The organism is Flavobacterium sp. LC2016-13 (genome assembly GCF_009707955.1).
Lineage (GTDB): Bacteria > Bacteroidota > Bacteroidia > Flavobacteriales > Flavobacteriaceae > Flavobacterium.
In genome coordinates this window covers 173015-230685 of the sequence record NZ_WMDQ01000008.1, presented here as the reverse complement: position 1 = coordinate 230685, position 57671 = coordinate 173015, and the positions used below count along the sequence as shown (strand labels likewise).

Below are 57671 nucleotides of genomic sequence, written 5' to 3'. Positions count from 1 at the left end.
AAATAAGATATAAAAATTGAATAAGGAGGATTTGTACATTCCCAAATTCAAATATATCGTTTAGTAAATCACTTCCGTTTGACCATTTAAAAATGGGAACTTCAGGAAGATATAGAAATAGAGAAATACCGATTATTATAAATCCGAGAATTACGACTGTCCAGTCTTCGTGAATGGTAAATTGTTTTGAGGTAGTTGACATTGTATGTTTATTTCCTGCAAGGTTTTCAAAACCTTGTAGGTATTAGTTATTAAGATAGAGGTTAAATAGAAAGACCTACAAGGTTTTGAAAACCTTGCAGGACTTTTGTAACTATTACAAATCGACGAAGTATTTTTGTTTACCAAAATCAAATTCATAATGCGTTAAATTTGGCCATAAAGGTTTAACCAAACCTTTTTCCCAATTTTGCAAAGCGACATGTAATTCGCTTACTTTATCCGGATTTTTTTTAGCAAGATCTGTAGTTTCAGATTTATCTAAGGCCAAATTATAAAGCCATTCTTCATGGGTTTTTCCGCTGATGATTAATTTCCAGTCACCGCTTCGAATTGCTTTTGCATCGCCGGAACGCCAGTATAAATTTTTATGAGCTTCAGTATTATTATTTACGGTACTAATCAAATCTATACCGTCGTAAACACGGTCTTTTGGTAAACCGGAATGGGTAACGGCAGCAATCGTACTAAAAATATCCAATGTACTTACCGGATATTTATAAACGGTATGCGGCTTGATTTTTCCTTTCCATGACAATGCAAACGGAACATTTATGCCGCCTTCAAAATGTGAAAATTTTCCACCTTTTAATGGAGCATTTGTGGTGGCAAAAGTATAATCAGCACCACCATTATCACTGGCGAAAATAATTATAGTATTTTCTTCTAAACCTTCTTTTTTAACTTTAGCTCTAATTCTTCCAATGGCGTCATCTAAAGCGCTGATCATGGCAAAATAAACACGTTTGTTTTCGTCTTTTACATTCGGGAAACGATCGTAATATTTCTTGCGAACCTGAAATGGCGTGTGTGGCGCATTAAACGGAACATAAAGTAAAAAGGGTTTTGTTTTATTTTTATCGATAAAAGCTTCTGCTTCATCAGCAAAAGTTTCGGTTAGATATTTCTTGTCTTTTATGATCGTTGTGTCACGTCGGATTTGCCCAATTCCAACACGGCCATTTCCCCAAATCATTTTATCCGTAAAATCTTTGTGATGGTGATTGATAATATCCGGATTATCGTCTTCGGGCGTGTAAAGCGAAAATGCCTGATAAAACCCATAATGATAATCAAAACCTCTGTCTAAAGGAAAAAATCCTTTGTTGTGCCCCAAATGCCATTTACCAATAATTGCCGTGTTGTAACCTTGTTTTTTGGCTAAATCTGCAAAAGTAATTTCAGATTGTGGCAAACCTTGTGTGGCTATTGATGCTTCATTTGGATATTCGATTTTATCGTTCAGTCTCCAATTATTCGTATTGATTAAATACTTGAAAGCATAATATTCTAAATTGTTTTTTGGATATCGGTCTCCAGGCTGAAATTCATGTCCGAAACGTTCCTGATAACGTCCCGTAAGCAAACCCGCACGCGAAGGCGAGCAAATTGAAGCTGAAACATAACCATCTGCAAAAGTAACTCCCGAAGCCGCCAAAGAATCTATTTGTGGCGTTGGGGTCGATTTTCCTCCATAAAGCGAGATGTCATATTTCCCTAAATCATCGGCAAGCAAAATAATGATGTTCGGTTTTTTTTCTGCTTTTGAAGTATCTTTTTGGGCGAGAAATGCTGCCTTTCCTTCGGCTAATTTTTGATCTGGTTTAATTAAAGTTCCATCGGTATTAATGGGCCAGAATAAGAATACTGCGAGAATTAATAATACGATTAGAATCGATAAAATGATTTTTTTTGTTTTTGATAATGCCATAGTTTTAAATTGTTTGTTCTTTTTAGTGCATTTTTGTCATTCCGAGGAACGAGGAATCTCCGCAAGAAGCTCCTCAAAGAAAATCGACAATCATTGCCGAGTTACTTGCGGAGATTCCTCGTTCCTCGGAATGACAAGATTGGGATTACTTAGAATCCAAAGCCACATCAACATCGTTTTTCAAATCGCCTAAACCATCTTTTTTGAAAACAATTTTTCCGTTTTGATACAATATCAAAGTAGGGAAGACCTTTACCGTTTTTAAATCGGCAATAACCTGCGGGCTTTCTTCTAACTCAATTTGAACGATTTTTAATTTTTCACCGTATTGCGTTCTTAGGTTTTCTAAAATAGGTTTTACGGTTTTGCAGGTTGCACAATATTTTGATCCAATGTCTACCAAAACATAATTATTATCTGCGATGATTTTTTTGTATTCAGGAAGCGTTAATTTGCTTTTTAAATTGGTATAAAAAGGTTTTCCGCCACCAATCCAGCTTGCGATTCCGCCTTCTAAAATATAAACTTCAGTAAATCCTCTTTTTGCTAAATCTGTAGATAAAAGTCCGCTTCTGTAGGCTGCAATAGAATAAATAAACACAGGTTGAGACGGATTTAAAGCAGCTACATGTTTTTCATAATCATCTGATTTAAGATTGAAATTTACAGCGCCTTCAATATGGTTTAAAGCAAATTCATCTGCACCTCTGGCATCAATTATCTGTGGATTTTTTTGACTTTTAATTTTCGAATAAAAAGCATCCAGCAATATATTGGCACTGTTTCCTTGCGCAAAACCTGCAACTGTAAAAAGTAGAAATACAGTGGTAAAAGCCTTTTTGAGTATTTTATTTTTCATACTATTTTATTTAAAAAGCCAGCCTACATTCAATTAATTTAAATGTAAGGCTGGCATAATTTTTATTTCGTTTCTAAAATTAAACCTGCTCTAAAACAGGAGTTTGTTCAACAGTTTCAACGGTTTCAACAGGTTTGGCTTTTAATGGAAACGCCAATACACCTTCGGCAAGAGAACTTCCTTCTTTTTTAGATTTGAATATTGGCCACAAAAATTGTGCATACCATTCTTCTTGTTTGTATGATTTTGTTCCGTAAGATTCCGGGAATTTACGTGTAATTAAACCCGTTCCGAAAATTACATCCCAAATGAAAAACATATTTCCGAAGTTTCCTTTAAAGTGTCCAACACCATCTCCGCTTGTATCTGCGTGATGTGCGTGATGCGTTGCCGGAGTCGAAATCAAGCGTTCTAAAACCCATGCAACCGGATGTAAAACTTTGTATTTATAAAACGGTTTGTCCCAGGCAATACTTGAGTGCGCTCCTAAAGTGATGAAACTTTTAATTACCAAAACAAATAAAGCAGGTAATCCTAAACCTAAATACGTTAAAGTTGCCGTTAAATAAATTTGAGAAAAGAAAACCGTATAAATAAAGTTTTGTCTGGATGCCATCGCCATTCCCATATATGGAGCTGAGTGGTGTGTTCTGTGAAAACGCCATAAAAACGGAACTTGGTGGTGAAGTCTGTGATACCAATATTGCGTTAAATCATCGGCAATTGCGATCAGGAAAAATCCTCCCCAAAATGGTACCCACGAAAGTGAGTTTGCTAAATTTGGAATTAAATAAGGCAAGGCTGTTAAGCTGAAAAAAGCAATTACAGGCGGTAAAAGCATTTTTGGAGCTAAGAAACAAACGATATCTATTTTACGTTCTTCTCCTGTCCATTCGTCATCGTATAAACCTGCAGCAAATTCGATCACTCCCAAAACAAGCATGAAAACGGTTAATCCCCAGGTTCTGATGTGCTGAAACGCGGGTTGTGCAAATTCTAAAAACGCCGGTAATGTAATATGTGATTCGCTCACAAGTACATTCGTGAATTTAAAATAAAGGAAAATTGCCACTACTGGCAAACTGTATATTAAAAGACTGATACTTAAATCTCTTGTTAGTTTTTCTTTTTGAACTATAGCCATGATGTTTTATTTTAAAAATTGATTTACTAATGCTAAACCTCCGGCCAAAATTGCCAATGGTACTAAAAATACAATTGCCCCAACGACAATTTTTTTTCCGATAATTTCGTAGTCTACCCGTTTCATAATCTTTGTTTTTCTATTATTACTTAAGTGTTTTTATTTTATAGTGGTATTGATAATCAATAAATTGTATAGAATTGTAAATGTAAAAATTTATATAATTAATTCTATAGATTTAGTAGAATAATATTCATAAAAATTTGACTAATTTGTTACAATTTTAGCAATTACTTTACTTTTTGAATAGTTGGAAGCGTTTCAACCGTTAAATTGTCTCTTAATTTATCTGAAGGCAAATACAAACGAATGATTAAAGACGTTTTTTTAACATTGGTAATTGGCAGCCAGTTTTCTTTTTTTTCTGAAGCTGATAGGTTGATTTTATAAGAGGTACTATCTGCCTCGTACTTTACAGTTTCAAGATTATAGCTGTATTTATCGATTGGATTTTTAATTAAAAAACCGTTTTCATCATAAGCCGTAATACTCCAATATTTAGCATCTAATTTTTTTCCGTTAATCACATAATCTGATTTAGGATCTAATGCATTTCCTTCACTATCAGTATTAGTACTCAAATAGATTACTTCTTTTTTGGTCAAGGCATAAGGTCCGTAAACAGATACTTGTGCTATGGTTAGCAAATCTGCAGTATTAAGATCTTTATCTTTATCAACGGTTTGCCAGTTGCCTATAACTCGCTGCGAATCGCTTTTTCCGGATTTAATGCTGTAAATACCAAATCCGCTTCCTAATACAATAGCCAAAAGAATCAATACAAATCCGATTGCTACTTTTTTTATGTTTTGTTTTAAAGCCATTTTTATTTCTTTTAATTAAACGTTTGTGTGGTGAACTTTGTCAAAGTTAGTATCCGCATTTTTATCATCCTGACGGAGGATGGATCTCCGCAAGAAGCTCCGTTTAGAAATTTGCCAATCTTTGTCGAGTTACTTGTGGAGATTGCTTCGCCAGTTCGCTATCGCTCGTGTCCTCGTTCCTCGGAATGACAAACTTTGAGACGACTTACTTCGCTAATTTCTCTACCGTAACGCCATGTTGCAATTCTGCAAGTTGTTTTACCGGATATGCTTTTGAAACTAAATAACGAAACAGAATCAATCCTTTAGTAGTCGGGCTATAAATAATTTTCTCTTTCGGAATATTTTTTAAGGCTTCTGAAGTGCTTCCTTCTGGAGGAACTAAATAATATTCGAATTTTGATTTTACCTGCTCTTCATTCTGAACAAAATAATTTGTTGTGTTTTCCTGATAAGCAGAGATTGACCAATAGGTTGAATCCGGAACAATTCCTGAAATCTTTAAAATGCTGTCTTTTAAATCATAATTAACGGTCGAATACAAAAAGTCAGGATTTGGTAACGGAATCACTCTGCTGTTTTCTGCATTTGGCTGATCTCCAAATCGGGGTGTATTGACAAAGCCCAGACTTTTTTCGGCAAATTTATGCTGCACATAATAAGGAGTAATCCAAATGGTCAGGTAGTAAAAACTTACCGCAATTACTACAAGAAGTAAGGCAAAAATGCCTTTTTTGATTAGTGGTTTTGTTGCTGCCATGATTTATTTTTTTTAAGACGTTCCTGCAAGGTTTTCAAAACCTTGTAGGTATTACTTGAAAACTTATAAGGTCGTATAATTAAACCTACAAGGTTTTGAAAACCTTGCAGGTTGTGTAAATGATGATATTAATTAGTTCCGGCTGGTTTATTAGCCTGACGAATTAATTCCTGAAGATTTTTACTTTTATCAGTTCCATTATTATGGATTCTTCTGCTAAAAACATCTTGCCAATCGATTAACGGATAAACGTTATTTTCTTTCGCTTGCTCATCAAACAATTTTTGAAGTTCAGCTAGTTTCTCCGGATATTTTTTAGCCAGATTAACACGCTCGTTAAAATCTTCATTTAAGTTGTATAGTTCCCAAACATCAGTATCGAAATTGCTTTTTACAGGAGCTTCAGTCGTACCAATTGCTTTTTTTAAGGTAAAAGAATCCGGAAGATGCGCTGCAGCAGCTTTCCATCCATCTTTATAAATAGCTCTGTTTCCGAAAATATAATAATATTGTATTTTGTGTAACGATTCTGCTTTTGCATCATTTAAAGAAGCATAAAAAGAAGAACCTTGTATTTTATCCTGTTTAATTTCACGGATTGTTTCAGGAGCTTTAAGTCCTGCAATATCCAATGTCGTTGGAAGTAAATCTGTTACGTGGCTGTATTGATTTCTAATTCCACCTTTTTCTTTAATTCCTTTTGGATAATAAACAATCAACGGATTACGGGTTCCTCCTTCAGAATGTGCATCTTGTTTCCAGTTTTTGAAAGGAGAATTAGTTGCTTGTGCCCAGCCTAAAGGATAATTAGTATTTAAACCTTTTGCAGTTCCAATTTCTCCAATATTGTTTAAATTATCCTGAAGATTTTTTTCATCAGAAATTCCCTGAGCAAAAAGATTTTGGCTGATTGTACCTTGTGTAGTTCCTTCTTTGCTGGCTCCGTTATCTCCAATTGCAACAAAAATAAGCGTATTTTCTAATTGACCAGAGGCTTTTAAATGCTCTACAATTCTTCCAATTTCATGATCTGTATACGTAAGATATCCAGCATAAACTTCCATAAAACGAGCGTAAACTTTCTTTTGGTCCGGAGTTAGTTTTTTCCAGTCTGTAATAATCGGGTTGCGTTCCGGTAAAATAGCATTTGCAGGAATCACACCTAATTTTTTCTGATTAGCTAATACTTTCTCACGGTAAACATCCCATCCTTCATCAAATTTTCCTTTATACGGATCGCTCCATGATTCAGCAACCTGATGCGGTGCGTGAACAGCTCCCGGCGCATAGTACAAAAAGAATGGTTTGTCCGGAGCAGCTTTGTGTTGCTTTGTTAAATAACCAATCGCTTTATCTGTAATTTGATCTGTTAAGTGTCTTCCGTCAGGAACAACATGTGTATTATCTTCAACTAAATCTGGTTTGTATTGATCTGTTTGAGATCCTAAGAAACCAAAAAAGTGTTCAAAACCTTTTCCTGTTGGCCATCTGTCGAAAGGTCCTGCATCAGAAGCTTCTTCGTCAGGAGTCAATCCGTATTTACCAACAGCAAAAGTGTTATATCCTTTATCTCTTAAAATTTCAGCGATTGTTCCTTTATCAGATGGAATCCTTCCGTCCCAACCTGGAAAACCTGCTGATAAAACAGTGTGAGAAAACCCGCTTACGTGTACTTTTCCTGAATTTCTTCCGGTTAATAAAGCGGCACGGGTTGGCGCACAAATAGCCGTTGTATGAAAATTGGTATAACGTAAACCATTGTTTGCCAAATCATCAAAAGTTGGTGTTTGTATCAAACCTCCAAAAGCGCTTGAAGCTCCAAATCCTACATCATCTAATAAAATCCAGACAATATTTGGTGCTCCAGTTGGTGCTTTTACCGGTTCTGGCCAATATTCTTTAGAATCAGCCAATGTTTTACCAACAACGCCTTTAAAGCTGGCGTCTTGTTCGTTTTGTGCAAAACCAAGTTGTGCCACTAGTAATGCGGTAATCAAAAGCCCTTTCTTAGGACTTTTGATTGTACTCTGATTATTAATTTTTTTCATTTTTAAATAGTTTTTAGTTGATTAGGTAATAAATTTTTACTTGTTTGCTTTGGTTAATAGTTCCTAAGCAGATTTACCTGCGGTAGCTGGCGTTTTATGTATTTGTAATGAATATTAGATTAGACTTATATTTATTTACTTAAAGCGTAGCCAATTTTTTAACTGTATTATTTTATTTTATTCCAATCTTCGACACCTACTTTTACGGACCATTGTTGATGTAATTCAATCAGGGTCTGGAGCAATTTTGGTTCTGATTTGGCTAAGTTTTTTGTTTCTGTCCTGTCTGTAGCAAGATTGTACAATTCCCAAGGCTGATTATTTTCGGCTACTGCTTTCCACTGGCCTTTTCTTACTGCTTTGCTGCCTTCATGTTCCCAAAATAAAGCTTCATGTAGGTTGGATTGTTGTCCTTCAAATTCCTTTTTTAAACTAATACCTTCTAAGGGCGTGAGATTTTTTCCTTGAAAAGAATCGGGATATTGAAAACCAGCATACTCCAGACAAGTAGGAAAAATATCAATCACATGACTTACTCTGTTGCTTAGTGTTCCGGCCTTAATATGCTTTGGATAATAAGCAATAAAAGGTGAAGCAATACCGCCTTCGTGGGTGTTCTTTTTGAATAATTGAAAAGGCGTGTTGCTCACATTTCCCCACGGACTTTCGTAACTATCAATTGATGCAACTGAACCTGGTGTTCCATTTTTTTGCGTGACATAATTCCAGTTTTTTACATCATCGGCACTTCCGCCATTATCCGAAAGAAATAGAACAATTGTATTATCTTCTTCTCCCAAAGACTTGACTTTCTGCAGGATTTCTCCAATTCCGACATCCATTCGGTCGATCATCGCAGCGTAAATTGCCATTCGTGTATCCCATTTATCTTTTTCTTCGGCGCTTAGTTTTTCCCAATCCGGAACTTTTTCAAAGCGATTTGATAAGTCCCAATTTTTATCAATGATTCCTTGTTCTTTTAATTTTTTAAAACGGCTTGCTCTCAATTTATCCCAGCCTTCCATATACTTGCCCTTGTATTTTGCAATATCTTCCGGCAATGCCTGAATGGGCCAATGCGGGGCATTATAAGCAACATAAAGGAAAAAGGGTTGTTGCTGATTTCGCTGTTTTTCTAAAGAATTAATCGCGAAATTGGTAATTTCCTGGGTCAGATAGGTTGAAGTATCTGTGCGGATAATTTCTTTATCTCCTTTTAAAAAAGTGACTTTTCTTCCGTCGTTATACAAAGGTTGCGAGTTAAAATAACTGCTTCCATTGTTTTGTAAAGTAAAAGAATCATCAAAACCTCTATTAACCGCCCATGCTGATGGTACTAAACCAACATGCCATTTTCCAGAAACAATAGTGTTATATCCTGCCTGTTTGAGTGCTTGCCCAATTGTGATACAATGCTCGTTTAGATATCCCTGATAAGCCGGAAATCCTTTGTCCTGAACCATGTCACCAACACCGGCCTGATGCGGATATAAACCCGTGAGTAATGAAGCCCGGGAAGGACAGCAACGCCCTGCATTATAAAATTGGTTTAGAATAAGCCCGTTTTTAGCGAGCTTATTCAGGTTTGGGGTTTTAATTTCTGAGCCAAAAGCACCAATATCTGAGAAACCTAAATCATCAGCCAAAAAGATGATGATGTTAGGTTGTTTTTTTTGTGCAAACAGCTGAAATTGTGCAACAACCAAGAAGGCAAAAATGAACACTTTTTTAATCATTTTATTTATTTGTATGTGAGCCTTTTAATTATATCCAGGATTTTGTGGCAATCCAACCGGATCAAAGTTTCTTTCGCTTTGAGGAATTGGATAAAGGTTATTTTTTTCTGAAACCGAATTTTTAGCGGTTACTTTTTTCACTTCTGTAACCAAAGTTCCCCAACGTACCAAGTCGAACCATCTTTGTCCTTCCTGAACAAATTCTTTTTTGCGTTCTTCCTGAATCGCCGCTCTAAATGAGATTTGGTCTAATCCAACTAAATCTACAGTGGCATCGGGAGTTGTAATTGGTTTTCCAAAAGCTCTTCTTCTAACCTGATTGATTAGTTCATAAGCTTCTGCAGTTGGCGCTCCTTGCTCATTTATAGCTTCTGCCAAAGACAATAAAATGTCGGCATAACGAATAAGAGGGAAATTGATTGCGACATTTCCTGGTGTTGCCAAATTCGTTAAATCCAGATATTTTTTGAAAATTGGTTTAGGAAATGTATAAAGCGTTCCCGTTGTTGGGTTTAGCAATTGTTTGGCATAACTCACATCTCTTCTTGTGTCTCCGGCAGCATAAATGTCATAAAACAAAGCCACGTCTGAGATAATATCGGCAGGTTCTGTAGCTGTAAATCCGGTAAAAGATGTAGATTGAAAAGTGCTTCCGCTAGATCCGTTTCCTGCCTGATTTGGCTCAAACTGAACAGAGAAGATATGTTCTTTTCCGTTTTTCTTCGTTTTGGTGAAAATATCCTGAAAGTTTTCGAACAAAGCATATCCATAACCACCGTTTATTACTTCTCTGGCTTTTAAAATAGCATTAGGCCAATCTTTTCTTGTCAAATAAACTTTAGCTAAAATTGCTTTTGCAGCTCCGGATGTTGCACGTCCGGCATCGGCAGCTGTGTAAGTAGCAGGTAAAGCTTCAGCATCATTTAAATCAGAAATAATCTGCGTATACACTTCATCAACAGTTGCTCTTCTTGATTTTAAACTTTCTAACTGAATAGAAGTTGGTTCGTGCAAAACAATTGGAACGCCGCCCCAAAGACGAACTGCCTGAAAATAAAGCAATCCTCTAATGAATTTAGCTTCATTAATTAATCGGGTTTTAACAACTTCGTTTCCTGAAACTTTCGGAATATTATCGATAGAAACATTGGCTCTGTTAATTCCCGCATAAATTTGTCTCCACGCCACCTGAACACGGTCATTGGTCGCGTCATGCGTTAAAGCGCTCATTGCTCTTACCTGCGGATTTGTTGCAGAAACTCCTGCTGCAGCATAATCAGAACCCATATCGGTTAAGAAATAAAGGTTTCTTCCAAATAAACTCTGTTCTCCCGGATCAAGGCTTAATGAAGCATAAACTGCAGTTACACTTGCAACGGCGTCATCCTGAGTCTGGAAGTAATTATCTTCGGTTACAAAAGAGGTTGGTGTTACCTCTAAATCTGCGCACGATACGAATAGTCCGGCGCTAAAAAGGAATACTATTATAATCTTTTTCATTTTATATTTTTTTTACTTAGAAAGTTACGTTCAGTCCCGAGATGAATGTTTTTGAGTTTGGATAAGAACCAAAATCAATTCCCGGATATAAGTTGTTTTGTTCGTATGAACTTACCTCCGGATCATATCCGGTATATTTTGTCCATGTAACCAGATTTTCGGCAGAGACATAAAATTTCACGCTAACTGCTCCCAATTTTTTAGAAATGCTTTTTGGTAATGTGTAACCAAGTGTGATTAATTTTAATCTCACGAAAGAAGCATCTTCTACATAACGCTCAGAAACAATTCCTAAAGGAGAACTTGACGCTCTCGGAACTTCGTTGCTTGGGTTTGCCGGTGTCCAACGATCTTCTAACGTAACATTAGCATTGGTTCCAAGAGTAGAAATTTCTAATTGTTGGTTTAAAGCATTGAATATTTTTGCTCCATAAGATCCCTGAAAAGAGAAATTCAAATCAAAATCACGATATGAAACCGTGTTGCTGAAACTTGCAACAAACTTTGGTTGTGATGTTCCTAAATTTCCTTTGTCAAGAGCTGTAATTGCACCGTCGCCGTTAGTATCAACATATTTTCTGTCTCCAATTTTTGTGTTGGCTAAACTGTTTATTTTTGGTTGTGTATTAATTTCTTCCTGAGTCTGGAAAATACCGTTTGTTTTGTATCCCCAGAAAGTTCCCAAAGGCAGACCAACTTTTACGGTCACAGGCTGTTGTTGCAATAATGAACCGTTTGGTACAACAGGAAAAAACTGATCAACTCCGTTCCCTATAGAAACCACTTTGTTTCTGTTAGCAGAAAACACAATGTTTGAGTTCCATGAAAAATGTTCTGATTTTAGGTTTTCAGTAGTTAAACCAATTTCAATACCTTTATTTTCAACACCTCCAATATTTTGAAGTACACTAGCATATCCAGAAGTTAACGGAACAGGAACGCTGATTAATAAATCGTTTGTTTTTTTGTAATAAACATCAAAAACAAAATTTACTTTTCTGTCTAATAATGACAAATCCAAACCAACATTATATTGCGTTGTTTTTTCCCATTTTAAATCAGGATTTGCCAATCGGGTAGGAGCCAATCCGGTATATAATGTACCTCCAAAAGAATAATTTACAGAACCCATTGAAGCCAATGAAAGATAATTTCCAATTTCCTGGTTTCCTGTAGTTCCCGCTGTAAGTCTAAGTTTAGCTTCGGTTACGCCTTTAATATTGTTTGCAAATTCTTCATCAGTAATATTCCAGGAGAAACCTGCAGAAGGGAAATAACCCCAAAGTGACTCAGAACCAAATCTTGAAGAACCATCTGCACGAGCGGAAAGTGTAAAGTTATATTTTCCTTTATAAGAATAATTTACTCTGGCAAGCCATGATTTTAAAACACTTTCGAAAGCATCACTATATGGTTTTACCGCAACACCATCCTGAATTGAGTTATAAGTATTTGCATCGTTTACAAAAGTGTTTGCACCTGCAGTAACCGTTTCTCCTTGCGTATATTGAAGAGTATAACCTCCTAAAGCTGAAAATTTATGGTTTTCACCGAAAGTTGTGTTATAATTCAAAGTGTTTTCATTTAAAACAGAACTTACCAATCGGTCTCCAATAGAAGCCAAACCTTTTGTTCCTGCACCGTTTGTTGTATTTGCAGGCGCATAATAGTTTTGTTTTGTATTAATAACGTCGCCACTTACGGCAATTTTCGCCGTCAGTTTTTTAGTGATTTTATATTCACCAAATAAACTCGTTAGAATTCTATTGATTTTAGTTTCGTTAATCGTATTTTCCAAATCATTAATAGGATTCGGAACAAAGCCATTTACAGAAGTTGCGTAAGGATTTGTAGTTACGTTATAGCTTCCATCAGCATTTTTAATAGGAACAACCGGTGCTGTTAAAACTGCACTAACCAAAGGGTTTGGAGTTCTTCCGCCACTTCCGTTAGTTCCAACGCCATTTGAGATTGAGTTACTATAATTGGCATTTACACCAAATTTAAAATTTTGAGAGTAATTTTTCTCGTAGTTAATTCGAAGAGAGATTCTTTTAAAATCAGATCCGATAACAGTTCCTTCCTGATCAAAATATCCGGCAGAAATAGCATAGCGAGATCTTTCGTCACCTCCGGAAAAAGACAACTGATGATTTTGTACCGGAGCTGCAGATCTAAATGCTGCAGATTGCCAATCGTATCCGCCAGAAGTTTTAAAGGCTTCGATTTGCGCATCAGTAAAAGAAGGCGCCTGACCAATACTTGCCTGAACATCATTTCGTAAACTTGCCCATTGGCTGGCATTCATTAAATGAAGTTTTTTAGAGACATCCTGAAATCCAAAATAACCCTGGTATGAAATATTATCCTGACCTTTTGTACCTTTTTTGGTGGTGATAATTACAACACCATTTGATCCTCTTGAACCATAAATGGCAGTTGCAGATGCATCTTTCAAAACTTCGATAGATTCAATATCAGCAGGATTTATAGTAGACAATACGTTGATGCTTGCTCCTGCAAAAGAAACTCCCGCAGAGCCATTATTATTGTCATTATAAATTAAGATTCCATCAACAACATACAAAGGTTCATTTCCCGCTGTAATAGAGTTTCCTCCACGAATACGTACACTTGAAGATGCGCCAGGACGACCTGAACTTTGTGTAACTACAACCCCGGCAACAGCGCCTCTAAGTAAGTTATCTGCCGATGAGGTTACCTGAGATAAATTTGCTTTTGGTACAGAAGCTACAGAACCCGTAATATCTTTTCTTTTTTGAGTTCCGTATCCAACAACAACTAATTCGTCAAGTTCTTGTCTTTCTTCTTTTAAGCTAATCGTAACCGGATTTTTGTCTACGATTATTTCTAGTTTCTTATATCCAATATAAGTTACGATTAAAGTGTAAGGTAATTTTTGCCCGGTTTGAAAATAAAATTTTCCTTCTGCATCGGTTACAACGCCGTGTGTTGTTCCTTTAATATTTATAGAAGCACCTATAATTGGTTGATTAGTAATGTCATCAACAACAGTTCCGTCAAGTTTCGACTGTATAAGTGGTGTCGTATTTTGTGCATTAATCCCCGCCGTCAGGAGCAGGAGAAATAGTAATGAATATGTTTTTAAATTTTTTTTCATTTCTTTGTACTGGTTTAAGTAATTAACAAGGCACCCTGAGTGTTGAATTTTCAACGCTCTGATTGTTTCCTTGATTTAGTGATAAATGTTCTTTAAGCCTCGCCATTTCTGTTGCCGCAGAAATGGCTTTTTTTATTTACAGCAACAGGTTTGCATATTTTTCATTTTAGTTTTTTTAGTTATTAGTTATTTTCTTTTGGATTTATAGGTGTGGTTTCAAGAATCATTTTAATACAAACTAATGTATCAAATAGATTTTTGGAATATTTTAAAGCTATGCTTTGGTGAATTTTAAAAAGATTCGTTTTTAGATTTGACTTAAAGGAAATCAACATAAACGATATATGGTCGAGAGATTTAACAACAACAGAAACACATATAACAAAAATTGCTATTTGTGTAATTTTTAGGAAAGATGTAATACGATATGCTTTCTGTTGTTTTCAAAATTTAGTTCTTTATGGTTTGAAATATTATTTTAAACTCTACTAATCCTATAGACAAAGTTAATTTTAATATAATAAAAACCAAAAAAAAATATGTTTTTTTTTAAACAGGACAATTTATGGCCTGGAATATAAAGTGTTTTTTGTTGTTAAATAATTGATTATTAATAATTTAGTATGTTATTTTTGAGTTTTTATAAATGTTAAAAAAACTATTTCAATATCATAAAAATGTAGTATTTTATACTTAATTTATTCATTTTTAATTACTTCCTATATTCTGCTTCATGTCTAAAAACGTCATTTAAAAGTCAATTTATCCAAAGACGATAATTTTTTATGCGTAAATGCCAGATTAACAACTTCTACAGAAACATTATCAAAAAGAGAATTTTGCATTCATAATAAATTGTAATTATAAGTAAATGAGTTCTTTAACTTTATAAAATGAAATTAAATCTTATTTGTATAGAATTTTATTACTAAATTTATGCAAAAATACTGGCACTGAATATTTTATATTTTACTACACTGGATTTATCTGCCTACTACACATTATTTTAATAAATGTTTTTCTCTTCTAAATATTAAACAAACAGGCAAGCTCTTGCTATATGACAAATGTCATTTTATGTAAGAATTTATCTATTTAATTTTGCGCTTAAAATTAGAAAAATCAAATTTTATTAAATCGCGATTTGTTTCAAATACATATAAATAGTCTTTTATGAGTAGTCTATCTCAATCTCACAGAATTTTGTTTCTAAATACATTAGCGTTTACGATATGTTTTGCATGTTGGACACTAAATGGTGTTCTGGTTACTTATCTCGTAGACAAAGGAATATTTAACTGGACAGTGGTTGAAACAGGCTGGTTATTAGGAATCCCTATTTTATCAGGTTCAGTATTTCGACTTCCCATTGGTATTTTGACAGACAAATATGGCGGTAAAATTGTATTTTCAATTTTATTATTACTTTGTTCCGTTCCATTGTTTCTGCTTCCTTTTGCCGGATCATTCTGGAGTTTTGCTGTATTAAGTTTTTTCTTCGGATTAGTAGGAACAAGTTTTGCAGTAGGGATTGGTTATACCTCGATTTGGTACCCAAAAGAATGGCAGGGAAGGGCGTTAGGTATTTTCGGAATGGGAAATGCCGGTGCAGCCATTACAACTTTTATTGTTCCAACTTTATTAAATCATTTATCAGAAAAAGATCCTGTAAACGGATGGAAAATGTTGCCTGTTATTTATGCAGTGACATTGGTCATTATTGGAATACTGTTTATTGTTTTTGCTAAAAATAAAACGAATCAGGGAGTTTCAAAAACAATGAAGCAATTGATGTCTCCGCTTAAAAATATTCGGGTTTGGCGTTTTGGAGCTTATTATTTTTTAGTTTTTGGATTTTTTGTGGCGTACTCACAATGGCTTCTTCCCAATTTTATGAATGTATACCATACAACACTCGTAATGGGAGGAATGTTTGCTACAATGTTTAGTTTGCCTTCCGGAATCATCAGAGCTTTTGGAGGTTATTTGTCAGATAAGTTTGGTGCTCGAAAAGTAATGTATTGGGTTTTAGGCTCATCAATTGTAATTAGTTTTCTGTTGATGTTTCCAAAAATGGAAATATTTACAGCCGGTCCCGGAGTTTTGGCTTCTACAAATGGTATAGTTACAGAGATTTCTGCTAATGAAATTATCATAAACGGGAAAATACATAAAATCAATGAAAAGCAAATTTCAAATAATGATGATACAGCCATTTTTCCGATAAAAAATTCATGGCAGGAAATTGTTGTAAAACAGAATCAGGAAGTTAAAAAGAAAGAATTATTAGCTCAGGGCGTAACACAAATTAAGTTTAGCGCCAATCTTTGGGTTTATCTCATTTTAGTGATTCTGATAGGAATTTCATGGGGAATAGGAAAAGCTGCCGTTTACAAACATATTCCGGAATACTTTCCTAACGAAGTTGGTGTTGTTGGAGGAATGGTAGGATTAATAGGTGGTCTAGGCGGTTTTATTGGACCAATTATCTTTGGTTATCTTCTTAATTACACCGGACTCTGGACGAGTTCATGGATTTTTATTTTCATCGTATCGGTTCTTTGTTTATTGTGGATGCATCGAACAATCATCAATGTAATGAGAACAAAATCACCAAATTTCACCAGAGAAATAGAACACAATCATTAAAAATTAAACAAGAATATATGAAAACATGGTTAGACAAATGGGAGCCTGAAGATGATACGTTTTGGAACTCTAACGGAAGCAAAACAGCCTGGAGAACTTTAACAATAACAACACTTACCCTTATATTATCATTTGCCTCTTGGTTTATGATGAGTGTTATTGCTGTTAAATTACCCGGATTGGGATTTAATTTTTCAAAAGATCAATTGTTTTGGTTAACAGCAATTCCCGGGTTGGCTGCGGGTTTTTTAAGAATCATTCATACCTTTATTTTACCAATATTTGGAACAAGACATGTAGTATCATTTGCAACAGCAATTAAATTAATTCCCGTAATAGGAATTGGTTTTGCAGTAATGAATATAAACACACCATTTTGGGTATTTGCTGTTTTGGCATTTACAACTGGTTTTGGAGGTGGAGATTTCTCTTCTTATATGCCAAGTACAAGCTTGTTTTTTCCTAAAAGACTTAAAGGTACAGCACTTGGAATTCAGGCGGGAATTGGAAATTTTGGTGTTTCGGTAGCACAGTTTGTTACGCCACTTATTATTAGTGTTGGAATTTATGGTGCTGCAACTGTATTTACAAGTATTGATCCTAAAGAAGCAATAAATGTTTTTCAGAACTCAACTATAGAAAAACAAAAAGAAGTTTTTGCCGCACTTGATGCTGAGGTTCAAACCAAAATATTAGCAAACGTAAAAAAAAGTATAATTGATTCAGTTAGCACATCAATTAAGTCTGATGATAAAGTTGCTCTTTTTACATCTTTACCAGTAAAGGCAAAAGCAAAATCCATAGCCAATGCAAATCCAAAACTGGCGGAGAAAATAATAAATGATATTAATCCAGATAATACAGCAGTAAAAAACAAAGAGATATATTTACAATCAGCTGCCTTTTGGTATGTTCCTTTCTTATTGTTGTTATCATTTATAAGTTGGTTTTACTTAAGAAGTATACCGATGAAAGCCTCTGTAAAAGAGCAGCTGGATATTTTTTCGAACAAACATACATGGTATTGTACTATTACTTACGTAATGACTTTTGGAACTTTTGCAGGCCTTTCTGCAGCTTTTCCGTTAATGATTAAATTCTTATATGGAGATTTTCCAAATGCTCCGGATCCTTTAGTTTATGCATTTTATGGCCCGTTAATAGGATCAGCGAGCCGTATAGCTTTTGGTTTTATTGCAGATAAAGTAGGAGGTGCAATACTAACAACCATTACAGGTTTAGGAATTTTAGCAGGATCTGTTATTTTAGTCACCGAAGGATTAGTTGCCCCAACAAGTATGAATCAATTTCCTCTTTTTGTCGCAGTAATTTTAGGAATGTTCTTTTTTACCGGAATAGGAAACGCAGGAACTTTTAGACAATATCCAATCATTTTTGCAGAAAATCAACGTCAGGCAGCTGGAGTTATCGGTTGGACGGCGGCGATTGCAGCATTTGGGCCATTTATCTTTTCTAAATTAATTGGAAATAATATTTCAGCTAATGGTACTGTAAATCAATTCTTTATAGGTGTTTCTTTTTTCACTATATTAGCTACAGGTATAAATTGGTGGTTCTATAATCGTAAAGGTTGTGAGAAACCGAGTTAAAAAAGTAATCATTAAATCTAATTAACGATGAAAAATAAAACCTTTAATACCAAAGCCTTACTTGTTGCAACTTTCATCTCAGCAATTACTATACTATTTGTATTTTATGGGTCGAGAGAATTACAAAATTTCGATGCAGCATTAATTACGTATCTGTTCGGAACAATATTCGCCTTTTTTGGAATTGTATATCGTTATACAGTTTGGTTGCAACGCCCACCAACATGGATGTATTTTAAACGAAGCTTACAGTTTTTATTTACTGGAAAAATAGCTGAACATTTATGGTTTTTAGGTAAAGAATCCGTTGAGAATATTGTTGTTCAAAAGTTCATTTATCCAAGAAGCAAATACCGTTGGTTTGCCCATTTTTGTATTGCTTTAGGATGTATTTCAGCTTTTGCCATTACAATTCCGCTTACCTTCGGCTGGATTCATTTTACACTTGCGCCCAATTCCATTTCTATTTACGAAGCTCATTTTTTTGGATTCAAAATGATGGATTTCCAAATAGGATCCGTTTTGGCATTTTTAATTTTTCATGCTTTAAACTGGTCTTCATGGTTAGTGATAATTGGATCCGTTTATTATCTGAGAAGAAGATTAACAAATCCCGGATTAATTGCAACACAGTCTTTTGAAGGAGATTTGTTACCGCTTATTTTATTAATTGCAATTTCAGTTACTGGTTTATGCTTAACCTATTCGTATCAATTCATGAAAGGATTTGCATATGATTTTCTAGCCGTAATACACGCCGTAACAGTAATTATGTTTTTAATATGGATTCCGTTTGGAAAATTCTTTCACATTATTCAGCGTCCTGCACAAATCGGAGCCCATATTTATAAGAAAGAAGGAATCAAAAAAGGAATGGCAGTTTGTCCACATACCGGAGAAGCATTTGCAACAAAACTACATATTGAAGATTTAAAAATTGTAACCAAACAATTAGGTTTTGATTTTACACATGAAGACGGAACCTCACACTTAGATTTAAGTCCCGAAGGAAAAAGATCCCGCCTTGCTCAGGCACATTTAAAAGCAAGATTAGAAGGCGGAAATTTATTTGGATAAAAAATAAAGTTTCAGGTTTCTTTTGTTTCAAGTTTCAGGTTTACACGTTGTGTAAATTTTAGTTTATAGACAAGCTATATTAACCTGAAACTAGAAACCTGAAACAAAATAAAACAAAAAGACATGGCAAAATTACCCGTATCAACCGAAAAAATTATTGAAGCTTTTGGCCCACATTTAAATTATGCGCCAAAAGATGGTTACGAAGGTAGAGATGAACCGGATAAATTGGTAAAAACACATTGTTGTTTTTGCGGAATGCAATGTGGTATTCAATTATCAGTAAAAGATAATAAAGTAGTAGGTTTTGAGCCCTGGATGGAATTTCCTTTTAATGAAGGGCGTTTATGTCCAAAAGGTGTTCAGAGATATCTTCAAAATAATCATCCAGATCGTCTATTGCATCCCATAAAAAGAGTAGAAGGAAAAGGTTTTGAAAAAACGACATGGGATGAAGCGATGGATAAAACAGTTTCTGAAATAAAAAGAATTCAGGAAAAATACGGCAAACATGCTTTTTCGATGTTATCAGGAGTTTCACTAACCAATGAAAAAAGTTATTTGGTTGGAAAATTTGCGCGTGTTGCATTAAAAACCAGAAATCTCGATTACAACGGAAGACTTTGTATGGTAAGTGCCGGTGCCGGAAATAAAAAAGCGTTTGGTTTAGACCGTGCCTCAAACAATTATTCAGATTTGGAATATGCTGAAGTAATTATAGTTGCGGGAGCCAATATTAGTGAAACTTTCCCAACATTAACCCATTGGATTTGGAAAGCCAGAGATCGTGGAGCTAAATTAATTGTAATAGATCCAAGAATGATTCCGTTGGCCCGAACAGCAGATATTCACTTAGATGTAAAACCCGGAACAGATTCTGCCCTATATGGTGCAATGTTAAAATATTTGGTAGATCACGATATGTTAGATCATGATTTTATTGATAATTATACATCAGGATTTCAGGAAACAATTGATGCCGTAAAAGATTACAGCCTGGAATGGGCAGAAGAAATTACAGGTATTGATAAAGATAAAATCAAGGCTGCAGCCGAATTGTGGGGAAAAGCCAAAACAAGCTTTTTACTTCACGCTCGCGGAATAGAACATCACTCAAAAGGTGTTGATAATGTGTTAGGCTGTATCAATTTAGTTTTGGCAACAGGAAAAATTGGAAAACCTTATTGCGGTTACGGAACAATTACTGGACAAGGAAATGGTCAGGGTGGAAGAGAACACGGTCATAAGTGTGATCAATTGCCTGGAAATCGGGATATAGAGAATCCGGAACATCGTAAATACATTTCAGAAGTTTGGGGAATTGATGAAAAAGATATGCCCGGAAAAGGATTAACAGCGTATGAAATTATAGAAGCCATTCATAGCGGAGAGATCAGAGGATTGATTTCCATTTGTTTCAATCCGCTGGTTTCACTTCCAAATAATAATTATGTAAGATCGGCACTCGAAAAATTAGAATTTTATGTTTGTATCGATTTCTTTTTGAACGAAACAGCCCGTCATGCAGATATTGTTCTGGCCGGATCGTTACAGGAAGAAGAAGAAGGAACAACAACTTCTGCAGAAGGAAGAGTTATAAGAATCAGACAAGCAGTCACGCCTCCGGGAGAAGCCAGAACAGATACTTCAATTCTATTAGAAATCGCCAAAAGGCTGGATGAAGAAGATAAATTTACGTATGAAAATAGTGAAGCCATTTTTAATGAACTTCGAGTTGCTTCAAAAGGAGGAACAGCAGATTATTTTGGAATTTCCTATAAAAAAGTAGAAGATAATATGGGCGTTTTTTGGCCATGTCCAACAGACGATCATCCGGGAACTCCGAGATTATGGGAAGATAAAAAATTTAAAACTCCGGATGGAAAAGCGCATTTTAATCCGGCTCCATATAAATTGCCCGGTGAAGTTACAGATGAAGAATATCCAATAACATTGACAACCGGTCGTGTCGTTTCTCAATATTTAAGCGGAACACAAACCCGAAGAATCGGAAAACTAGTAGATCAGTTTCCGGAGCCAATGGTTGAAATTCATCCTGAAATGGCTGCAAAATACGGAATTAAACAGCGCGAATTAATTCGTGTTGCAACCCGAAGAGGCGAAGGAATATTTCCGGCAAATATTGTAGAAACAATCAGAAAAGATACTGTTTTTATACCCTATCATTGGCCGGGAGCAAAATCTGCAAATCAATTAACTCCGGGAACTTTAGATCCAATTTCTAAAATACCCGAATTTAAAGTTTGTGCTTGTTTATTAGATCCCTTAGGCATAATAGCGCCATCGGCAAATGAATCAGAAGCTTATGCAAGTGTTTAATCTAACAAAACTGATATTATGAATTTGACTAATTTTAATAGAAATGAAGAGTTTTTTGTAGATCTGCAACGCTGTATTGGCTGTAAAGCTTGTGAAATGGCATGTGCTGAATGCGAAACAAACGGACAGGAATCTTTGATTAGTGTGAATTATGTCGAGCGTTCTTCGACAATTCAGACAACCGTTCAAGTTTGTATGCATTGCGAAGATCCTGTATGTGCCAATGTTTGCCCGGCAGATGCCATTTCGCAAGACGAATTTGGCGTTGTACACACCGCAAATACTGAAAGATGCATTGGTTGTTCCAATTGTGTTATGGCTTGTCCGTTTGGAGTTCCTAAAAAAATGGAAGAATACGATCTGATGATGAAATGTACCATGTGTTATGACAGAACAAGCGTTGGAAAAAAACCAATGTGTGCGACAGTTTGCCCAAGTGGAGCATTATTTTATGGAACAAGAGCAGAAATTGAAGAAATGAGACCTAATAGTTCTCCGGTAAATACTTTCATTTTCGGAAAAGAAACAGTCAATACAAAAGTGAATATTATGATGCCAAAAGGCAGTAATGAATTAAGAATATATTAAATCCGGATCCATGTCAAAAGAAGATAATTTAAATCAAAACTGGAAAAAAGATTTCCCAATTCAAAAACAAGAATCAACTCAGGTAAGCCGACGCGATTTTGCTAAATTCCTAACTTTTGTTTCAGGAGGATTAATGATAGGAAGCGGACTCGTGGCTGCCAAAGCTTATCTATTGCCAAAAGAAGGCCTTCAGGGTGAACATTTTATTTGCAATAAAGAAGAAATTCCCGTTGGAGGAACAAGAGGTTTTGTAATTGAAGGCAGTACAATTCCTTATATTTTAATACATCTGGAAAGTGGGGATTTTAGGGCTTACGAACAAAAGTGCACACACTTATCATGTTCTGTTTTCTATAAACCCGGAACCGGAATTATTCATTGTCCTTGTCACGAAGGTTCGTTTGATGCGATGACCGGAGACGTGATCGCTGGTCCGCCACCAAGAGCTTTACCTCAATTAGAAGTGTTTTTTAAAGAAAACGCTATTTATGTAAAAGCATATATAGAGCATAAAGAAAGTTAGATATCCCTAAAATAAATTGCTATGAGTACCTTTAGAAGAAGTCAGAATCGAGTTAATCCCAATAAGCTGAACAACATACTTTCGACACTAATTTTTATTTTAATTCTAAATGTTAGTATTCAAATTTGGCTGTTATACGCTTCCTTAAATAATGCTTTAGATAATAATAAAGAAATATTGTTACCAGCATTTATAGCTTCTGCTATTTTATTTTTTATTGGTTTTGCCTGGTTGTACTATCTCCCAACAGGAAATTTCAAAAAGAAATAAAGTCAATTTTATTCTAAATCAACAATAAAGCTATTTGATCAGTTTTTCTGAAAGAATTAAAAGAATTAAGCCTAAATTTATATTCTTTTTAAATTTTAGATTATTAATGATTTAAACTAAGTATAAATACTTATATTTGTAATAAGTATTTTGCTTTTATATAAAATAGCAACCATGATCCAAGTCGAACAAGCCTTATCTATTATTGCAGAGAATTGCACAAGAATGCCAATTCAGAAAATTGCTGTGCAAAAGGCATTAGGTTATATTTTGGCAGAAACCGTTTATTCGCCAATCAACATGCCGCCTTTCCGCCAGTCAGCTATGGATGGTTATGCTTTTACTCACAGTATAAGACATCAATATGATATTATTGGAACTTCACAGGCTGGAGATCATTCAAATATTAAATTGAAACCAAATGAGGCAATTCGAGTATTTACAGGCGCTTTTGTTCCCGATGATGCTGATACAGTAGTTATGCAGGAGCATGTAATGTCGAACAAAAATTCGATTTTAATAGCCACAATGCCTGAGAAATCTTTAAATGTTCGTGCCAAAGGAGAACAAATAACTAAAGACGAAGTTGTTTTTGAGGCTAATACCCTGATTACACCAGCAGCAATTGGATTTTTAGCCTGTTTAGGAATCACTGAAATTGAGGTTTATAAAAAGCCTAAAGTGGCGATTTTAGTTACCGGAAATGAATTGGTAAAACCTGGAGAAAAGCTAAAAAAAGGAAAAATTTACGAAAGTAATTCGATAATGCTTCAAGCCGCACTTCAAACAATTGGAGTAAGTAAAACTAAAGTTTATAAAGTAAAAGATAATCTTAAAGCAACTAAAAAGGCATTAAAAGGTATCTTGCCAAAATATGATATTGTTTTAATTTCCGGTGGAATTTCAGTTGGAGATTATGATTTTGTAAAAGAAGCTTTGTTGAAAAATGGAGTTTCAGAACATTTTTATAAAGTCAATCAAAGACCTGGAAAACCAATGTTTTTTGGATCTAAAAATGAAACATTAATATTTGCTTTGCCTGGAAATCCGGCATCATCATTAACTAATTTTTATATTTATGTATATCCGGCGATTAAAAACAGAATGGGTTTTTCTGAAACGCATCTTCCAAAATTAATTAGAAAATTAAATAAAGAGGTTACCAATAACACTGGAAAAACATTGTTTTTAAAAGCGTTGTATGATGAAACGCATGTTACCGTTTTAGACGGCCAAAGTTCTGCAATGCTTAATACATTTGCCATTGCAAACTGTTTATTAATTGTTCCGCAAGATGTACAAGAATATCAAAAAGATCAGCTTGTAAGTTTATTGCCGATTGATTAGAATTTTAGATTTTTAGAAAAAAGATTAAAGAGTAAAGAAAATAGATTTTGATATAGATTGGCGAATGCAGTGTATAAATTAAAACATACAGCATAAAACCTTAAACCTGAAACAAAAAAACTAGAAACAAAAACTATGAATTTATTGAGTTCCGAAAATATTCTCCTATTCAGCTTCGCCTTAATTGTGATCGCTTTTTTGTACTCAAGTGTTGGTCATGGCGGTGCGTCAGGATATTTGGCTTTGATGACCATTTTTGCTTTTCCGGTGGCGATTATGAAACCTTCGGCGTTATTGTTGAATCTATTTGTTTCGAGTATTTCGTTTTTCTTTTATTACAGAATGAATTATTTCAAACCGAAGTTATTTTATCCGTTTGCAATCGCATCAGTTCCTGCCGCATTTATTGGTGGTTTTGTGACTTTAGACAATACGATTTATAAAATCATTTTAGGAATTGTATTAGTTTTTGCAGCACTTAGATTGTTTGGAATATTTAATTTTAAAGAAAAAGAAGCAGTAGAAATAAAACTGCCTTTTGCATTAGCAATTGGTTTTGCAATTGGATTATTATCAGGAATGTTGGGCATTGGCGGTGGAATTATATTGAGTCCGATTTTATTGTTTTTGGGATGGGCATCAGTAAAAGAATCGGCGGCAGTTTCGAGTTTATTCATATTTGTGAATTCGTTTGCCGGAATGTTAGGCTTTTTTTTGGGAGGAAAAACGATTCCAACAGAAAGTTTTTATTTAGTACCCATTGCAGTTGTTGGAGGCATTTTAGGTGGCTTTTACGGAAGTGGTAAATTCTCGAACAGAACATTAAAAATGGTTTTAGGAGTTGTAATTTTAATGGCAAGTATAAAATTGATTTTTCCTTGAAATTGAAAAACAAAATAGCTTAATAAGGTGTCCGTCCCTGAGGTTGAAACCTCAGACAATGTTTGAAAAGCAAATGTAAAAGAATGTCATATAAACATAGCCGACGGTTTCAACCGTCGGGAGAGTGTTGTTAAGAATAGAAATGCTCATCGCTGTGTCCCTGAGGTTAAAACCTCAGGCAATGTTTGAAAAGCAGATTTAAAAGGAATGTTATATAAATATAGCCGACGGTTTCAACCGTCGGAGAGTGTTATAAAGAATAGAAATGCTCATCGCTGTGTCCCTGAGGTTGAAACCTCAGGCAATGTTTGAAAAGCAAATGTAAAAGAATGTTATATAAACATAGCCGGCGGTTTCAACAGTCGGAGAGTGTTGTAAAGAACAGAAATGCTCATCGCTGTGTCCCTGAGGTTGAAACCTCAGGCAATGTTTGAAAAGCGAATTTATAAGAGATGTTATATAAATATTAGCCGACGATTTCAACCGTCGGGACAAAAATTGGGAAAACCTGAAACAAAAAACTAAATCATGGAAACACCAGCAGTATTTATTCTTTGCGGAGGAAAAAGTTCCAGAATGCAGTCAGAGAAAGGATTAGTTCTTTTTCAGAACAAGCCATTTATTGAACATATTATTCAGGCCATTTTGCCAATTACGGAAAATATTAAATTAATTACAAATACAAAAGATTACGATTATTTAGAGTATAAAAAAATACCGGATATTGTTATTGATAAAGGTCCGTTGGGTGGAATTTACACCGCATTATCACATTCTGAAATCGAATTTAATTTGATTTTGAGTTGTGATATTCCGTTAATTTCAACTGAATTATTATCAGAATTAATTTCAAAACATAACGATGAAGCATTGATTACCGTTTTTGCTTCAGAAAGCAGATTACATCCGTTGATTGGGATTTATTCTAAAAAAGTATTGCCCGTTATCAAAAGCGCAATTGATAACGACGATTTAAAAATGATGGATTTAATTGCGAATGTTCCGCATCAAATCATCACAATTGAAGAAAGTGAAAACTTTTATTTAACCAACATTAATTCGGCAGACGAATTAAACGACCTTAACATCAATTTAAGTTAAAAGCTATGCGAAATTCAAAAACACCAAAATTAACGATTGTAGGCGCGGGTCCCGGTGATGCCGAATTGATTACACTAAAAGCAATAAAAGCTTTAGAAAGTGCCGACGTGGTTTTGTATGATGCTTTGGTTAACGAAGAATTATTGCAATACGCAACGAATGCCGAAATTCATTTTGTAGGCAAACGTTTGGGCTGTCATGCTTATACACAAGACCAGATTAACGAATTAATTGTTTCGATGGCAAATCGTCATGGTCATGTTGTACGTTTAAAAGGCGGTGATCCTTTTATTTTTGGAAGAGGAAGTGAAGAAATTGAATATGTAGAAAAATTTGGTTTGGAAACGGCTATTGTTCCCGGAATTTCGTCTGCTTTAGGCGTTCCTGCTTCGGTTGGAATAAGTTTGACGCAACGCCAGATTGCCGAAAGTTTTTGGGTAATAACAGGAACAACGTCTAATCACGCATTATCAAAAGATATTCATTTAGCTTCAAAATCGGCTGCGACCGTAGTTATTTTGATGGGAATGCATAAATTAGAAGAAATAATTTCGATTTATAAAGAGAACCGAACAGATGATTTGCCGATTGCAATTATTCAAAACGGAACAAAAAATACGGAACAAAAAGTAGTTGGAACTATAAGTTCAATTGCTAAATTAGTATCAGAAAATAAAATCTCTTCGCCAGCAATTATTGTGATTGGTGAAGTCGTAAAAAATACTTCAAAATTGACTTCTTATTTTCAAGAGCATTTTGATGATGAATTTATTTTTCAGAATTTAAATTTATAATAATGATTGAAGTTAAATATTTTGGAGCTGTCGCTGAAAAAACGAAATGTGATTTTGAAAAAGTATCTTTTTCTCAAGTTTCATTGCAGGAATTATTGCAAAATCTTGATAAAAAATACCAATTCAATTCGCTGTCTTTTAGCGTAGCAGTCAATCAAAAAATAGTATCAAAAGCAACAGATTATACTTTGCAAACAAGTGATATTGTGGCTTTATTGCCTCCTTTTGCTGGAGGATAAAATTAATTTTATGAATACAACGGCACGTTATAACAGACAAATAATTCTTCCTGAAATTGGAGATTCTGGTCAGGAAAAACTAACTAAAGCTAAAGTTCTTATCATTGGAGCCGGAGGTTTGGGTGCTGCAGTATTACCTTATTTGGCTGCCGCTGGCGTGGGCGAAATCGGGATTGTAGATGATGATGTTATTGAAGTTTCTAACTTACAGCGACAAGTAATTTATAAAAGTTCGGCAGTTGGAAAATATAAAGTTGAAGAAGCCAAATTGATGGTTTCAGAATTAAATCCGTTGGTAAAAGTAAATGCTATTGCAGAAAAATTATCAGCGAAAAATGCCATCGATTTATTTGAAGATTATGATATTATTGTTGATGCAACAGATAATATTGCGATAAAATATCTCATAAACGATGCTTGTTTAGTAGTTAATAAACCAATGGTTTACGGATCTATTTTCAGGTTTCAAGGTCAGGTTTCGGTTTTTAATTATAAAAACGGACCAACATATAGATGTTTATATCCCGATGAAAACATAAACGCATTAAATTGTGAAGATGCCGGCGTAATCGGAATTTCGGTTGGAATTATTGGAATGCTTCAGGCAAACGAAGTTATAAAAATGATTCTAGAAATAGGAGAAGTGTTAAGTAGTAAAATACTGGTGTACAATATTTTGAATAACGAACAGCAAAAGTATGACTTTGAAAAAAACACGAATATTGTAATCGATAAAAGTACTTTTCTGGAAAAATACAATGCTGATAAAAATGAAGTTGAAGAAGTTTCCTTCGAAGAAATCTTAACTGAAATTAATAATGATGAGGTTCTTTTTTTAGACGTTAGAAATAATGATGAAATTCCGAAAATTAATTTCAAAAATGGAATTCAGATTCCATTAATAAATTTAGAAAACGAAATTGAAAAACTGAATTCAAATCAAACAATTTATGTTTTCTGTCAATCCGGTATAAGAAGTAAAAAAGCAACAGAATTACTTCAAAAAAAAGAATTTAAAAAAGTAAAAAGTATTTCTGGCGGTGCTTTGGTAATGAGACAATTATTAAAAGAAAAAAAGAATAGCCACGAATTCACGAATTAATTCAAATACTTTGCGTATAGATTTTAAAAAATAAAATTCGTGAATTCGTGGCTATAAAAAAATAAAAAACAATGAGTAAAAATGTATTTGTAGAAGGACCAATTGCTCCCGAATTTATAGCGGAGTCGATCGCTAAACATCAATCAAAACATACGATTGGTGCACACAATATTTTTTTGGGACAAGTTCGTGCTGATGTCATTCACGATAATACCGTTGTCGCGATAGATTATTCTGCTTATACGGATATGGCAAACGAAGCACTGCATGCCATTCGTGAAAAAGCTTTTGCTAAATTCGATTTGACTTGTATGCATATTTATCACAGTTTAGGCATTGTAAAAGCAGGAGAAATTTGTCTTTTTGTATTTGTTTCGGCAACACGACGCAAACAAGTTTATGAAGCGACAGAAGCCATTGTAAACTGGATAAAAACAGACGTGCCCATTTTTGGAAAAGAAATGTTTGAAAACGATACTTTCACCTGGAAACAAAATACTAATGGTTGATATTACGCATAAAATAAGCACATTAAGAGTAGCAACAGCTACAGCAATTGTTAAGGTTAGTAAACAGGAAACGATTGATGCCGTTGTAAATAATCTGGTTCCGAAAGGAAATGTGCTGGAAATGGCTAAAACTGCCGGATTATTTGCGGTAAAAAATACGCATTTGTCGATTCCGGATTGTCATCCAATTCCAATTGAATTTACTTCGGTAGAATATAAAATTGAACGTTTGGAAATTCAGATTATTTTCAATGTAAAAACGGTTTACAAAACCGGAGTTGAGGTTGAAGCCATGCACGGAGCTTCAATTGTGGCACTTACAATGTATGATATGCTGAAACCAATTGATAAGGAAATTGAAATTTCAACAATCAAATTAATTAATAAAGAAGGCGGAAAATCTTCTTTCAAAAATAAATTTCCAAACGCTATAAAAGCAGCTGTTTTTGTTTGTTCTGATTCAATTTTTGCCGGTGATAAAGAAGATCGCTCCGGAAAAATTATTATAGAGAAATTAAATTCTTATGGAGTTGAAACAGCTCATTATGAAATTATTCCTGATGAATTAGATATTATTCAGGAACGAACAAAAGCTTTTGCGGCTGAACATCAATTAGTGATTTTTACCGGTGGAACAGGATTATCGCCAAGAGATGTTACACCAGAAGCGTTAGCGCCAATATTAGAAAGCAGAATTCCGGGAATCGAAGAAGCAATTCGCGATTACGGACAACAAAGAATGCCGTATGCAATGTTATCAAGAACAGTTGCAGGAACATTAGGAAAAAGTTTGGTTTTGGCTTTGCCGGGATCAACAAACGGAGCGAGAGAATCTATGGACGCTGTTTTTCCTCATGTAATGCACGTTTTTCATATTTTAAAAGGAAAAAATCATGACACCCTCTAAAACCATTTTAACGGATGATTTTGGGCGAAAACACAATTATTTGCGTATTTCGCTGTTAGAGAAATGCAATTTGCGTTGTACGTATTGCATGCCTGCTGACGGAATTGAATTATCTCCAAAAGCGAGTTTAATGACTGCTGATGAGATTTTTTCGATTGCCCAGACTTTCGTAGTAAATGGTGTAGATAAAATAAGATTAACAGGCGGAGAACCTTTATTAAGAAAAGATTTTCCAGAGATTATTTCCAAGTTAGCTTCGCTTGAAGTTTCGGTTTCGATAACAACAAACGGAATTTTAATTGATCGCCATATTGATGTTTTAAAGCAATTTAAAATCAAAAAAATCAATTTGAGTTTAGATACTCTGATTGCTTCTAAATTTCATTCAGTAACACTTAGAAATCAGTTTGATAAAGTAATTGATAATTTGCATTTGCTTTTGAATGATGATTTTCAGGTAAAAGTAAATGTAGTTTTAATGAAAGGTTTCAATGAAAATGAAATCATCGACTTTATCAAATTAACGCAGTTTTTACCCATTTCAATTCGTTTTATTGAGTTCATGCCTTTTGCCGGAAACGAGTGGGACAGAAGTAAAATGGTTTCTCAAAACGAAATTTTATCGCAAGTTGAAGCAGCTTTTTCATCAGAAGAAATTCTGAAATTAGAAGATGAAAAAAACTTTACAGCGAGAACTTATAAAATAAAAGGTTTTCAGGGCAATTTCGGAATCATAAGTTCGATTACAAATCCGTTTTGTGATGGCTGTAACCGAATTCGCTTAACGGCAAACGGAAAAATTAAAAACTGCCTTTTCTCAAATTCTGAAACTGATTTGCTTACACCTTTTCGAAACGGCGAATCAATTACAAATTTGATTTCAGATTCAATTAAAAATAAAAAGAAAGTGAGGGCAGGAATGGTTACTATTGAAGAAATGGATGACCCGAATTTGCATTTTGATAATCGTAGTATGATTGCGATTGGGGGATAGTTTTTGACTTTGAAATTGATAACCACAATCTTGTCATCCTGAGGAACGAAGGATCACACTCATAAATCGACACAGATTGACGATTATCTTTGCGGAGTTTCTAGTGTGATCCTTCGTTCCTCAGGATGACAAAACAAAAAAGAGGTTCAACTTTTTCAAGTCAAACCTCTTTTATAAATTATTTTTTCTTTTTAGCTTTTGCCTTTTTCTTAGACTTCACTTTCTTTTTTGCAATTTTTTTAGCTTTAGCTTTATCCTTTGCTTTTTTAGCTTTTTCTTTTTTCTTAGCTGCAGCTTTTAGCTTCGCTTTTTTAGCTTTTTCTTTCTTTTTGTCTTCTTTAGCTTTGTCTTTTTTCTTCGCTAATTTCTTTTTCTCTTTGTCCTTGTCTTTGTCTTTCACTTTTTTGGCTTTTTTATTAGATTTATCTTTAGCAGCTTTTTCGCTTTTAACTACTTCACTTGTATTTTCTTCTTTAGAATCAGCAACTGCAATTTTTTCCTCTTCTGTTTTAACAGCAGGAGTTAATACTTTTTTTGCAGGTGTTCTGCGAACAGTTGGCTTTGGTGTAGTTGTTGCCGCTGTTTTTACAGTAGGTTTTGCCGGAGCTTTTGGTGTTGTTGTTTTTGCGGCTGTTGTAGCGGCTGGTTTTGCAGCTGTCGTTGTTTTTACAGGCGTAGTTTTAACCACTGGCGTTTTTGCCGGAGTTATATTTTCAGCTTTTACTGTATCTGCAGCGGGTTTAAGGCTTTCAGTCGTTGGGGAATCGATTTTCTCGGGATTAGTTTCTGAGGTTTTGTTTTCCATATTAAATGAGCTTTTAGATGATGATATCCTTAACAATGTAATCAAATTGTTAACTTACGGTTAAGTAAAGATAATTATAAAACAAGTCTCCCAATGTTAAGCTTTTTGTTAATTTTAATAATTAAGCTTTTGATTATTAGTAAATTGAGTTTTATGTGGAATTTAAAAACTAAAATTTCTTAACAATTCTACATGAAAAATGAAGGACATTACTTGTAAAATTAACGTAGAAACCTAATTTTCGACAACCTCTAAAATCTTAAAATTAGTTTTTGGACCTTCACATAAAGAACAACAGTAGCTTTCAGCTAAATCTGTAAATAATATACCTTTTGAAATTCCTTGAGATTCATCTCCGTATTCAGGATTATAAAGCGTTAAACATTCCTGACATTGGTAGACATCTAATTGTGGTTTTTCTTTTTTCTGCAGATTTTCTGTTGGTTCTGTTGTTGAATTTCCGAGTTCATCGAAATATCTTCTGCTTAATTCAATTAAGATTGTGGGCAACTCCAGTTTATCAATATCTTGCGAATGCACAATATATTCACGCGTATTAGGGTCGAAATTCTTTGCAAATAAAACATTATAAGTATCGCGAATTTTAATCGATTCAAGCGCTACAGGCAACTCATTTTTTTCAACAACGATAGAAGTAAAATAATGTCCATCGCGATTGTATTCAGACAAACCGAATGTTAAACCATAAGTACTAATATCAAATTGATCGAGTGTGCGAACCAGGAAAGTTTTAAGGTTCAAAGCCCATTCCATTGCAACAGGCAAATGCCAGTTTAATTCTAAAAGAGAATGGCGAACATTGATTCCTTTTTTGCCAAGAAATTTTTCCCATTCGAGCTTTCGGTCTTTAGGAATTCCTTTTACAATAAATGATTTCCAGGGCGTGATGCATATTTTTCCAATCTTACAATCAAAACACAAATCGCACATTTCTTTCAAAAAATCTAAATCGTATAAGTTATTTCTCCAATACAAACCCAGCCAATATTGGTCAATTCCCATGCGGTTCATGCCTTCATAATAAGGAAAGGGATAAAACGGAATGTTTAAAGGTTTGTCGATTGTTCTGTTATTGGTGTCTAAAACTTCGCTTATCAGACTAAAAAGCATCTCGATTCCGTATGATTCCTCAGCGATGATTTTTTCGATTTCATAATAAAAAGTGGCAATATCCCAACTGTAAATTAAAACCGGATATACTTCCATACGTTCCCATTTTGGTAAACGAATATACAGATACCAATAATCTTCGTGTTCTGAAGCTATAAAATTTAAATGTCCTGTAAACAACGGAACCAATTGTTGTTTAGGATCTGTAATGTTAACTTTGAGTTTTGGCTGTTCTTTAAACTGCTCTAAAATGTAGAGGAATTTGTTGCCGGTAAGCCAATTAGTATTTCTAAAAATATCCGTAGAAACATAAGAAGAAACGATATTATTACCGCTTTTTTCATTTGGCAGTACAAAATGATGTTTGCCTAATTTTTCTTTATCTAAAGATTTTAAGCCTTTCGGAAAAATAATATCCTGCCTTGAACCAAATGAAATAGAATCTAAACCATGATCCATAGCCATATTAACAACTTCCCGAAGTTCTCCCGGCGAAATAACGCCTCCTTTTACTATTAGTCTTGTTAGTTCCATTTTTTTAATTTGTTTCAAGTTTCAAGTTTCAGGTTTCAGGTTTCAAGTTTCAGGTTACGCGTTTCAACAACTTGAAACATGAAACTTGAAACAAAACAAACTATTTACACTTAGCGAGTATCTCTTTAACCTCAGTTTTACAGCTTCCGCAACCTAATCCGGCGCCTGTGTTTTTGCATAAATCGGTAAAATCGTTTACACCGCTTTTAATCGTTTCTTCAATATTTCCGGCACCAACCTGACTGCAGGAACATACCAATTTTCCTAATACAGGTTTTGCTGTTGAACTTCCTCTTAATAATGAATTTCGTTTGTCTGATAATTCGATTTTGCTTTCGATCATGGTTTTGAATTCAGCAAATTCATTTTTATCTCCCATTAAAATTGCTCCAACTAATAGATCGTTTTTTACGATACATTTTTTGTAATAACGCTGTTTCAAATCGGCAAAAACAATTTCTTCATACGAATCGTCGTTTTCAGGAATTTCAATTTCTCCAATGCTGCACAAATTAATATCTTCGAGTTTCAGGATATTCATTAAAACCGAACCTTTGTAAAAACTGCTAATGTCGCCTGCCAAAAAGTTAGCCAGAACATCGGCTTGTTCTTCAGCGGCAGAAGTGATTCCGAATAATCGATTGTTGAATTCAGCGATTTCTCCAATCGCATAAATATCAGGATTTGAAGATTGTAAATACTGATTTACTTTTACGCCACGACCGCAGGCAAGTCCGGTTTCACGCGCAATTTCAATGTTCGGAATTGTGCCGATAGTATAAACAATTGCATTTGCCGTAATGATTCTGCCACTTTTTAACGCAATTTCGAGTTCATTATCATTATCAGTTTCAAAAACGGTACTTACTTCATTATCAAAATAAATCTGAATGTCGCGAAGCTGAACTTCTTCTGCTAATAATTTACTCGAAACCCGATCTAACTGGCGTTCCATCAAACGTGAGGCTCTTTGAATTATAGTAATTTTTACTTTTTTATGTTTTAATGCCGCAGCCAGTTCTAATCCTAATAAACCACCGCCAATAATCACAACATGCTGTTCTTCGGGCGGTAAATTAGTGCTGTCAAGATGTTTTTTTAAACTGTCTGCATCTTCTTTTCGTCTTACCGTAAAACGTCCGGGAAGATGAAGCTGTGCATTTTCAGGAACAAAAGGGCGGCTTCCGGTTGCCATAATCAAAGAATCAAAAGTATAAGTTTGCCCTAAACTGTCTTGTATTGTTTTATCAGAAGTATTTATTTTTTCGATTGCGATTCCGGCTTTCATGGTAATATTTAGCTTGTTTAAGGCTTCACCATCTTTTACTTTTAAAAGTTGTTCCCAAGTAAATTCGCCCGTCATATATTCCGGAAGTAAAACACGATTGTAAAACGGATTTATTTCATTCGAAAAAACAATAATTTCATCGGTAGAATTAAATTCGCGATAGTTTTGAATAAATCTAAAAGATGCTGCTCCGGCGCCAATAATGGCAATTTTTTGAAATGGTTTTACATATTTTGTAATCGAAACAGTTGTGTATTTAAAATCAGGTTCTTTAGAAATAGGATCTACAACTGTATTGGTTAAATTATTGGTTCTGTTTAAATCATTTTCAAGTTGTTTTCCCCAATGCATCGGCAGAAAAACGACTTTTTCTTTGATAGAATCCGTTACTTTTGCTTTTACCCGAACTTCTCCGTTTTTGCTGGAAACAATAACAATGTCACCATTTTTAATATCATTTTTATAAGCGTCAATCGGATTTATTTCTAAAACCGGACTTGGCGTATGCGTCATTAATCTTGATACTTTTCCGGTTTTCGTCATCGTATGCCATTGATCGCGAACACGTCCCGTTGTTAAAATAAAAGGAAATTGCGGAGTTGGTTGTTCCGATGTATTTTCAATATGTGTTGGTAAATTAAAAATCGCTTTTTTCGATGGCGTATAGAATTTTTTATCGGTAAATAGGCGAGGAGTTCCCGGATGTCCGTAATCAGGAACCGGCCATTGAAAAGTGCCTTCAGTTTTTAAACGATGATAATTTAAAAATGAAATATCAATGTTTGTATTTTTGGTTAACGCGCAATGTTCTTTGTAAATTTCCTCAGCGCTATTAAAATTGAAACCGTTGAAATTCATTTTTTTCGCAAAGCGAATTAAAATCTCAATATCCGAAAGTGCTTCTCCGGGCGCATTAATTCCTTTTGGTAAATAAGAAATACGACGTTCAGAATTGGTCATTGTACCTTCTTTTTCTAACCAACCTGCAGCTGGCAACAGTAAATCGGCATATTTTGAAGTATCCGCATTATGCGAAATATCCTGAACAACTACGAATTTGGCGTTTTGCAATGCTTTTTCGATGCGACGGGAATCTGGTAAACTTACCAACGGATTGGTACAAATGATCCAAACGGCTTTCATTTTACCGGATTCCAAAGCTTCAAACATTTCCGTAGCCGTTAAACCCGGTTTATCTGAAATGGAATCAACGCCCCAAAAATCGGCCACTTCTTTTCGATGTTCCGGATTGGCTATGTCTTTATGTGCGGCTAATAAAGTTGCCATTCCGCCAACTTCGCGTCCGCCCATTGCGTTGGGTTGTCCGGTTAAAGAAAATGGCCCGGAACCTGGTTTACCAATTTGACCCGTTAATAAAGATAAATTTAGAAGCGCTGTGTTTTTATCAACGCCAACAGCACTTTGATTTAATCCCATTGCCCAAAGCGAAATAAATCCTTTTGCTTTGCCAATAATATCTGCGGCAAGTTTAATGTCGTTTACAGAAATACCACAAAGTTTTGACGCTTTTTCTAAAGAAGTACTTAGAACTAAGTCTTTATATTGTTTGAAGTTTTCGGCATTATTTTTTACAAAATCATGATCTACGTAGCCTTTTTCGATAATGCGTTTGGCAATGGCATGATATAAAATAATGTCAGATCCGGGAATAATCTGCAAATGCAAATCCGCGAAAGCTGCTGTATCAGTTCGTCTCGGATCAATAACAATGATTTTTATTTTTGGATTTTTCTCTTTGTGTTTTTCAATTCTTCTGAATAAAATGGGATGGCACCAAGCTGGGTTTGCACCAGTAATCAGGAATGTATCTGCCAGTTCAATATCATCATAAGCAATTGGAACAGAATCTTCGCCAAAAGTTTTTTTGTAGCCTACAACAGCAGAACTCATGCAAAGCCTGGAATTTGTATCGATATTATTGGTTTTTAAAAAACCTTTTACGAGTTTGTTTACCAAATAATATTCTTCGGTTAAACATTGTCCAGAAATATAAAAACCAACGCTGTCCGGTCCGTGCTTTTTTATGATTGAAGTAAAAACAGCTGCAGCACGATCAAGAGCTGTGTCCCAACTTACGCGTTCAAGCGGATAGGATTTACTGCCGCGCATTTCAGGATACAAAATTCTGTCTGAAGTATCATTAACTACGTAATGCAAATTCATTCCTTTCGAACATAACATTCCTTTGTTTACAGGATGATCTTTGTCGCCCGTAACCATCACGCCATTTTTAGCATCATTTGTAACGATAATACCGCAGCCAACGCCACAATACGAACAGGTAGTTTTGATTTTGGTATTTTGCATTAGAACTCGTTTTTGAATACTATTTTATGAATTTACTTAGTCGCTAAATAATTCACGTATTTTGATGTAAACAAAAATAAGTATTTTTACGTATAAATACGTAATTTTTTGAAATTTTATTTTTAATATTCTAGAGACGCACTGCTGTGCGTCTCTTTTGTATATCTTTTTTGAGATTTTATAAATTGTTGTACCAATTCAAAATATAATCGGCAACTTCTTCCCAACCTTTTTCACCACAGATAAAATGGCTTTTACTATCAAAAATCTTTACATCTACTTTGCTGTTTGGATCTTTGTATTGAGAAGCAATTTTTTTGGTTAGTTCCGGTGGAAATATAGTATCATTTCCACCACCGATAAATAAAATGGGTTGATGTGGTTTTTTGAAATCGGCATTAGAAAAAGATTTTAATAATGTCTCTCTTCCTATTTTTCTGCTTTCAGGAACAGCAACCAAATCATAAGCCTTGTCTTGTTCTGATTTTGAAAGTGTATTAAAAAAAGCACGGTTGTACCAATCTCTCGATCCTAAATAATAACCGTGGCTGGCAAAAAAGTTTACTGCCGGCCAAACAATTTTTACGGTTGAAAATGGAGGAAATACGTTTTTAGGAGGTGCTCCGTCAATACTTACTGCTGCATCGGCTTTGCCTAAATCTATTAATTTTTGTACCGCCAATCCTGCCATCGAATGCCCAATAACAAGAGGTTTTTCGGGTAAAGTATCGATCAGTTTTGCGATATTCATCACTACATCTATGAATCCGGTTTCGACAAGTTTAGGATGGATGTTTTCCCTAAGTTTCGCAGGATCGCCATCATGTCCGGGATTTGGCGGAGCATAAACGGTATATCCTTTTTGTTCAAAATAATTTTTCCATTCGATCCAGCTACGATCGTTCACGAACATTCCATGTACAAGTACAATTGTTTTTGATTTTGCCATTATAAAATTTATTTAGAATTTACTATTATTTTATTCCGGAATAGGGCAATACAAAATGAGAAACAACCTTTTAGAAATTTTTCAGGCTGAAACTTGTAGCTATTTTTTTTGTACTAAAATACAAATTAAAATTGTGATTTTAACAAAAGTGAAGTTTTTAAATAACTGTTATATAGTTAGTTATTTGTTTTTGAGGAGTGATTGTGTAGAGGCGCACAGGTGGCGCGCCTCTACGTAACGTTTTGTGTAGTTTATTTTTTTCTTCCAACAAATCGAATTACAGAACCTTTTCCGTTATGAAATAAACCTTCATTTAGTTCAATTTCTTTTTCAACCAATTCAATGATTTCATAATTAGAAAAATCAGATTGGATTTCTTCAATTGAAAATAAAGATTCGATGTCTTTTGGTCCGCCAACTTTATCGTTTAAAGCCAGATATTCTAAATGTTTTTTACTGAAAGCTTCAAAAATAATGATTCCATTTTTGCTTAAATATTTATCCAGCGTTTTATGAATTGATGATTTAATTTCTGCAGGAAAATGAGCGTAAATTAACGCAATGGCATCAAATTGTTCCGTTTGATAATTTAGCGATTCTAATTCTCCAACCTGATAATTGATTGTAACATTGTTGGCTTCTGCCAGTTTTAAGGCTTTGTTTTTTCCTTCGGCACTAATATCAAAAGCAGCAACTTTCCAGCCTAATTTAGCGGCATAAATGGCATTTCGTCCTTCGCCTTCGGCAGGAAAAAGAATCGATCCGGCATTTAATTTTTCAATTTGATCTTTTAAGTAATTGTTGGGTTCTTCGCCATAGGCAAATTCTTCATTGCTGTAGCGGTCGTCCCATCTTTGAGTCCAGTTGTTCATAGTTATATATTGAATTTAATTATTAAAGGTTTGTGGTCGCTGTGCAGCGTCCAATCTTGATAAGTTCCAATTTCGACGCTTTCTAAAGTTTCTATAAAATCATTTGATGCAAAACAATAATCAAGATGATAAGGTTTGTTTTCGTGGCGATACATGTATAAAGTAGGATGTTCTTCTTTGCCCTGAACCTGATTGTAGAATTTATGATATGTGCTATATATTTTTTTAGATGCTAATGTATTGACAACTGTGGTGTGATTTCCTTCTCTTCGCGGTTTGTCCCAAATGGTATTGCTGTTAAAATCGCCAATTAAAATCGTTTTGTTTTCTTTGATTAAATCTTCATAATAATGAATCGCTTTCCAAACCTGAGTAACGTAAGCGCCATCTTTATCTGCCGGATTATTTGCCCAAACTGCAAATAGAGTAAAATCTACTTTTCCGCCCGTTACGGCAATTGGTAAAATGTTTTTAAAATCAGGATTATGACAATCAAGCAATTGAAATCGATAATCACTATACGAGAAAACACCAAGTCCTTTATGCGGATTTGTTCCGTACCAAAGAATATCGTTTGGTACTTTTATTCCGTCAGCAAATTTTAATTTTTCAGGATTTTCGCATTCTGAAATTACAGCAATATCAGGATTGTAAGCCAGAATAAATTCTGCCTTTTTTCTGAATGCCATGTTGCAATTCCAAGCTATGAGTTTCATTGTTTATGATTTATTTTTCTTAATAATTTTAATTATAAATTAAATTAAAATTCTTTTTCGCAAGGACAGTCCTCTATATATTTAGGCTGATAAAAATTCATAAATTTTGCAACAGCAATGAAGGTTTCATCATATTTAAAATTTAGAATTTGCTTAAATAATTCAATTTGTAACGCTCCACTATCTTCTGATTTTGTATGTATGATATTGTCTCTTAATTCTTTAAGTTTAAAAATATGTTCATTGGTTGGAGTTGATTTTTGAAAGAAATTTTTATTATAAAATTGAGGTAGGACTTTTTTTAGTTTATCCCAAAATTGGATATATTGTTGAATTTGAGTTTTATTATAAATTTCTGTTCGATTGTTATTTACTTCTATGTAATTTTTATTTTCAGGTAATAAATGATTAATAAAACATTCAATAGAAGTAAATAGATTGATGATACACGAGCTCGAATATCCATAAAATCTATAAAGAACTTCGCCATTTAATTCTGTAAAATGATTTACATTTTTCAAATTTTTTAGCATTATTTTTTTACTTTCTTTTCTATCAATATTTAGTTTATATGAAAAATCATAATACACTAAAGTAAAGTCAGGTAATGGAATTGTAACATGATTTCCATTGTCGTTGTAAATAAAAGCAAATATTAATTCATTATCTGATGTCTCAATAACAATATCATGAGTTTTGCTTAAGTTTTTCAAATCTTTACTATCAAAGTTTTTTTTTAAACCAAGAGTTTCTTTATTTATAGTTTTAAGTTTTTCCTCTAAAAAATACTTTTTTTTAATGTGTTTCATATCATGATTTTTTCATTGAGGTTTGAAATATCTTATGCCAAATCAAATATACTTATAAAAAAAATATAATAAGATTACTTTTAAATCCCAAAAAAAAAAGCCCTTTTCCAAAACTGAAAAAGGGCAAATTATAAAGCGTATATTTTAAAATCTCTATCTCGTAAAAGTAAAAGTGCTTGAATTTACAGAAATCATTAACCAACAAGTTTTGTTAACCCACTATTGATGTCAATTTCTGCAAAATTATGTTTTCCCATAACAATAAGTAATTTGTCTGCATTATATCCTACATATCTTATTTGAGGTTCTCCAAGTTTTGGTTTTCCACAAATAGAAATCACATTTGTTTGCCATTTCAATTTGTTGCTTTTATAGGCAGATATTGTTTGTAAGTCATTTTCAACATAGTAAATAATGTTGTTTTTTTTGATTCCTCTTTTTTGTGTTTTTGCAAAATTTATTTCTGAATCTTTTGAAATTAAAGCATCATTATATTTTTGAGCAATACCAGTTTGAGTTACAATAAAAGTAAGCATTGATAATTTTAAAAATTGTTTCATTAGGATAGAATTTGGGGTTCATAATCGATTCAAATATAACTAATTAAAGTATATAATAACTTTTTGGTAAGACAAAAAAAATACCCTTTTCACGAAATATGAAAAGGGTAAAATATATAAGTTAATTTTGAAGAAAAATTATTTTTTCCAGCTAAAAATTCGAGGATTTACAGAAATCATTAACCACGCCCAATTGTTAGTGTGACCAGCGTCTCCGGCTTTTAAGAATTCTAAAGTTTTAGACCCAAACATTTGTGAATAACCTCCTGTTAAAGTAATTTCTTTTTTGAAATTAAAGGCAGCAGTAAAGTCAACTTCGGTTCCTAAATAAGAATCAAGTTTCTCAACAGGTGTAACTACATCTGCAGCAGATAAAAATACATGAGGAATCAAGGCGAATTGCCATTTGTTTACATTGTAGTTTAATTTTACAAAGGCATCCTGTAAACCAACATTCTTTAAATGATTTCCAACATAAAAATAATCCATGTAACCGTTAAAACCGTGGTTGGTTCCAAAAATCGGATTGAATGATTTAATTACAATACTTCCGTCGTTTGTATTTTTTCCTGAAAGAAATTCATATCCTAAACCAGCTTTAAATGATTCTGTTATTTGGTATCCAAAGTTAGCCGCAGCATTCCACGCACTTACTTGTAGATCTGTACTTTTTCCGGTTTGGCCGTATACCCAAAAATTACTGTCTATTTTACCTTTTTTATAAGTTAGATAAGGCCCAAAAGTTTGTGTGTAATCTACTAATAGTTTGTTGTCAGGATTAGGATTAGGAGCATACTCGTAGCCTGTATTCATTAATAAAAAACTCAAACCAAAAGCTTCATTAAATTGGTTATGATACCATGCATATTGCAAAGCTTTGTAGTTGGGAACTGTATAAGGTGTCTGAAGTACATTTTCGGCATTTGAATTATAAGCAATTCCAAAATCTAATTTCTGTTTTTCAGTATGAAATGAAACCGTCAATGCATCATGACTTTGCGCTTGTTGTGCCCAATCCTGTTCACCTAAAATACGTTGGTTATCGTATGAAAGTACCTGACGTCCCATTCTCGCACTCCATTTTTCTGTTAAATCATATTGTGCCCACGCTTCAAAAACAGCAACACCATTTTTATCAGCGGTTGCAGTAGTTGCAACATCTCCCCAGGTTCTGGTATTTTGCAAAGTCAATTTTACCGTAAATTGATCTTGTTTATAATTGAAGTTTAATCTTGAACGTTGTGAAATTTGTGAAGTTCCTTCCTGACCTTCCGGCAAAAGTGTTTTATAACCATTTCGATATTCGAAACGAGGTCTGATTTGTAAGTTCACATCTAACTCCTGCGCCTGAATATTAGCACTAATTGCACCTAATATTAGTAGGATGGTTATTCTTAGTTTTTTCATAACTGACTTTTTAATTACGAGGCAAATGTAAAAGATTATTATGTTTTATTTTGTGATAAAAATCATACAAATAATGATTTTTTTGAAATTTCCATTAAGTTATTGTCTGTCAATTACTTTTGATAAAACAGGTTGTTTTTCGTTCATGATTTTGGTGATGGTATAATGCATCCAAATGAGGCAAATGGCTGAAAATACCAGAATAAAAATCCATGAACTTGACCAAATTCCGGTTGAAGTCAACAAATAACTAAAAATTATCGGACCAAAAAAACCGCCTAAACCGCCAATCATTCCAACCATTCCGCCAACAACGCCAACGTCTTTGGGAAAGTATTCCGGAATATGTTTGTAAACGGCGGCTTTACCAATTCCCCAAGAAATTCCAATTAAAATGACCAAGATCAAAAATACCCACATATTCGCATCAAATTTTATGACGGTAATTCCTCTGGCAAGAAGTTCTTTTTTCTTAACCGTTTGATTTTGATTAACAACTACTTGCTGCCATGAAGTTCTTGTTGGGAAAATGCTATTTTCAGTTTCAGTATTTTTTTTCTGAGCGATTGGAAAATCTGTATTTCCGATTTTTATATTTTCATTTGAAACCGAAGTAATAACTCCTTTTTTAGTTGCTAAAACTCCCGGTCCTGTTGTTGTTATTTCCATTTTTGGAATCATTAAAAGTGCGCTTAAAATGACAGACGAACTCAAAACCCAATACATTACTTTTCGTGCGCCGAATTTATCCGATAAATAACCTCCAAAAGCTCTGATAACGCCAGAAGGTAAACTGAAAAGTGTTGCAAATAAACCACCCATAACCAAACTGGTTTGATAAACGTTCATGAAATTGGGTAAAAGCCATTGCGAATAAGCCACAAAACATCCAAAAACTAAAAAATAATAAGCTCCAAAACGCCAAACGCGTGAACTTTTTAGAGATTGAAGCATTTCAGAAACGGTTCTGGTATCGTTTTCCAGTTTTTTATTTTTAGCGAAAACTAAAAATGCGATTCCAATTATAACTAAAGCTGTGGCATAAATTACGGGAAGTATTTTCCAGCCGTTTTGAGGATCTTCTACAGAAAAATGATTGAGTAATGAAGGTGCTAAAAAAGTTGTGATGGCTGCTCCGGCATTTCCTATTCCGAAAATTCCCAAAGCTCTTCCTTGCCATTCTTTTGGATACCAAATTGAGGTATATCCAATTCCTACTGCAAAACTAGTTCCCACCATTCCAAATAGAAAACTTAACAAAGCAAACATGAAAAAGCTATCTGCAAGAGGTAATAAAAATAAAGGAATGGAGCAGAGGAGAAGTAAAAGTGAAAATACGTATTTGCCACCAAATTTATCTGTAAGTATTCCGATAGGTAAGCGCATGATTGAACCGGTTAAAATAGGGATTCCAAGAAGCCAGCCAACTTGTACAACGCTCCAATGAAAAATGCCGTTATCTACCAGAAAAGTAACCAATACACCGTTTAATGTCCAACAAGCAAAACAGACGGTGAATGCTAAAGTATTCAAAAATAAAATCTTGTGTGATTGCGATAAAGAGTTTGTATTTTTCATAGTACTTAGATTTGTTTTGTCAAATTTAAGTATATGTAAGTATAAATACGTATTTTTAATTAAATATTTTAGATTGACAAAGCAGATTTGCCAACATGATAAAATTGATTCATTATTTTATCGAAATACTATTTTTGCAATGCTATTTTTAAGCTTTAAACAGAATTATAAAAGCGAATATTCGGCCGCTTTATTAGAAAGTTCCATTAAATTCTTCACTTTCAGTTTTTTCATCAAATTAAAACGATGTACTTCGGCAGTTCGTTTACTGATTTCAAGAGCTTCAGCAATTTCTTTGTTTCCTTTTCCGGATAATAACAATGTCAGAATTTCTTTTTCTCTTTTGGTAATCATCATTTCTTCTCCTAAACTTTGTTTCGGTTCTGATGATGTTGAAGGATTTGTTAATTGACTGATTAAGATAGAAGAAATGTCTCCACTAAAATATTTTCCGCCTGCAGCAACGGTATGCAAAGCTTTTAAGAATTCTTCTTTACTGGAACCTTTTAGTAAATAGCCATCGGCTCCGGCTTTTATGGATTTCAATACATATTCTTCCGATTCGTGCATCGAAAGCATGATGATTTTTACGTTGTTATTTTCACTTCTAAGTTTTTCTACTAGTTCGATACCCGTTAGATTTGGCATACGAATATCGGCTATAAGTAAATCTGGTTTGCTTTCGGCTACAACATCAAGTGCATCGGCGCCATCAATTGCTTCGCCTACAACCTCAATGTTTGCTTCGTTTTCGAGTAAAGATTTGATTCCGTCTCTAACAAAAACATGGTCATCTGCCAATACTACACGAATGATATTACTCATAATTTACTTAATTAGATTTCTGTATTTTTACGTATATTCATCTATAAATATGATGCTAAGATACGTAATTTTTTAGATTTTAATTTTCAATTTTTTTCAAATTGAAAACTCCAATATTTAAATACCAAATTAAATAATTGTCAGGCTGAGCGATCCCGAAGCCTCGGGATCGCTCAGCCTGACAATATTGTGCTCAACTTTGACAAAGTTTGATTTTTAATTGCCTCCTGCTTTAGCTGGAGGGTTTTGTAGATAACACAAAGGGCTTTAGCCAAATGTGTAAGTTTGGCTAAAGCCCTTTTGATACTTGTTTGTATACCTCCAGCTAAAGCAGGAGGCAATTGATTTGTTTTATTTTAACTCTCATATACACTCAAAATCTCTTTTGAAAACGTTTGCTCGCGAGAGGGATAGGAGGAAGCTACCGAAGTAGCCCGGATAGCCCGACAGCATTAGGGAAAGTGGGCGAATATAGATAAAGTATGTTTGCCCACTTTTTCTAATGTTGTCTCGCCCTGATGATTGACAAATTTATTTAAGAATCGGAATATTAAACGTAATTCTGGTTCCTTCTCCCGGAATCGAATTGAAGAAAACGCGGCCGTTGATGTACTGAATTCTTTCCTTCATAAATAACAATCCCATTCCGGATTCGCTGTTGCGTTTTTTGTCGACTGCATTGATGTCGAAACCTTTTCCGTTATCATCGATAATGATGCTTAAAAGTGTTTCGCTGTGAGAAAGTTGTACAATAATATGCGATGATTCAGCGTATTTTATAGCGTTGTTTATGGCTTCTTGTGTAAGTCGATAAATATTGATTTCGATTAGGGAATCTAAACGCTGGTCGAAATTGGTTTTGTTGTAGAAAAGGATTTCTTTTCCGGTAAGTTTTGAAAGTTCCTGCGTTAGTTTTGCCAAGGAAGAAACGATTCCGTGATCGCTTAATTCGGGAGGCATTAAGTTGAAAGTCGCGGTGCGGACTCCTTTTATAATATCTAGGGAAAGTTTTTTTAGGTATTCTATTTTTTGTTCTGATTTTTCTCGATCATCCAGATTAATACTTTCCAGACTGAACTTTAAACCGGTAAGCATTTGGCCAATTCCGTCGTGAATTTCTTTGGCGATTCGGTTTTGTTCATTTTCTTGATTTTCAACAATTTTACTCGAAATAATCTTTTGCTGATTGATTTTTTCGGTAATGTTTTCGAGATTCAAACGTTCAACTTCGCGTTGCGCTTTTTTGCGTTCAGTAATATTAAAACAAACAATTAAAAGTTCAAGTTCGTCTTTTTTAATCGTTACGGGAACCATTGATAAATCGAGCCAAATGGTTTGATCGTCTCTGTTTAGAATTTTGATTTCGCCTTGCCAGCCACTGCGTTGTTTTTCGAAAATAAGTCGGTCAATATTGATTTGTTCTTTTTCGTCAATCGTTAAAACTTCAGAGAATTTTTTGTTGGATGAAAACTTGGTATAATTTAAAAGTTTAGCGAATTTTTCTCCAATATGAATAATCGAACCATCGGGCGCAACACGGCAATAAAGCAATGTGTTTTCCATTGCGTAGTTGAGCGATTTTAATTCTTTAACCGAATTTTCTTTGATTTCGCTGATGATTTCGGTATCGTATGCCAGTTTTAAAGCTTTTTTTTCTGAAGATAAAAGTCTTGTAATTAATCGTTCTATCTTTTTATTTGTGGGTTTAAAAATGAAGAAGAATTCTAAAAGCAGCACCAATAATGTAAAACCGAAAATCCAGTATTCTATTTTGCGCTGTTCGGTTACTTTTTCGTGTGCTTCAAGATCGTATTGTGTTACAATCTGATTCATTTTTGAAAGGAAAGAACCTTCGTTTTCTAAAATAATCTGTACGAGTTTTTGATTTTCTGCGGATTGTTTTTTCTGCTTTAAATTCAATAAAAATGTATCGGTTGTTTGCGCAATTTTATTGAAAATCGGATTGATTTCCAGATATAATTTAGAAAGTGTTTCTGATTTTTCTTTTGGAAAAGCCAAACTATCGCTACCGTTTTCGAGTGCATTTTGGTTTTTTTTCCACAGTGATAAAACATCTTGTAAATGTGAAATTTGCTTTGCCGAAGCGGTATCAGAAACGTAATGTAGAATCAGAACTTCTTTGACGATTTTCTGGCTCAGCATTCTTTGTTTTCCCGAAAAGTTGATGATTTTAGAATCGCTTAACTGCTGATTCAGATTATATTGTACTAAAACCTGACTGATAATTATGGTTAAGGCAATAGTAAGAAGTGCAAAAAAATACAAACGGCGTAAATTTTTGAATGTGATTTTATCTTCTTCCTGATTGCTTTTTTTCATACTCGTTTTACAATCCTAAAGAAGCTTTTATAAGGTTTAAATTTTCTTCAGAATAGTTGATTTTTAAGGCTTCCTGATGTCCTTTATCCGACATTTTATCCCAGGTTTTTTTGATGATGTTTTTTAGCTTTTCTTCGTCGTGTTTATGAACGAAAGGTTCTAAATAATATTCTAAAAACACGAGACAAATTACATCTTCTAATAATTGTGTTTCATGGTCTTTTTTAAGTAATTTTTTCTCTATTAAAAAGGAAACGCGATCGATAAAAGCCTGATCGTAACCTGCTTTTTCAAGAATTTCGGCTGTAGTTTTTGCGTGGAATTTCTTCAATTCTTCTCTCCATTTCAAATAACCAACGCGATCCATTGGGTACGATTCGCGGGCAACTTTCCATCGACAGATGTGTTGAGCTTTTGACGCGATCTGGATTTCTTCTGAAGCATTTGGTTCGAACTGCATCAGTTTTTCGTACATCCTGTTTGAATACAATAATTCTTTTGGATATTCTTTGTTTTGGTCAATTTCGATATTTGAATCTTGTGCGTTTTCAGCATCAATCCATTCGCTTGCTTTTTGAAAAGGTGTAGTCATTTTTTGGTTTGATAATAGAATTTCAAAGATACGTAAATTAGTAGAAAAGTTTAAAGTGAGATGAAAGAAGCAAGATTTGAAAAACTTTTATCATCATGCATCTTGCTTCTTTCATCTTAAAAGGCTAATCTACAAACCCAACATATACTTCGTTTTCAACTACTTTAATTGGGTACGTTGCAATTTTAAAATCGTCACCATTTAAGTTAGCACCGTCAATTAATGAAAAAGTCTTTTTATGCATTGGGCAGGCGATTTTCGGGATATCATCTGTAGATCCTGTCATTCCTCTTGAAAGTACCATTTCCATTTTATGCGGACATGCGTTTTGGCAGGCGTACCATTCGTTACGGCGTGTGAAATTGAAAATAGCAATTTGCTTGTTTTTGTATTTAATGCAGCCGCCGCGATTAGTTGGAAAATCTTCAACTTTACCCGCTTTAAACCAAATTGTTGCATCGCTCGCATGAACTGTTTCGTATTGATTTAAGATTTCTTCCATTGTAATTTTGTTTTGATTTCCTGTTTCTTAGCCCTCTTTTTACAATCAAGAGAGTTTTGATGGCGCAGTAAAAAAGAGGGTAAGAAGGACAGCAAACGTTTTGATATTTTTTTGTTTTTTGGAGCTGTTTTTTTAAACACATAGAAGCATAGGTTTTTTTGCTTTTTGTTTTTGAAAAGAGAATTAAAAGAAACTAGTTTCTAACACATAGCTGTCTATGTTTGTTAATGCAAGTGAAACGCCTTTATTAGGTTTTCAAAATCTATGTCTCTATGTGTTAAAAAAATATTTTTAAGTCCAAGCTTTTGGCGCTTTTTGATCTCTTAACGGAACAAAAACTGCATTTTCGTCTTTCTCGTCTGAGTTTACAAAATGATTAAAGCGTTTTAATAATCTTGGTTTTTCTAATACCTGTTTCCATTCGCATTCAAAAGTGTTCACTAAAGTTTGCATTTCGGCTTCCAATGTTTCGCAGATTCCTAAACTATCTTCGATTATTACTTCTTTTAAATATTCTAAACCGCCGTCTAGTTTTTCTAACCAAGTTGAAGTTCTAATCAGCGGACCAGCCGTACGGATGTAATACATTAAGAATCTGTCCATGTATTTGATAACTGTTTCTTTATCGATTTTTTCGGCTAATAAAACAGCGTGTTTTGGGTTTGCTCCGCCATTTCCAGCGATGTATAAATTCCAGCCGCCTTCAACCGCAATTAATCCGAAATCTTTTCCTCGGGCTTCAGCACATTCACGAATGCAGGCTGAGACACCACCTTTTAGTTTATGCGGAGAACGGATTCCTTTGTATCTGTTTTCGAGTTCGATGGCAAATCCTGCGCTGTCGTCCATTCCGTAACGACACCACGCATTTCCAACACAGCTTTTTACGGCACGAAGCGATTTTCCGTAAGCGTGACCGCTTTCAAAACCATTATCAATTAAGATTTTCCAGATTTTAGGCAGATCACTTAAATGCGCACCGAATAAATCAACTCTTTGTGCTCCTGTTATTTTGGTATATAAATCGAATTGTTTGGCCACTTCGCCAATCACAATTAATTTTTCAGCTGTAATTTCACCTCCGGCAACTCTGGGAACTACAGAATAGGTTCCGTTTCGTTGAATGTTTGCTAAAAATCTATCGTTTGTATCTTGGGTTGTAACGTGTTTATTTGCCGTATCGTTGTAAATACTAGAGAAAATAGAAGCGACAACTGGTTTGCAAATCTCGCATCCATCTCCTCTTCCGTGATGATCGAGAACATCATAATAGTTCTCGTATTTATTGATTTTCACCAAGTCGAATAATTCCTGACGATTATAATTGAAATGCTCACAAATCACTTCTTTAACTTCTTTTCCAAGTGATTTTTGAGTTGCTTTTACCAAATCTGAAACCATTGGTTTACAGCCGCCACAGCCAGAAGTAGCTTTGGTTGTTTTGACAACGTCTGAAAGAGTAGCGCAGCTTTCGTCTAAAATTTTACAGCAGATAGCGCCTTTGGTAACATTTTCGCAGGAACAAATTACAGCTGTATCTGGTAAATCCATTACACTTCCTAAATTTGAACCTTCAGAACCATCGCGAGAACCTAAAATCAAATCTTCGGGATTTTTTGGCAAAGCCATTGCGTTGCTGTAAATCTGGAAAAGTGAATTATAATCGCTTGCATCTCCAACCAAAATTCCGCCTAAAAGTGTTTTAGAATCTTTGGTAACGTTGATTCTTTTGTAAACACCGCTTAATTTATTCTCATAAATAATGGCAGTTACATTTTCATTTTCAACAAAAGGATCACCAAAACTCGCCACTTCAACACCAATTAATTTTAATTGTGTCGACATATCAATGGTTTCTCTCATGGTTTTAGAACCATTTAAGATTTGTTCTGCAGCAACATCAGCCATTTCGTAACCTGGAGCAACAAGTCCGTAAATATTCTGGTTGTAAAGTGCCGCTTCACCAATTGCATAAATAGAAGGATCTGATGTCTGCATTTGATTGTTTACCACGATTCCGCCTCGTAAACCAACTTCAAGTCCTGAAACTCTTGCCAGTTCGTCGCGAGGTTTAATTCCGGCAGAAATAACCAACATGTCTACTTTTAACAATTCGTCGTCAGCAAACATCATTCCCGTTATACTTTCTTTTCCGTCAATATATTGTGTTGCTTTGTTAAGATGAATTCCAATGTTTAATTCTTCAATTTTTGATTGAAGCATATCACTTGCGCCTTTGTCTAATTGTCTCGGCATCAAACGCGGAGCAAATTCGACAACATGCGGATTCAATCCTAAATCTCTAACGGCTTTTGCTGCTTCAAGACCTAATAATCCTCCGCCAAGAACAGCGGCTTCGGTTGCGCCTTTCTGTTTTATCTTTTTGGCATAAACCATAATAGCATCCAGATCTTCGATGGTTCTGTATACAAAAACACCTTCTTTTTCGACGCCTTCTATTGGCGGAACAAAAGCAGAAGAACCTGTTGCCAAAACTAAGTAGTCGTAAGTATGTATTTTTTCTAAATGTGTATGAATTGTTTTTTCGTTACGATTAATATCTGTAATTAATTCAGATGTGTTTAGAATAATGTTATTTTCGGCATACCATTCGGTTGTTGATAGTGATAAATCATCCGCCGTTTTTCCTCCAAAGTATTCACTTAAGTGAACACGATCGTAAGCACGCCTCGGTTCTTCACCAAAAACGGTAATTTGATACTTTTCCTGTCCTGATTTTGCAATGAATTTTTCGCAAAATTTATAACCAACCATGCCGTTTCCAACTACTATTACTCTAATCATGATTTCTTTAATTAAGTATTACCACGCAAATATAAGTATTTATACTTATTGTTATACGTATTTATTTTATTTTTTTTTAAGTAGAAGTAGTTCTGTAGAATACGTATTTTGATTTAATCTTTTACGTAGTGCGGGTTTTTAATCAAATATAGAATCGATAATTATTTTAAATTTGAAAAGATTCTAAATAATAAATTCAAAATAATGTCGTAAATTCATAAGAATTTTACTTGTATTTTGTTAAAAGATCTTATTTCAAATAAAGCGTTATGAAAAATATACTTTCACTTTTGCTCTTACTTTCTGTAATGGCTGGCTGTAAACCTACAGCAGACAAAACTTCAAATACACAAACTACTTCTGAATATGGTTCTCAGGAAGATGAGATGAAATATTATTTTACAGCAACCGGAAACGAGCCTTTTTGGGGCTTAAAAATGGGGAATGATGAAATTATATTCACTTCTTTGATTCCGGGAAAAGAAAAACTTGTTTTTGCACCTGTTGATGCAATTAAAGCGATGGATGCTAATGTTAAGATGTATAAAGTTGCTAATGAAACTTCGACGGCTACTATTACAATTCAGCAAGTAGATTGCCAGAATTCAATGTCCGGTGCAATTTCTCCTTATAAAGTTTCGATAGAAATTAAAAACAATTCAGAATTGGAAAGCAAAAAAATAGAGGGCTGTGGAAAATATAATACTGATTATCGACTTCATGATATTTGGGTTTTGGAAGAATTAAACGGATTTAAGGTTTTTGTTACTGATTTTCAAAGAGAATTACCAAGAATTGAAATCAACTCGGCCGAAAATAGATTTATGGGTTATGGAGGCTGTAATGCAATTAGTGGCTCTATTTTTTATGAGAAAGATTTATTGCGATTTTCAAAAGTTATTTCGACTTTAATGGCGTGCGCGCCTGGAAATAAAGAAGGAGAGTTTACTAAAGCACTTCAAAGTACAACCACGTATTCTATTGAAAATAACAGATTAACATTGTCGAATCCTTCTGCTAAGCTTTTAGTTTTTAGAAAGGTAGATTAATCTTTAGACTTTAAAAATGTCTTAGAATGGCTTAAAAATAACTTTTAGTATCTAAGGTTGGTTTAGAGACAATATATTTTTGTAAAATAAAACTTATATTATTTTACATGAAAAAGATTTTAATGTTATTTATTGCAGTATCATTGATTTACAGCTGCAAATCGAGTAAAGCTACAAATTCAGTAGCTACAACTAATGAAAACTCAGTTGAAAAGAAATTACAACAAACCTGGATTTTAGAAAACTTAAACGGAAAAGTAATTACTGATAAAGATTTTTCAAACGCTCCAAAAATCCAAATGAATTCATCAAGTTTTTCTGGATCAACAGGATGCAACGGTATTAAAGGAAGTTTGGTATCAAATGCTGCAGGAAAACTTCAGTTTCCAAATCTTTCAGCTGAAACTAAAAAATGTGATGCAAAAAAAGAAACTGAATTTCTACAGTTATTAAGAACAACTTCTGGTTATTCTATTGAGAATAATAAGCTTTATCTTTCTAATCAGTTTGGACTTACAATGTCTTTCAAAAAAGGATAATTAAAATAAAAGGCTTCGAAATTAATCGAAGCCTTTTTTATTTCCAATTATAGATTATTCTAATTCTTTAGGATCTTCGTCATCATCGCCTTCAACAAAATCCAATTCTAAAGCTCGTACAGTCTGAACTGCATTTCCTGCAATTCCACGAATCGATCCGTACATTCCTAAGGTGTTGTGAACTACTTTTTCGATTTGTTTTTCACGTTGTTTCCAGATTCTCTGCATAGCTCTTTTTTCTGCATCAAGATCGCCTTGCATTTGGGTGAAACCTTCTACAATTCCTTCAATTTGTAAACGGAATTCGTTGCTGGTTAAAAAGTCATACAACATCGACATTTTATCGCCTTTGTTTTCCTGCGCCTGAACAGCCTGACTTACCTGAATTAAGGATTGACGTAAAACAGCACTTAAACCTTTAAATTCTTCATACGTACAAATCCAGATGCCGTCGCGCATGCCCATTCTTTCCATTCCTGCCGGCATAACTTCAGTTACTAAAACACCAATATTAGCTCTTTTAGTTCGAATATCATTTTTAAATTTCTCAATCCACGCGGGTTGAAAAGCTTTTGTTCTTTTACTTTCATAATAAATAGAACCGCAGTTTTGATGTTCGCGCGTGTTTACAATTTGAAGACAATCGGCTCCATTTGCACCTTTTTTAACTTCATCAATACTATCAAGCGGAAAATTATTTGCCAGCCATTCTTCAATCGCTAATTCCATTACTTCGCCTTGTAATTGCATAGAACCTTGTTCCTGCTTGCGTTTCATTTCCTCAATCAGCTTTTTTTGATCGTCAGATTGTTTTTGGTATTCTTTGATTTTTAGCTCGTTTTTTTCTTCTTCCTGTTTGCGAATTTTATCGCGTTCCAGAACCAAAGTAGCGTTGAGTTGCTTTTGAGCTTCGGCTTCTATTGCTTCTTTCATCTCCAGTTTTTCACGTTGAAGTTTGGCAATTTCTCCCGTCATTTTATTCATTTCGCGAAGTTTCTCTGATTTTTCAGAAAGTTCCTTTTCCATCAAAAGCAAACGATCTTTGTTTTCTTCGTCGAGTTTGGTTTTCAGTTTTTCAGTAATTTCTTTTTCGGCAGTCTTTTTTTCACGTTCTAAACGTTCTGCAAAAAGCTCGTTTTCTTGTTTCTTTTTGGCTTCAAATTCGGTTTTGGCTTTTTCGAATTGTTCGTTTTTAAGCTCCAATTCTCTGGTTTGAGCATTGGCTTTTTGTTGAAATTCTTTACGGATGCTGTCTTCCAATTGATGTTTTAAAACATCATTGACATCGATAGGAGTTCCGCAGTTTGGGCACTGAATTGAAGATTGTTCAGCCATTTTTATATTGATTTTATTTATTTGCTAAGGTATTTAAAAGTTCTCTTTTTATGATGCGGATTTCTGTACTAAATTGTAACGATTTTTTTTATAGCCACGAATTCACGAATTTCTTTTTCTTAGTTTACGCATAGATTTTAAAAGTAAAATTCGTGAATTCGTGGCTATCCTTTTTTTAACAAAAAATCAACAGCAGTTTTAGTGATTTCAGAATCGTCTTCTTTTGATGTAATAATCGAAACATCGGTACGTAAATTGACTTTTTTCAATTCGATAAAACCAATTTCAGGATCTTGATTATTTTTTGCAATATTTGAAGGAACAATCGAAATACCTAATCCGTTTTTGACTAATTGCACGATTGAATTGATATTGTTCGCTTCGTGAATTATCTTTGGTGTAAAGCCATAAAATGCACAAAGTTCTAATAAAACTTCATGATAATGCGGTGCGTAATCTTTATTGAAAAATACGAATGTTTCCTCTTTTAGGTTTAGAATTTCTTTTTCAGATTTTATTTGAACGGTATTTTTATTGTAGACCAATGAAAATCCATCCTGAAACCATAAATGCGTTTTTATTTTAGGAGACTTTATTGGTGAACGTATAATTCCCATTTCTATTTTTCCTTGTTCTAAAGCGGTGATTTGCTTTGTTGTCGAAATTTCAAAAAGCTTGAAATTCACGTACGGAAATTGTATTTTTAAATGTTTGATTAAATCTGAAATTACTGCCGAATAAATAGAACTGATGTAAGCAATCCTGAATTCGCCTGATATGTTTTCAGCTATCTTCTTTGTTTTCAATGAGACACGTTCTAAATTCTGAAAAAGTGCTTTTGCTTCTTTTTCAAAATATTTTCCAGCTTCAGTAAGTGTTACTTTTTTATTATTCCGAATGAAAAGCTTTGCCTGAAGTTCTTCTTCGAGTTCAATAATCTGGCGACTTAATGGCGGCTGGGAAATAAAAAGTTTTTCTGAAGCTTTTGTAAAGTTCAGTTCTTCGGCTACAGCCAGAAAATATTTTAGATGACGTAATTCCATGATACTTTAAAAGTATTATTAATTGATAAAAATAGTATTTTTAAAGTATATATTAAAAGAATAATTTTGAAAAAAAAGTTTCACGCAGATTTGGCAGATTTAAGCTGATAAGCGCAGATTTTCATTTAATTATTTAAAAAAAATAAAATCATTTTAAATCTGCTTTAATCATTTTAAATCTGCGTGAAAAACTAAAACAAAACATATGAAAAAATCAACTATTACAGAGATCAAGGAAAGATTTGACAACGATGTCGAACGATTTTCGAATTTAGAAACGGGACAATTGTCTACAATTGATGCTAAAGTTTCGTTAGAATTAATTACGGAAGCTTCAAAAAGAATTGTTCCGAATGCTACTCATGTTTTGGATATTGGCTGCGGTGCAGGAAATTATACTTTAATGATGTTGTCTAAATTACCGAATTTGAATTGTACTTTGGTCGATTTGAGTTTGCCAATGTTGAATAAAGCTTCTGAAAGAGTTTCGGCTGAAACAAACGGAAATGTCGAAATTAAACAAGGTGATATTCGAGAAGTAGATTTAGAAGAAAATAGTTTTGATATTATTTTGGCTGGAGCTGTTTTACATCATTTAAGAGATGACGAAGATTGGGAAACTACTTTTATAAAGTTGTCTAAATTATTAAAACCGGGCGGTTGTTTTATGATTTCAGATTTAATCACGCAGGATACTGATTTGTTGAATGAATATACCTGGCAGCGATATGGTGAATATTTAGAAGGAATAGGAGGGGCTGAATATCGCCAAAATGTATTTGATTATATTGCCAAAGAAGATACACCAAGATCAATGAATTACCAATTGGATTTGATGAAAAAAGTGGATTTTAAAAGCGTCGAAATTTTACACAAGAATATGTGTTTTGGTGCTTTTGGCGGAATTAAATAAAAATGTTTGCCACGAATTTTTACGAATTAAATTTTTATTTGCAAATAAAAATTAGTGCTAATTCGTGCAATTCGTGGCAAAAAAAACTTAAATTATATCTACAACAATTTTTCCAATTGCAGAACCATCACTTACTGCTTTATGCGCTTCCATTGCATTGTCTAAGGTAAATTTTCTTGGATCAATTAAAGGTTTAAGCTTTCCTTCTTCAATTAATTTTGTAGTTTCTTTTAAAATATCTCCATGATGTTTTCTTCCTTCGTTCCCAATCATTGGGTGTAAAACAAAAACACCGTGAATACTTGCAGAACGAAGCGAACTTGTTGCTAATGTATGAGTTCCGAATGCATAACAACTGCTGATTTGCCCGTAATGGCGAATTGCTTTAAATGAATCGTCAAGCGACTGACCTCCAAGAGTATCATAAATAATGTCAAAACCTTTTCCGTCTGTGTATTGATTTACGTAATCTTCAACGAGAGTGTTTTTATCAATCGCGGTTGCTCCATACGATTTTACAATTTCTGCTTTTTGAGGAGAAACGGTTGCGTAAACATCGGCACCAAAAATTTTAGCCAGTTGTACAACCATGTGTCCAACGCCTCCAGCTCCGGCGTGAACCAAAACTTTGTCTCCTTTTTGAACTTTTGCTCTGTCAATCAAACCTTCCCAGGCTGTAAGTAAAACTAACGGAATTCCCGCAGCTTCTTTCATGGTTAAGTTTTTTGGTTTTATAGCTAATAAATCAGCATCAACTGCAGTATATTCAGCTAAAGTTCCCTGAACTCCTAAAACGCCTCCGGCAAGTCCATAAACTTCGTCGCCAACTTTAAAATCCGTTACGCCTTCACCAATTTCTTCAATAACTCCGGCAAGATCAGTTCCTAAAATCGCTGGTAAAACCGGAGAGGCGTAAGGCGAAAGTCCAAGTCTTATTTTGTTATCGATTGGGTTTACGCCACTTGCGTGTATTTTTATTAAAACTTCTCCTTTTTTAGGAGCTGGTTTTTCAATTTCTGTGTTTACGAACTCAGATTCGTAAGTATTGGTAAAAAGTGCTTTCATAACTTTATTTATTAAAGTATTTGGATTGTTTTGTAAACCTGAATTGGTGCAGAAGTTAAGGCTTCGCTTTTTGCAATAAAGTCTAATAAATAAGGCTGATTGTTGTGAATATCAAGTCCGGCCTGATCTTTCCATTCTTCCCAAATAATGAAAACATTTTCGCTTGTGTGAAGATCGTAACGAACGCAGGCTTCTTCTTTTCTTGTTTGTGTAACCAGATTTTGAATCAGGGTTTTAACTTCTTCAATGTTTTCTTGTTTGCTTTTTATAATTGCGGTGATAGAGATCATGATTATAAGTTTTTAAAGGTTTCTTCTAAATGTTTGGTGTAATTTTCTTTGAAGATGACAATGTTTTCTGCAGTTGCACCTTTTTCAACGTCGTGGAAATGGAAACTGTTTAATTTTTCCATACCTACAAATTTATTCATTTTATGGAAACCAAACATAGCTCCTTGATCTACAGATGTTTCTTCGAAGAATTCTCCAGGAAGTGTAAAGGCTGTTGCAGGTGCGTTCCAACTTGTAGTCAACATATATTTGCGTCCGTGTAGCATTCCGCCAGTTCCGTAATTGATGTCAGGATTTACTCGACTTCTTCCGTCGCTTTTGTAAATTCCTTTTTGGTGTCCGGCTGTGAAAACGTCGTCGATGTATTTTTTGAAAAGATTTGGTAATTGAAACCACCAAACCGGAGTATGATATACTACAACATCTGCCCAAACAAATTTTTCTACTTCTACGTCTAAGTC

Annotated in this window: 49 protein-coding genes (2 of these 49 running past the window's edge); 19 read left to right on the top strand and 30 right to left on the bottom strand. The window is 34.2% G+C overall.

All coding sequences use genetic code 11. The features are described from left to right. The 10 genes from GKZ86_RS17125 to GKZ86_RS17080 all read right to left on the bottom strand — a co-directional run. Positions 1-202: the beginning of a YeiH family protein gene (locus GKZ86_RS17125; RefSeq protein ID WP_154784288.1), read on the bottom strand. It extends 1058 nt beyond the left edge of the window; the window shows 202 of its 1260 coding nt (coding positions 1-202); the start codon lies at positions 200-202; the stop codon falls past the left edge of the window. Between the two features lie 114 nt (positions 203-316). Next, on the bottom strand, positions 317-1930 hold the full coding sequence (locus GKZ86_RS17120; protein ID WP_154784287.1) for a sulfatase-like hydrolase/transferase: 1614 nt from the start codon (positions 1928-1930) through the stop codon (positions 317-319). A 145-nt stretch (positions 1931-2075) separates the two neighbouring features. Then, on the bottom strand, positions 2076-2789 hold the full coding sequence (locus GKZ86_RS17115) for a rhodanese-like domain-containing protein (RefSeq protein WP_154784286.1): 714 nt from the start codon (positions 2787-2789) through the stop codon (positions 2076-2078). A gap of 79 nt (positions 2790-2868) precedes the next feature. Then, positions 2869-3933, bottom strand: a complete 1065-nt coding sequence (locus GKZ86_RS17110; RefSeq protein WP_154784285.1) for a sterol desaturase family protein — start codon at positions 3931-3933, stop codon at positions 2869-2871. 290 nt (positions 3934-4223) lie between these two features. Continuing rightward, positions 4224-4817, bottom strand: coding sequence for a DUF1214 domain-containing protein (locus GKZ86_RS17105; protein WP_154784284.1), 594 nt, complete (start codon positions 4815-4817; stop codon positions 4224-4226). Between the two features lie 205 nt (positions 4818-5022). Further along, positions 5023-5577 (bottom strand): DUF1254 domain-containing protein, encoded by a 555-nt coding sequence (locus GKZ86_RS17100; RefSeq protein ID WP_154784283.1) that lies wholly within the window; start codon positions 5575-5577, stop codon positions 5023-5025. Between the two features lie 128 nt (positions 5578-5705). Then, entirely contained in the window at positions 5706-7625 is a 1920-nt protein-coding gene (locus GKZ86_RS17095; protein ID WP_154784282.1) for an arylsulfatase, read from the bottom strand. 167 nt (positions 7626-7792) lie between these two features. After that, entirely contained in the window at positions 7793-9361 is a 1569-nt protein-coding gene (locus GKZ86_RS17090) for an arylsulfatase (RefSeq protein ID WP_154784281.1), read from the bottom strand. Positions 9362-9385: 24 nt separating this feature from the next. Beyond that, complete coding sequence (locus tag GKZ86_RS17085; RefSeq protein WP_154784280.1) at positions 9386-10861, bottom strand: RagB/SusD family nutrient uptake outer membrane protein; 1476 nt, start codon at positions 10859-10861, stop codon at positions 9386-9388. 16 nt (positions 10862-10877) lie between these two features. Further along, complete coding sequence (locus GKZ86_RS17080; RefSeq protein WP_154784279.1) at positions 10878-14003, bottom strand: TonB-dependent receptor; 3126 nt, start codon at positions 14001-14003, stop codon at positions 10878-10880. Between the two features lie 1173 nt (positions 14004-15176). Between GKZ86_RS17080 and GKZ86_RS17075 the strand changes: the two genes are divergently transcribed. From GKZ86_RS17075 to moaA, 16 genes are all read left to right on the top strand, one after another. Continuing rightward, positions 15177-16652, top strand: a complete 1476-nt coding sequence (locus tag GKZ86_RS17075; RefSeq protein WP_154784278.1) for a nitrate/nitrite transporter — start codon at positions 15177-15179, stop codon at positions 16650-16652. A 17-nt stretch (positions 16653-16669) separates the two neighbouring features. Then, on the top strand, positions 16670-18262 hold the full coding sequence (locus GKZ86_RS17070) for a magnesium transporter MgtE N-terminal domain-containing protein (protein ID WP_154784277.1): 1593 nt from the start codon (positions 16670-16672) through the stop codon (positions 18260-18262). Between the two features lie 27 nt (positions 18263-18289). After that, positions 18290-19339 carry an MFS transporter gene (locus tag GKZ86_RS17065; protein WP_154784276.1) on the top strand — a complete coding sequence of 350 codons (1050 nt, stop codon included), beginning with the start codon at positions 18290-18292 and terminating at the stop codon, positions 19337-19339. A 123-nt stretch (positions 19340-19462) separates the two neighbouring features. Further along, a complete protein-coding gene (locus tag GKZ86_RS17060) occupies positions 19463-21679 on the top strand; it encodes a molybdopterin oxidoreductase family protein (RefSeq protein WP_154784275.1) in 2217 nt (738 codons plus the stop codon). Between the two features lie 18 nt (positions 21680-21697). Continuing rightward, positions 21698-22267, top strand: a complete 570-nt coding sequence (locus GKZ86_RS17055; RefSeq protein ID WP_154784274.1) for a 4Fe-4S dicluster domain-containing protein — start codon at positions 21698-21700, stop codon at positions 22265-22267. A 10-nt stretch (positions 22268-22277) separates the two neighbouring features. Further along, positions 22278-22790, top strand: coding sequence for a ubiquinol-cytochrome c reductase iron-sulfur subunit (locus tag GKZ86_RS17050; RefSeq protein WP_154784273.1), 513 nt, complete (start codon positions 22278-22280; stop codon positions 22788-22790). Between the two features lie 21 nt (positions 22791-22811). Next, a complete protein-coding gene (locus tag GKZ86_RS17045; RefSeq protein ID WP_154784272.1) occupies positions 22812-23060 on the top strand; it encodes a DUF6755 family protein in 249 nt (82 codons plus the stop codon). A 174-nt stretch (positions 23061-23234) separates the two neighbouring features. Continuing rightward, entirely contained in the window at positions 23235-24407 is a 1173-nt protein-coding gene (gene glp / locus GKZ86_RS17040; protein WP_154784271.1) for a gephyrin-like molybdotransferase Glp, read from the top strand. A 135-nt stretch (positions 24408-24542) separates the two neighbouring features. Beyond that, entirely contained in the window at positions 24543-25289 is a 747-nt protein-coding gene (locus GKZ86_RS17035; protein WP_154784270.1) for a sulfite exporter TauE/SafE family protein, read from the top strand. Positions 25290-25817: 528 nt separating this feature from the next. Continuing rightward, positions 25818-26390 (top strand): molybdenum cofactor guanylyltransferase, encoded by a 573-nt coding sequence (locus tag GKZ86_RS17030; RefSeq protein ID WP_154784269.1) that lies wholly within the window; start codon positions 25818-25820, stop codon positions 26388-26390. Positions 26391-26395: 5 nt separating this feature from the next. Further along, the gene (cobA, locus tag GKZ86_RS17025; RefSeq protein ID WP_154784268.1) at positions 26396-27184 is read left to right on the top strand and encodes a uroporphyrinogen-III C-methyltransferase; all 789 of its coding nucleotides are present in this window, start codon (positions 26396-26398) and stop codon (positions 27182-27184) included. A 2-nt stretch (positions 27185-27186) separates the two neighbouring features. Next, positions 27187-27423, top strand: coding sequence for a MoaD/ThiS family protein (locus GKZ86_RS17020; RefSeq protein WP_154784267.1), 237 nt, complete (start codon positions 27187-27189; stop codon positions 27421-27423). A gap of 10 nt (positions 27424-27433) precedes the next feature. After that, complete coding sequence (gene moeB, locus GKZ86_RS17015; RefSeq protein WP_154784266.1) at positions 27434-28525, top strand: HesA/MoeB/ThiF family protein; 1092 nt, start codon at positions 27434-27436, stop codon at positions 28523-28525. Positions 28526-28596: 71 nt separating this feature from the next. After that, complete coding sequence (locus GKZ86_RS17010) at positions 28597-29034, top strand: molybdenum cofactor biosynthesis protein MoaE (RefSeq protein ID WP_154784265.1); 438 nt, start codon at positions 28597-28599, stop codon at positions 29032-29034. After that, on the top strand, positions 29027-29941 hold the full coding sequence (moaCB, locus tag GKZ86_RS17005; protein WP_154784264.1) for a bifunctional molybdenum cofactor biosynthesis protein MoaC/MoaB: 915 nt from the start codon (positions 29027-29029) through the stop codon (positions 29939-29941). Before GKZ86_RS17010 ends, moaCB begins: the two co-directional genes overlap by 8 nt. Next, a complete protein-coding gene (gene moaA / locus GKZ86_RS17000; protein WP_154784263.1) occupies positions 29928-30935 on the top strand; it encodes a GTP 3',8-cyclase MoaA in 1008 nt (335 codons plus the stop codon). Before moaCB ends, moaA begins: the two co-directional genes overlap by 14 nt. Positions 30936-31113: 178 nt before the next feature. Here the strand turns inward: moaA and GKZ86_RS16995 are convergent, their stop codons facing one another. The 15 genes from GKZ86_RS16995 to nirB form a co-directional block, all read right to left on the bottom strand. Next, positions 31114-31740 carry a hypothetical protein gene (locus tag GKZ86_RS16995; RefSeq protein ID WP_154784262.1) on the bottom strand — a complete coding sequence of 209 codons (627 nt, stop codon included), beginning with the start codon at positions 31738-31740 and terminating at the stop codon, positions 31114-31116. A 234-nt stretch (positions 31741-31974) separates the two neighbouring features. After that, a complete protein-coding gene (locus GKZ86_RS16990; RefSeq protein WP_154784261.1) occupies positions 31975-33405 on the bottom strand; it encodes a rubredoxin in 1431 nt (476 codons plus the stop codon). 100 nt (positions 33406-33505) lie between these two features. Then, positions 33506-37021, bottom strand: a complete 3516-nt coding sequence (locus tag GKZ86_RS16985; protein WP_154784260.1) for a nitrate reductase — start codon at positions 37019-37021, stop codon at positions 33506-33508. 178 nt (positions 37022-37199) lie between these two features. After that, a complete protein-coding gene (locus GKZ86_RS16980) occupies positions 37200-37970 on the bottom strand; it encodes an alpha/beta hydrolase (RefSeq protein ID WP_154784259.1) in 771 nt (256 codons plus the stop codon). 251 nt (positions 37971-38221) lie between these two features. Further along, positions 38222-38842: a bifunctional 2-polyprenyl-6-hydroxyphenol methylase/3-demethylubiquinol 3-O-methyltransferase UbiG gene (locus GKZ86_RS16975; RefSeq protein WP_154784258.1), complete on the bottom strand. Its 621-nt coding sequence runs from the start codon at positions 38840-38842 to the stop codon at positions 38222-38224. 2 nt (positions 38843-38844) lie between these two features. Next, complete coding sequence (locus tag GKZ86_RS16970) at positions 38845-39558, bottom strand: endonuclease/exonuclease/phosphatase family protein (RefSeq protein ID WP_154784257.1); 714 nt, start codon at positions 39556-39558, stop codon at positions 38845-38847. A gap of 44 nt (positions 39559-39602) precedes the next feature. Continuing rightward, positions 39603-40367 (bottom strand): hypothetical protein, encoded by a 765-nt coding sequence (locus GKZ86_RS16965; RefSeq protein ID WP_154784256.1) that lies wholly within the window; start codon positions 40365-40367, stop codon positions 39603-39605. 194 nt (positions 40368-40561) lie between these two features. Continuing rightward, the gene (locus tag GKZ86_RS16960) at positions 40562-40927 is read right to left on the bottom strand and encodes a hypothetical protein (protein WP_154784255.1); all 366 of its coding nucleotides are present in this window, start codon (positions 40925-40927) and stop codon (positions 40562-40564) included. 138 nt (positions 40928-41065) lie between these two features. Further along, entirely contained in the window at positions 41066-42334 is a 1269-nt protein-coding gene (locus GKZ86_RS16955; RefSeq protein ID WP_154784254.1) for an alginate export family protein, read from the bottom strand. Between the two features lie 99 nt (positions 42335-42433). Continuing rightward, positions 42434-43912, bottom strand: coding sequence for a nitrate/nitrite transporter (locus GKZ86_RS16950; protein WP_154784253.1), 1479 nt, complete (start codon positions 43910-43912; stop codon positions 42434-42436). 165 nt (positions 43913-44077) lie between these two features. Beyond that, complete coding sequence (locus GKZ86_RS16945; protein ID WP_154784252.1) at positions 44078-44737, bottom strand: response regulator transcription factor; 660 nt, start codon at positions 44735-44737, stop codon at positions 44078-44080. Positions 44738-45268: 531 nt separating this feature from the next. Continuing rightward, positions 45269-47077 carry an ATP-binding protein gene (locus GKZ86_RS16940; RefSeq protein ID WP_154784251.1) on the bottom strand — a complete coding sequence of 603 codons (1809 nt, stop codon included), beginning with the start codon at positions 47075-47077 and terminating at the stop codon, positions 45269-45271. A gap of 7 nt (positions 47078-47084) precedes the next feature. After that, a complete protein-coding gene (locus GKZ86_RS16935; protein WP_154784250.1) occupies positions 47085-47669 on the bottom strand; it encodes a DUF4202 domain-containing protein in 585 nt (194 codons plus the stop codon). A gap of 124 nt (positions 47670-47793) precedes the next feature. Beyond that, positions 47794-48171 (bottom strand): nitrite reductase small subunit NirD, encoded by a 378-nt coding sequence (gene nirD / locus GKZ86_RS16930; protein ID WP_154784249.1) that lies wholly within the window; start codon positions 48169-48171, stop codon positions 47794-47796. A gap of 291 nt (positions 48172-48462) precedes the next feature. Continuing rightward, complete coding sequence (nirB, locus tag GKZ86_RS16925; protein WP_154784248.1) at positions 48463-50976, bottom strand: nitrite reductase large subunit NirB; 2514 nt, start codon at positions 50974-50976, stop codon at positions 48463-48465. A 269-nt stretch (positions 50977-51245) separates the two neighbouring features. Here nirB and GKZ86_RS16920 point away from each other — a divergent pair, with 269 nt between their 5' ends. Together GKZ86_RS16920 and GKZ86_RS16915 are read left to right on the top strand one after the other, a co-directional pair. Further along, the gene (locus GKZ86_RS16920) at positions 51246-52025 is read left to right on the top strand and encodes an META domain-containing protein (protein ID WP_154784247.1); all 780 of its coding nucleotides are present in this window, start codon (positions 51246-51248) and stop codon (positions 52023-52025) included. A gap of 107 nt (positions 52026-52132) precedes the next feature. Next, the gene (locus tag GKZ86_RS16915; protein ID WP_154784246.1) at positions 52133-52564 is read left to right on the top strand and encodes an META domain-containing protein; all 432 of its coding nucleotides are present in this window, start codon (positions 52133-52135) and stop codon (positions 52562-52564) included. Between the two features lie 54 nt (positions 52565-52618). Here GKZ86_RS16915 and GKZ86_RS16910 read toward each other — a convergent pair whose 3' ends face one another. Both GKZ86_RS16910 and GKZ86_RS16905 read right to left on the bottom strand, forming a co-directional pair. Then, entirely contained in the window at positions 52619-53899 is a 1281-nt protein-coding gene (locus GKZ86_RS16910) for a DUF2130 domain-containing protein (protein WP_154784245.1), read from the bottom strand. A gap of 164 nt (positions 53900-54063) precedes the next feature. Continuing rightward, positions 54064-54942 carry a LysR family transcriptional regulator gene (locus GKZ86_RS16905; protein WP_154784244.1) on the bottom strand — a complete coding sequence of 293 codons (879 nt, stop codon included), beginning with the start codon at positions 54940-54942 and terminating at the stop codon, positions 54064-54066. Between the two features lie 205 nt (positions 54943-55147). Between GKZ86_RS16905 and GKZ86_RS16900 the strand changes: the two genes are divergently transcribed. After that, the gene (locus GKZ86_RS16900; RefSeq protein WP_154784243.1) at positions 55148-55855 is read left to right on the top strand and encodes a class I SAM-dependent methyltransferase; all 708 of its coding nucleotides are present in this window, start codon (positions 55148-55150) and stop codon (positions 55853-55855) included. An 87-nt stretch (positions 55856-55942) separates the two neighbouring features. Here GKZ86_RS16900 and GKZ86_RS16895 read toward each other — a convergent pair whose 3' ends face one another. The 3 genes in view from GKZ86_RS16895 to GKZ86_RS16885 are tightly spaced (at most 11 nt apart) and all read right to left on the bottom strand, a layout consistent with a single transcriptional unit that may run on beyond the window. After that, complete coding sequence (locus tag GKZ86_RS16895) at positions 55943-56920, bottom strand: zinc-dependent alcohol dehydrogenase family protein (RefSeq protein ID WP_154784242.1); 978 nt, start codon at positions 56918-56920, stop codon at positions 55943-55945. Positions 56921-56931: 11 nt separating this feature from the next. Beyond that, positions 56932-57210 carry a putative quinol monooxygenase gene (locus tag GKZ86_RS16890; RefSeq protein WP_154784241.1) on the bottom strand — a complete coding sequence of 93 codons (279 nt, stop codon included), beginning with the start codon at positions 57208-57210 and terminating at the stop codon, positions 56932-56934. Positions 57211-57212: 2 nt separating this feature from the next. Next, a protein-coding gene (locus GKZ86_RS16885; protein ID WP_154784240.1) for an NAD(P)H-dependent oxidoreductase crosses the window boundary here: on the bottom strand, positions 57213-57671 show its 3' portion. It continues 147 nt past the right edge of the window; 459 of the gene's 606 nt are visible here — the last part of the coding sequence; its start codon lies beyond the right edge, outside the window; its stop codon occupies positions 57213-57215.

What these genes read in the sequence shown, in the direction of transcription:
- GKZ86_RS17120 (WP_154784287.1), bottom strand. Translation starts at nt 1,930, where the DNA reads ATGGCATTATCAAAAACAAAAAAAATCATTTTATCGATTCTAATCGTA.
- GKZ86_RS17115 (WP_154784286.1), bottom strand. Translation starts at nt 2,789, where the DNA reads ATGAAAAATAAAATACTCAAAAAGGCTTTTACCACTGTATTTCTACTT.
- GKZ86_RS17110 (WP_154784285.1), bottom strand. Translation starts at nt 3,933, where the DNA reads ATGGCTATAGTTCAAAAAGAAAAACTAACAAGAGATTTAAGTATCAGT.
- GKZ86_RS17105 (WP_154784284.1), bottom strand. Translation starts at nt 4,817, where the DNA reads ATGGCTTTAAAACAAAACATAAAAAAAGTAGCAATCGGATTTGTATTG.
- GKZ86_RS17100 (WP_154784283.1), bottom strand. Translation starts at nt 5,577, where the DNA reads ATGGCAGCAACAAAACCACTAATCAAAAAAGGCATTTTTGCCTTACTT.
- GKZ86_RS17095 (WP_154784282.1), bottom strand. Translation starts at nt 7,625, where the DNA reads ATGAAAAAAATTAATAATCAGAGTACAATCAAAAGTCCTAAGAAAGGG.
- GKZ86_RS17090 (WP_154784281.1), bottom strand. Translation starts at nt 9,361, where the DNA reads ATGATTAAAAAAGTGTTCATTTTTGCCTTCTTGGTTGTTGCACAATTT.
- GKZ86_RS17085 (WP_154784280.1), bottom strand. Translation starts at nt 10,861, where the DNA reads ATGAAAAAGATTATAATAGTATTCCTTTTTAGCGCCGGACTATTCGTA.
- GKZ86_RS17080 (WP_154784279.1), bottom strand. Translation starts at nt 14,003, where the DNA reads ATGAAAAAAAATTTAAAAACATATTCATTACTATTTCTCCTGCTCCTG.
- GKZ86_RS17075 (WP_154784278.1), top strand. Translation starts at nt 15,177, where the DNA reads ATGAGTAGTCTATCTCAATCTCACAGAATTTTGTTTCTAAATACATTA.
- GKZ86_RS17070 (WP_154784277.1), top strand. Translation starts at nt 16,670, where the DNA reads ATGAAAACATGGTTAGACAAATGGGAGCCTGAAGATGATACGTTTTGG.
- GKZ86_RS17065 (WP_154784276.1), top strand. Translation starts at nt 18,290, where the DNA reads ATGAAAAATAAAACCTTTAATACCAAAGCCTTACTTGTTGCAACTTTC.
- GKZ86_RS17060 (WP_154784275.1), top strand. Translation starts at nt 19,463, where the DNA reads ATGGCAAAATTACCCGTATCAACCGAAAAAATTATTGAAGCTTTTGGC.
- GKZ86_RS17055 (WP_154784274.1), top strand. Translation starts at nt 21,698, where the DNA reads ATGAATTTGACTAATTTTAATAGAAATGAAGAGTTTTTTGTAGATCTG.
- GKZ86_RS17050 (WP_154784273.1), top strand. Translation starts at nt 22,278, where the DNA reads ATGTCAAAAGAAGATAATTTAAATCAAAACTGGAAAAAAGATTTCCCA.
- GKZ86_RS17045 (WP_154784272.1), top strand. Translation starts at nt 22,812, where the DNA reads ATGAGTACCTTTAGAAGAAGTCAGAATCGAGTTAATCCCAATAAGCTG.
- glp (WP_154784271.1), top strand. Translation starts at nt 23,235, where the DNA reads ATGATCCAAGTCGAACAAGCCTTATCTATTATTGCAGAGAATTGCACA.
- GKZ86_RS17035 (WP_154784270.1), top strand. Translation starts at nt 24,543, where the DNA reads ATGAATTTATTGAGTTCCGAAAATATTCTCCTATTCAGCTTCGCCTTA.
- GKZ86_RS17030 (WP_154784269.1), top strand. Translation starts at nt 25,818, where the DNA reads ATGGAAACACCAGCAGTATTTATTCTTTGCGGAGGAAAAAGTTCCAGA.
- cobA (WP_154784268.1), top strand. Translation starts at nt 26,396, where the DNA reads ATGCGAAATTCAAAAACACCAAAATTAACGATTGTAGGCGCGGGTCCC.
- GKZ86_RS17020 (WP_154784267.1), top strand. Translation starts at nt 27,187, where the DNA reads ATGATTGAAGTTAAATATTTTGGAGCTGTCGCTGAAAAAACGAAATGT.
- moeB (WP_154784266.1), top strand. Translation starts at nt 27,434, where the DNA reads ATGAATACAACGGCACGTTATAACAGACAAATAATTCTTCCTGAAATT.
- GKZ86_RS17010 (WP_154784265.1), top strand. Translation starts at nt 28,597, where the DNA reads ATGAGTAAAAATGTATTTGTAGAAGGACCAATTGCTCCCGAATTTATA.
- moaCB (WP_154784264.1), top strand. Translation starts at nt 29,027, where the DNA reads ATGGTTGATATTACGCATAAAATAAGCACATTAAGAGTAGCAACAGCT.
- moaA (WP_154784263.1), top strand. Translation starts at nt 29,928, where the DNA reads ATGACACCCTCTAAAACCATTTTAACGGATGATTTTGGGCGAAAACAC.
- GKZ86_RS16995 (WP_154784262.1), bottom strand. Translation starts at nt 31,740, where the DNA reads ATGGAAAACAAAACCTCAGAAACTAATCCCGAGAAAATCGATTCCCCA.
- GKZ86_RS16990 (WP_154784261.1), bottom strand. Translation starts at nt 33,405, where the DNA reads ATGGAACTAACAAGACTAATAGTAAAAGGAGGCGTTATTTCGCCGGGA.
- GKZ86_RS16985 (WP_154784260.1), bottom strand. Translation starts at nt 37,021, where the DNA reads ATGCAAAATACCAAAATCAAAACTACCTGTTCGTATTGTGGCGTTGGC.
- GKZ86_RS16980 (WP_154784259.1), bottom strand. Translation starts at nt 37,970, where the DNA reads ATGGCAAAATCAAAAACAATTGTACTTGTACATGGAATGTTCGTGAAC.
- GKZ86_RS16975 (WP_154784258.1), bottom strand. Translation starts at nt 38,842, where the DNA reads ATGAACAACTGGACTCAAAGATGGGACGACCGCTACAGCAATGAAGAA.
- GKZ86_RS16970 (WP_154784257.1), bottom strand. Translation starts at nt 39,558, where the DNA reads ATGAAACTCATAGCTTGGAATTGCAACATGGCATTCAGAAAAAAGGCA.
- GKZ86_RS16965 (WP_154784256.1), bottom strand. Translation starts at nt 40,367, where the DNA reads ATGAAACACATTAAAAAAAAGTATTTTTTAGAGGAAAAACTTAAAACT.
- GKZ86_RS16960 (WP_154784255.1), bottom strand. Translation starts at nt 40,927, where the DNA reads ATGAAACAATTTTTAAAATTATCAATGCTTACTTTTATTGTAACTCAA.
- GKZ86_RS16955 (WP_154784254.1), bottom strand. Translation starts at nt 42,334, where the DNA reads ATGAAAAAACTAAGAATAACCATCCTACTAATATTAGGTGCAATTAGT.
- GKZ86_RS16950 (WP_154784253.1), bottom strand. Translation starts at nt 43,912, where the DNA reads ATGAAAAATACAAACTCTTTATCGCAATCACACAAGATTTTATTTTTG.
- GKZ86_RS16945 (WP_154784252.1), bottom strand. Translation starts at nt 44,737, where the DNA reads ATGAGTAATATCATTCGTGTAGTATTGGCAGATGACCATGTTTTTGTT.
- GKZ86_RS16940 (WP_154784251.1), bottom strand. Translation starts at nt 47,077, where the DNA reads ATGAAAAAAAGCAATCAGGAAGAAGATAAAATCACATTCAAAAATTTA.
- GKZ86_RS16935 (WP_154784250.1), bottom strand. Translation starts at nt 47,669, where the DNA reads ATGACTACACCTTTTCAAAAAGCAAGCGAATGGATTGATGCTGAAAAC.
- nirD (WP_154784249.1), bottom strand. Translation starts at nt 48,171, where the DNA reads ATGGAAGAAATCTTAAATCAATACGAAACAGTTCATGCGAGCGATGCA.
- nirB (WP_154784248.1), bottom strand. Translation starts at nt 50,976, where the DNA reads ATGATTAGAGTAATAGTAGTTGGAAACGGCATGGTTGGTTATAAATTT.
- GKZ86_RS16920 (WP_154784247.1), top strand. Translation starts at nt 51,246, where the DNA reads ATGAAAAATATACTTTCACTTTTGCTCTTACTTTCTGTAATGGCTGGC.
- GKZ86_RS16915 (WP_154784246.1), top strand. Translation starts at nt 52,133, where the DNA reads ATGAAAAAGATTTTAATGTTATTTATTGCAGTATCATTGATTTACAGC.
- GKZ86_RS16910 (WP_154784245.1), bottom strand. Translation starts at nt 53,899, where the DNA reads ATGGCTGAACAATCTTCAATTCAGTGCCCAAACTGCGGAACTCCTATC.
- GKZ86_RS16905 (WP_154784244.1), bottom strand. Translation starts at nt 54,942, where the DNA reads ATGGAATTACGTCATCTAAAATATTTTCTGGCTGTAGCCGAAGAACTG.
- GKZ86_RS16900 (WP_154784243.1), top strand. Translation starts at nt 55,148, where the DNA reads ATGAAAAAATCAACTATTACAGAGATCAAGGAAAGATTTGACAACGAT.
- GKZ86_RS16895 (WP_154784242.1), bottom strand. Translation starts at nt 56,920, where the DNA reads ATGAAAGCACTTTTTACCAATACTTACGAATCTGAGTTCGTAAACACA.
- GKZ86_RS16890 (WP_154784241.1), bottom strand. Translation starts at nt 57,210, where the DNA reads ATGATCTCTATCACCGCAATTATAAAAAGCAAACAAGAAAACATTGAA.